Genomic DNA, 50,651 nt, shown 5'->3' with positions numbered 1-50,651 from the left:
TGTCGTTTTGGGGATCACCACCCTCCCCCTTCCCGCCCCGTCTGTTCGGAACCGCTCCATTTTTTCATCTCCCCACGGCCACAGGCTCACTCTGTGAGCCTGTGCGGTCGGTATGCTCTGGAATCCTCGACCAGGACACATGGAGATGCCTGATGAACGACCGCGATGCCTCGACCCCGACGGACGTGACCCTGGAGACATTGCGGCACTGGTACGGCGATCAGACCCTGGCGGTGTTATGTTAGATCAATGGATGAAGGGGTGGGCGGTGTCTGCACCGTCAGAATATTGGTCGGATCGCTGAGAGTGGTCCCCAACGCGATGGGGCACCCTAAAAACGCAACAAGGAGTTGATTTCAGGAAGACGTGTGAGTGATGGATGAGATGGTAGACGATGGGCACGGCGACGTTCTCATCGCAGAAGAACTCGCCCCAGTTGGTGAAGTCCTTGTTAGTGGTAAGAAGCACCCAGCGATACTCGTAGAGACCGTTGATGAGCTGAAAGAGGTTGTAGAGGCCCTGGCGGTTCATCGGCAGATAGCTCAGCTCGTGGAGCTCCACATTAATCGACGAGCTGGGCTATCTCCCCCTGGAGCCTCATGCCGCGCACCTGTTCTTCCAGCTCGCCTCGCGCCGCTACGAGCGCGGGAGCCTTCTGGTGACCTCCAACCGCAGCGTCGGCGAATGGGGCGAGGTGTTCGGCGATCCAGTCATGGCGACCGCCATCCTCGACCGGCTGCTGCACCACAGCCACGTCGTCACCATCCGTGGGGAGAGTTACCGATTACGCGAGAAGCGCCGTGCCGGCCTGCTCGGGGGCGCGCGAGCGGCGCGGGCCGGGGCGGCGAACTGAGGGGAAACACAGATTCATGTCACCATGGGGGGCAATTCTTAGTGTCGCCAGGGGGTCAGGTGCCAAATTCGGGCGCACTAGGTCGTTAGCCCCGGACCAGCGCCGGGCTTCATAGTACGGCCTCCACAGTATGTCTTCCTATCGATGCCAAGGCCGTGTGTTGTCGCTCACGTGATTGCACCGGACTATTTCACTCTCTATCGAGAGGTGTTGTCGGAGTCCGTATGCGGCTGAGCCTGAGCCTCGATTCTGACCTGGGAAGTTCCGTCGTCTACCATGTCCAGCCGACTGGCCGCTGCGCGCGAAAGATCGATAACCCGATCCCCCTCGTAAGGCCCACGATCATTGATCCTGACCTCGACCTTCTTGTCGTTCTCGAGGTTGGTCACTTTGGCCGTGGTCCCCATCGGCAACGTTGGATGAGCAGCCGTCATCTTGTTCTGATCGAAGGTCTCGCCGCTCGCCGTTTCGTTGCCTTGAAATCCGGGGCCGTACCAGGACGCTTCGCCGACCTCCGCACTTCCTTTGCCGTGCTCGACCGACTCTTCCGAGTGACATCCGGTTAGCGCAAAGGCGGCAATCAGAACAAGTCGCGAGAATTGGGCAAGACGGGCGCGTTGAGACATTGAAGTTCCCGTTCTCGGTGATGATGGCCTCACCCCTCGTGAGGCGGGGTACCAGGCATGAAAGCAATTATCCCCTTGCGGTTTCACAGGCTCTGTGCGGCGGCGCACCTATCCGCTGTTGATTCTTAGGGGTATTTATTCTGGAAGAACAAGCAGGGGATCGTCCGGGGTGGGATCAACGGCGACATCCGACGGATCGCGAGTATCCGCCCCTTGGGTTGGCCAGTTCATCGTCGGTCTCGACGTTCAATTCGTCGCTACGAAACCATTGAGCGTTAGGGCCACACCACAACCGGCGATACACGGCCGTGATCCTCAGCAAGCGCGGCGTCTCGTGGAAAATTGCAGGGTCGGAGCGCCGATCGGATCCGGAACTACGGGGCGATGGGACTCGGCCGGAAGGCGCGCCAACCGAACCGCTCCGAAGGTAGGTCAACACGCGTTGCTGTCAGTCGAGCCGCCTCTCCTGGTGACTGTTCCGCCCCATTAGCGGTCACCCGATTCGAAAGGTCTGAAGTGGAAGGACGCGGCCGGATCCCGACGCTGGCGTTTCGCCGGCCGGAGTCCGCAGTTGCACGGATAGCCGACGCTCGCTCTACCCCTTGACCCTATGGCCTTGTTTCTTTCGTGCGCTTCTCGGAAATCGCCGTGTCGGACGTCACAGGCAAGAGATTTTCCGCATCCTTCAGTGGTCTTGCCTCTTGACCATTGATGAAGACGACGCCTTCCTCGACCCTGACTTGCGGGTCAGTGAACCAGTCGGTCGCGTTCAACACGGTTTGGAGTCGCTTGCGAATATCTTCGTCCTGCGTGACAGGAGTGACGTCAACCTTGGCGGCGACCGCGGAAAGCTCCTCCTTGGTGGGGGTGATAGGTTTCTGCGGTGCTCCTCCATGGTCGAGCGGTTCCTGCGCCATGACCGAGTCGATGAACCCGCAGCACATCGATCCGAGCAAGATCGCCCGCACCCATGGTTTGACCCGGCGGCACAGCCATCTTCGCATTTGTTATGACAATCGGTCGTGATTTGGAACGGCATGGGGTGCTCCTCGCCCTGATTCAGGTTTGGTCTGTCCGGACAAACGACACGGGCCCCGCGAACAGGGCTTCGCGCACCCGCATCACCCGTTTCGCGAGCCGGTCGCGGTCACGCGGCGACGCGATGCGGCGCTCGGCCGCCTCGGCGATCTCCTCGACTTTTTGCTCGAGAACCAGCCGCCGGTATTGGCTTCTGGTCATACCGGCGATGGTTTCCAGCGCGCCAAGCAGCCGTAACAGAACGGCGACATTCCCTTCGGCATTCTGCCGAATCTGCTCGAAGCCTTCGCCCAACAGGCCCTCGAAGCTCGGACCGCGGGCCATCACGCGCAACACTCCCTGATCCCGCCAATGCGGCGCGGCAATCCGGCGCGTCGCCAATTGGGCCAGGATCGCCGTCAACTGATCCACGCACATCACCGCGGTCGTGGTGTCATTAATGCCGGGCGACAGGGCCTTCATGGCAATGTCGACAATCTGGCGGATGCCGAAGGCGACATCCTGCTCCACTGTGCGCTGGCGCGCGATGACATAGATCGCGTTCAGTCTGGCCGTGGTCGCGTCGTCCAGGTCGCCCGGATCGAGCAGCGAGACCAGTGGCGTGCCCGCCACAACGAAATCCCCGATGCCATGCTCCATTCGCAGGAGCGTCTCCAGTGTTCGGGCGACATCCAGCAGCGCGTCGGCGTCGAGCGTTTCGACGTAGCCGGTCTTGCTGGCCGGAACGGCCAGCCAGGTCTGGCTGGCGATCGCGCTCGCCAGGGTGTCGTCCGCGCCCTCGTCGTCATCCTCTCCCAATACCTCCGGAAACAGGTGATCCACGGCCGCGAGCGTCTCCTGCGCGACCGTGGCCACGATGCTCGACGCCTGGATGCTGGTCGCAATGTGATGGATGAAGTGGATCAGCACCGCAATGCCGACGAAGGCGAGCAGCAGTCCGGCCAGCACCGCCAGCGCCGGGACGAAGGCCCCCTCGTCACCCCCGCGAATCGTCCGCAGAACCACCAGGCAATAGGCGAAGATGCCGAGGAAGACGCCGAGCACCCATTGGTTGATGCGATCGCGCATAAAGTTGCGAATGACGCGCGAACTGTACTGGCTGGAAGTCAGAGAGAGGGCCACGAGGGTGATTGAGAACACCACGCCGGCCACCGTGATCATGGAGCTGGCAACGGTCGTGAGCAGCCCACGGGCCCCGTCCGCGCTGGCACCGAAGAGCAGTGGCCAGTGCGCCGCCAGATGCAGATCGACACGCGCGTCCAGGGTGATCAGGAGGATCGCCAGCACCACGGCATTCAGCACCATCAGGGCGGGGACGAACCAGAAGCTCGATCGCATTGCTTGCCAGTCATGACGGAGTGTCGTGATCATGCTCGGAGATTCTCCCGTGATGCGGCGGGTTCGTGGGTGTGCCTATTCAAGGCTCGTACTGGACGATGCTCGACACGGCCAGCGATTTCGTGGTGTGGACGACGGCTTGGAGATCATCACCGGCGCTCCCGATCTTGTGGCGCAGGCTGGCGGTGGTGTCGGTGTCGCTCATGGCTCGTCCGGCGACGTCGCTTCGTCCGGGAGTGCATCGGCTTGCTGAAGGCGCTGGCGCTGAGCGCGCTGCCGACCGAGAATACTCTCGATGGCGCTGGTCAATTTCTCGGCGGCGCCGTTGACGGCCTGCTCCATGGTCGCGGCCTGATGGGTGATGGCAATCGGCTGGCGGCCTTCCAGACGGGCTTCCATCATGCATCGCATGTCGTGCGGGCCGCTTCTGTCGGCGCTCTCATCGCTGAGATGGATCTCCACGCGCGTGATGTGATCGCTGAATCGACTTAAGGCATCCTCCACTGTGTCACGCAGTGGCGCCTCCATCGTCTCATCGATTTCGATATTGCGGTCGGTGTTGATCTGGATTCGCATGGTTTGCGCCTTAGGGTTGGGTTGCATTAACGATCGGCTCAGAACCGGAAAACCGCCGCGACGCCGGTCTGCGTCGGCAGGCACTGAGATGGCATGACCACAACCCGGCCACCGGCCGCAGCGACGATCTCGCCTAGGTCGTCGAGCAGGTCATCGACTTCCGGGTGGCTCAATCCAGCGGATTCGATCCGGCCTGTTGTGCTGTCGAGCCGGCCGGCCAGTTGACGGTCGGCCTCGATCAGCAGCGTCGCGACCCGTCCATTGATGGCCGCTTCGGCCACCTGGGCCAGGTCGTCGCTGCCCAGTTGCTTGGCCCTGGCTTGTTCGAATGCCTCGACCAGCGTGGTCAGTCGCGCCCGATACTCGGGTTCAACGGTCTGCCAGGCGAGCACCCGGAACTCATCGAGCGGCAGCGCGGCCGTGTTGAGCGTGATGCCATCGGCCACCAGAAACGGGTTGTGGCTGACGGTGTGAAAGAGATGGTGATGCTCGGGCAAAGCCGCCAGGATCAGAGGCAAACCCGAAGGGTTGGAGTGCTGTTCCAGCACCGCACGGTCGACGGCACGGAAGTATTTCTCGGCGTCCAGGTCGACTTCGTCCTTTTTACCGCCCGTGCTGTGATGCATGGGCAGGTGTCCCTGGCCGACGCCACCATGAGAAGAGACCGTCTGGTGCGGATCGGTCAATTCCCAGCCCAGAGCGTCCTCGATGGTGCGAGGCACGCTTGGCGCGGGTTCGATCTCATCAAGCGCATCGCGGTTGCCCTCGAACAGGCGAATGCGGTGGCGCGATAATTCAAGAACCTGGTAACGATCCAGCGATTGCAACATGCGTCGCAAGGGCTTGGTATGAAAACTGTCGGCGACGACGACCCGTTCGTCGACCGGCCGTTGCAGCAGGAACACGCGCAACAGGCCCGACCCGCTCAGCACGGCCAGTCCATCGAGCGTATGGTCCCAAAAGGCTTGATCCCGGGCGAGCGCTTCAAAGGGTTCCAAAAGCGGCTTGGCCTCGGCGGGCGAATGTTTCTCCAGCAGCGATGCCGCCAACTGCTTGACCAGATTGCCGAAGCGGATGGGATCCTGCTGGTTGTCCGGATGGTGTCGGTGCGTCGGCTGGTAGAGCGAGAGACACGGCGGTTGTTGCGCCGAAACCAATTCGGCCAGCGATTCGGGGGTCAGCAGATTCATCATACGTCCTCTTGGGTGTGGCGTCGGGCTTGAGGCCCGCTTTGGACAGGAAGTCTTCGAGTGCAGCGTGGCCAATCTCGACGATGCTTGCGCGGTCTTGGTCGCTTAACTTGTCGGCGCCATCGAAGCACGCGCTCACTTCGTCTGGAATGTTCGCCGCCGCCTCCTGCAACCGCCCGTTCTTCCTTGGTGACCGAGTTCCAGGCATTGAAGCAGCCCAGCGTGAGCCCAGCCACCAGCAGCGCCAGCGTCCAGGAATGGGAGGCGGGATAGTGTGCGTCGAGCCAGAGCCCCAGCGCCGCGCCGAGCAGCGTCGGCACCACCACCGACCAGCCGATCAGCCCTATCATGCCGAGGCCGAACCAGACTCCCGGCGTGGGATCGCGCCGTACCTTGAGATACCCCAGACGCGAGGGCATCTGCCCCACGCCCGCCCCGCCGAACAGGCCCGCCTTGCCGCCGCGCTTTCCAGGGCCGTACCCGTTCATCATGCCCGGACCCATGCCGTAGCCCTGACCGTTCGCGCCTTGAGGCGGTTGGGCGAGTTTGATGCCTGTCTCTGAAGCGTGCGAGAACGCTTATCTGAGAGCGTCCGACTAAACCATTGCCACACTCTGCCACTATAGGCGCAGTAGTGATGGCTATCGGTATGCTGTCGCACATAAGCGCCTTGGCGGAGGCCGATGGATCAATCGCAGCGCACAAAGAACGGATTCGCGAGCGCCTCGCGACATTGGTCACCGGTCCTGACTCGCGCAGCAGGGTCCGTCCCCTTGTCCAACTTGCCCTCCGCCATGTCGCGTAACTGATGTGCCAGACCACAGGGTTGCGACGTCGCGCAGCGGTTATCCTCGCCGCAGACCTGTTTGACCAAATCGTCACAAGCCGGTGTCGCGAGCCGTGATTTCTCTTCGGGTGAACGCATCCAGGTCTCCAGCATCTGCTGGGTGGGCAGCACGATGCCATGGCGGACGATCACCACCGAGCCATCCTGGAGTTGGTGCACGCCATCCCACAAGGGCTCCACCCTGTCTCCTTGTCGATGCCAGGCCCGATGCGTGGCCGCATCCACCTCGACATGCGAACCATCCGACAAGGTACCCTGCCAGTCGGCGGCCATGACCGGGGCAAGGGGCAGCCAACTCAGCAACACCCAGTAGAACCGCAATGGCACAGTGAGTCTTTCGCAATTGATAGTTTTCACAAGGACATAGCTCCAGTAATTCGCGATGCGGTTTGAGAGGCACACACCGCTGACCGTCCACGCATGAAGGTGGCCCCGCCCATGCGAGCCACGCGGGTCTGGATCCCAAACTGCGGCAGCAGATGATTGACGAGTGAGTGCGTGCAGCCTTAGAGCGTGAGGTCGGCCAGCAACTCATCGCCTGGGCGCAACAAGGTCCAGAGGTCACTGCCTTCGTCCATGTCCGCTTCGGCAGTGATGACCCCGTCCTGGAACAGTCCTTCGAGCAAGAGGTGCGGAAGATCCCGCAGATCCTCTGATAGGCGATTGCCGGACCCTGGTCAAGCCAATGCCCAACGAGCCAGCCCAACAGAGCGGTTTGAGTCTTGCCAGATCGCGGCCGGCCGGCGCCCGTGCATGCAATGGTTAGCCTGTGGGGCTCTGGGACTTGGCCGACGCCGGCAGCCGCAACAACCGTTCGCTGCGCCAGACACGCACAATGCGCTCAGACGCCAGCGAGATAGGCTGCCTTCCACCCGGCATAGCGCTCGACCAATCCCCGTAACGCCGCGGGCTCATAGGGCCGCAAGCCGCTCAGGATGAGGGTCTTCGCGCCTTGCCCAACCGCCTCCCCGGCGACCGTCAGGCGGAACCCGAGGCGGGCCTCGCCGCGCTTGCCCTTCACCTCCAGCTCGGTCGATTCCAGTGCAATGTCCAGGTCGCGGCAGTCCAATCGGTCCAGCTCGAACGACATCCGGTCATAGATCACCAGGGGCCGATCCGGGTTGATCATGACACCCTGCTGTTCCATGAGCGGCACCAGGATGTGCGGAAAGTTCTGGCCCGAAAAGGCCACGTAGCGGCGCACCAGCGATTCAGTCAAGCTCACATCCCGGGTCACTTGCCCCGAACGCTCGACCTCAAGACAGGGCTTGCCGTCGGCCGTCTCGACCACGACCTCGGCACCGCTCTCAATCACCTTCAATGCGGTATCCGCTCCGACCATTCCGGTGAAGCGAAAGGTCATCCGACTCGCCAGTCCACATCCGGCGAGGACAAGCGCAAAGAGGAGATCGCCAGGGACACAGAAGCGTGGATTCGTGACATCGTGGATTGGATTGAAGTCACCCGCGACCGCCTTGGCGAAGACGCTGCCTTGCGACGCGGAGATGCGGAGCGTGCCGTCTTCGGCCGCGTGGAAAGGATCGAGAAACATGGCTCAATGCTCCGAGATGTGGGAGGCCAGACGACCCTACCCTGAATACGACATCGGTCGCCGCCGAGGCGCGCGAGCAATGTCGACTTTGTCGAGGACGTCACGGCGGCCAGCACCACGCTACAGGTCTCCGAGACCCTGCGCCAGAGTCCGATTCTCAAGGCATTGGTCGATCAAGGCGAGATGAAGGATTGTCGGGCGGGGAGTGGACAGCGGCCGGGATGCGCTTCATGGTGATCTTCTCCAAGCACGGCGGATGCGGCATGATGCCGCACCACCCCTTGATCCATCGTGCGGGCGTCCATGACTCGCTTCATCCTCCACCCCCAGCTGCGCGCCGATTGCCATCAGATCGGACCCCTCACTGCGACCCATCTGCTGTTGCATCGCAATGCCGCGCTCCCCTGGTTCATCCTGGTCCCCGAGACCGATCTGGCTAATCTACTCGACCTGCCGAGCGTCCAGCGCGAGGCGGTGCTCGCCGATTGCAAGCGGATCTCGGACCACCTGAGCGGGACGCTGGGCTATCCCAGGGTCAACGTCGCCTGGATCGGCAACTTGGTCCCGCAGCTGCACATCCATGTCATCGGCCGGCGACCGGGTGACCCCTGCTGGCCGCAACCGGTGTGGGGCCATCTCGAGGTCGTCGCGGCCTACTCCCCGGAGGAGATCGAGCGCTTCCGCCTAGACCTGTCTTCACACGGTAGGGTCGGTGGTTCGATCTTACCTCTCTACGGGCTCTTTCCGGACTGATCCATCGGCAGATGAACCCACACTGCAAGCCCACCTTGGCTTGCACGCTCAAAAACCAGCGCCCCGCCATAAGCATCCACCACGTCCCGGGCGATGGCAAGTCCCAGGCCACTGCCTTCTCTGCGCTCGTCGAGACGCAGGCCGCGCTCGCCCAGTCTCGCCGTCTGCTCTGTTGTTACACCGGGACCGTCGTCCTCAATGCCGATCCGGACACGATCATCAGCGGTCACCCGAATGTCCACCCCGGTCCGCGCCCATTTGGCCGCGTTCTCGAGCAGGTTGCCCAGCAACTCCAGCAGGTCGTCGGCGAAGACCACGGTTCGGACCTGCTCGGGCGCAACCAGCCGCCAGGCTAGCCGCGCGCCCTCCGGGGTACGTTAGATGGTTGCGAGCATGTCGGCGCCGACCAGCGGCATGACCTCGTCCGGGTAAGCCTTGGCGAGCCGCTGGACCCTGCCGGTGCGAATCTCGCGCTCGGTGATCTCAAGCTGGGAGACGACGCGCCCGGCGTGCTGCATCAGATAACTGACGAGTCGGTATTCCTGCGGGGAAAAATGGATCGGGACGCCCTCGACCGTCACGGCCATCCGGCGGGTATCGAGTACGAGCGGGCCGTTGACGAGCACGGCGCTGGCTTGGCCCGCAGACCGGCGCACCAGGGCACGCAGACGCGCCAAAAGCTCCTCCATCCGGAAGGGCTTGGGCAGATAGTCGTCGGCACCGGCGTCGATGCCCTCGACTCGCTCGCTCCAATCACCCCGAGCGGTGAGGATCAGCACCGGAAAGCGTTGCCCGTTCGCCCGCCATTTACGCAGGATCGAGAGCCCGTCCATGCTCGGCAGCCCAAGATCCAGGATCGCCGCCGCGTAGCGCTCGGTATCGCCCTTAAACCAGGCGAACTCGCCGTCGGCCTCGTGATCGACGACGAAACCCGCTCCCGTCAGCGCGGCGATCAAGCCCTCGGCGAGCCGGACATCGTCCTCGACTAGGAGCAGGCGCATCAGTCCTCCCCCACCGTGAGGATCTCGGCCGTCGTGGCATCGACCAGTACCTCCAGCAGTCGGCCGTCCGGCGCGATGAGCTTGATCTCGTAGACCCAGAGTCGCTTGCCGAGCCACGTCTCACGTTCGAGCTCCACCTCGATGACCTCCCCCGGGACCGCGTCCGCGACCCGTCGCAGGATCTCGGCGATCGGCTGGACCTCGCCCTGCTGCAGGGCGTGCCGGGCCCGGTCGTGATCATGACGCGCCACGCCAGTGCCTGCCTGCTCGCGGGAATCCGTGAGCGACGAGGCCGGGGCCAGAGCGAACGCCACGAGGGCGGCCAAAAGTCGACGACGGAATGACTGGGTGTGCATGGATCCCATTATGGACCGACCCAAGCTGACCGTTTGCTGACAAGGGCGCACAGGGTTTCGTCAGGCTCGCCCCCGTACTCTGCATCCAAGCCGCGATCGATCGCGGCCGAGCCATCCTCAACGCAGAGATCAGGAGAGCATCAGATGAGCACCGAAACCATGGTCGCACCGGCGATCACCCAGGCGGATCGCCCGGAACGCATCCGCGTCTGGGATCCTCTCGTCCGAATCTTCCACTGGGCGCTGGTCGGCGGATTCGCCACCGCCTTTATCGTCGAGGACGACCTCCTCGGCGTGCATGTCTGGGCCGGCTACTTGGTCTTGGCCCTGATCGCCATACGCCTAGTCTGGGGCCTGATCGGCACCCGACATGCCCGTTTCAGCGATTTCGTGCGCAAGCCGAGCGACGTCCTGGCCTATATCCGGGACGCCCTGCGGCTGCGCGCCCCACGCTATCTTGGCCACAACCCGGCCGGGGGCGCCATGGTCATCGCCCTGATGATCACGGTCGTGCTGACTGGACTGAGCGGGCTGGCGGTCTACGGCACGGAAGAGCTCTCCGGTCCGCTGGCACCGCTGATGAGCGCCCTGCCCGGCTCCTGGGGCCATTTTTTCGAGGAGGTTCACGAGCTCATGGCCTATCTTACGCTCGGACTCATCGTTGCCCATGTCGCCGGTGTCATCTTCTCCAGCCTGTCGCATCGGGAAAACCTGATCGGCGGCATGATCACCGGATTGAAGCGGAAGGACATTCAATGAAGCGCGACATGAAACCGATTCTCGCCATTCTGATCCTGGAACCCCTCATCGGCAAGAGCAACCGGGTCTACGAAATCCTCAATCGCAAACGGCCGTTGACGCTGCCCATGATTCGCAGGCTGCACCGGCACCTCGGCATTCCCGCCGAGGTGCTGATCGCGGAGACGGTGACCAGGTGATCCTGTACGCAGCGGCAGAACGGATGACCGAAGGTTAACCTTGGAACGCCGCGGCTCGCGGCATACAACCCACCCGCGTTCACCTCCTCGCTCGATTTGAACTCCAGTTCAGCGCCAATTCAGTTTCGGGAACGAGACTGCATCCGGGTCGAAGACGACACCTGGATCGCCTTCGACCGAGTCGGCTCGCTCCGCCTCAATGGGAAGACGAGCCGCAAAGACCACTCATCCAACCCAAGGGGACCAGACTCATGCAGAGACCACGGCTGACGGCAATCACCGTCGCGATTGGACTCCTGTCTGTCACGGGCGGTGCCATCGCCGGTGCCGGCGGGGCCGGACTGCGCTTCGACCCGGACGAAGAGCTGCCGACCCTCGCTCGACTCCTCGGCCGCATTCATGCCCCGAAGCTGTTCGGAAACCTGCTCGACAATGCCTGCAAATGGGCCAACACCCAGGTGCGGTGCAGCCTACTGACGGAGGGCAAGACCCTGGTCTTCAAGGTCGAAGACGACGGGCCCGGCTGCTCCGACACCGAGATCGCCGACATCACCGGTCGAGGGGTCCGACTCGACGAGGAGGTCAGCGGCCACGGACTCGGCCTGGTGATCGCCAAGGAGATCGTCGAGAGCTATCGGGGGCGCATCGCCTTCGGACGCTCGTCCGCGCTCGGCGGGTTGCGTGCGAAGGTCAGGCTGCCGGTGAGTGAATGAGGCCTCGACGGCGCGACAATTCCGTCGACGCAGCCGACCGACGTCGGATACCCAACGGCCATTGCGACCCTGAGCCATGGAGCAACCTGAGTCCAACGTCGTTGGATCAAAACTTGCGTACTCATCTCTACCGAGCACGCTGCGGTCGAACGATCTAAACTGATTCATTAGGCCGATGCGTGACTGCAAGATTCGACCCCCATTTTCGTTATCATGTCGGCGCGGAGCAGATTCTCTCAGCCGCGCATCAGAAGCGTCAGGATCAGGACTGGCAATGGATTTCATCCTCACCGACCATGCGAACAAGCGTTGCCTCAAGCGCCGGATTCAGGTCGACTGGATTCGACAGGCATTGCAACACCCTGCGCGCATTGAGAGCGACGCGGAAGACGACAGTTTGGTGCATGTCCTTTATCCCGTTCCCGAGCGGGTCTTTCGGATTTTACGCGTGATTTATAACGAGACCGTCGATCCAGTGTCCATCGTGACGGCATACTTTGACGACGAGGTGACCGATCTATGAAGCTCGAATTCGATCCCGCGGCGGATGCCGCCTATTTCGAGATCTCCCCGGCGGAAGTCGCAACGACCAAAGCAATCGAGCCAGGGATCATCGCTGACTATGACGCCGACGGGCACTTAGTTGGGATCGAAATCCTGTCCGTGAGCAAGCGTGCTCGACCGCAACCTTTGGACCAGGTCGCCTAGATGGGCCGGTCGGCCGAGGTTCATGATCTGGTTGTCCCAACGCAACGCGAAGCACGAGTGAGAAAAAAGGGTCGGGGAAAAGCGACCGGTTTCGAGAGCACATCGAGGCGGCGCTGGAAAAATGCTTCGGGAGGACGCTGCGGGGACGGCCAAAAAACCGGTCCACACACCGCAGGAAACGCCTGACGCAAACGGCCAGCAGAGCAGCTTCAAGGACTCTGATCATATCGGCAAAGGGCTCCGACCCTTTTTCGCCTTTTCGAGATCCTGCAGGATGGACCCCCCGTAGGCGTGCTCCGCCTTCGCGAGCGCTTCTCGCAGTAGGCCCAGGTGTGGGCTCATCATTGCCAAATCGATCAGATCGCGGCCGAAGGCGGCATCGTCGGCCCAGCGATCGGAGTTGGCCAGAAGCTTGCCGGTGACCATGTCTAGCGGAGTCAAGGTCGCAATGCCGCAGACCTCGTCGCTCGGGGTCGGCGCGGCCAACTCCATGCGCCCTTCCAAGACGATCTCGAATTTGATCGGCGCCTCCCCGACCAGCAGCGCTGTCCTGATGCCGTACTGATCGGCCCGCAACGCTCGCGCTTCCTTCAAAGGTATCGCGTCTCGACGACCAATCGCCGCGATGCCGCGAGGTCCGGTGAGCAATTGGCGCAAGGTGCGATAGCCGGCGAGATCCGAAACCGTGAAATGGATGGCGACCGACTCGCGATACTCTCCGTGACGCAGCGCGATCAGGGTGCCTCCCCCGAACAGGCACTTGTTCTCTCTCAACAGAGGTCCGTCGAGCGCGGACAATACCTATGCGACGCTTTGGTGATGGGGCCGCTCAAACAAGGCTGTGCGGCTCCCCAAGCGCACGGCATAGCGCATCGATCAGTTCCCGCTCGCGTGGCTCCAAGGCGTCGAGGTCCAGATGGCGCCGGTTTCGCTCGTAGATCCCCAGTGCCTCGACGGGCGTCAAAGCGTCCGTTCCATGAATTTGCCAAGCCAGGCGCTTGAGTTGCGGATAGTCATGGAGCCGAATGCGAACCGGAATCCAGCCTGGTTTCGCGTGGTCACCGACGGCGGCGGCCGGTTGATCCGGCGCGAGGATGCCGAAATCCAGACCCAACGTCACGATGGCGTTCAGATAGGCACCGATCGTAACCGCAGGCTCGCCTTTTTCGATTCGATGCAGCGTGACCCGCGACATCCCGGCAGCCTCGGCCGCTACCGTGGCACTCACGCCGAGCGCTTTGCGGCGCACACGAATCTGCTCGCCAAGCACCTTGAGATTAGCGGTCGCAGCAGCGCTGGTTACGGGAGGTCGAGCGGGCATAATGTTTCCCATTCTAGGCAAAGATGCCCTACTGTCAAGAATGAGAAACGCTTTGATGACCCGGAGGGCTTGCGAATCCCCGCATATCTCGGGCGCTTTGGTTCGCACGCGAGATGGACGCGGACGTGTGTCGGGGTCGCCCATCTCCTCCGCCATCCGCGCCAGGTACCGGGACGGTTGACCGAATTCCCTTCTCGGTCTCGGCATGCGGCCGGGGAGCAAGGAAACATTCCGCGCCAACACTTGAGGCTCGCGTGCTGAGTTAATAGATCCCCTTCTTCTCTTCTTCCTCTCGGGCGAACTCGGGAATTAAGTAAACTGTCCCCGGATCTGGCAGACATAGCCACGCGAGCGAACAGCGCGGCAGAATAAGAAGAACCTCGGGCTGGGAGGCGGCAGTGTACATTTCAGAAATCTACGCGAGCGGCTTCCGGTGTTTCGATCCGACTGCCCCGTTGCAGTTGAAGCTCTCGCCTGGTCTCAATATCCTCGTGGGGCCAAACGACGCCGGCAAGAGCGCGATCATCGATGCTGCCCGCTATGTCCTATGGACACGCGGCGACGATTACATCCGCCCCGACGAACACGACTTCCATGTCGGCGGGGACGGCATCCGTGGATGCGACTTCCTCGTTCGCTGCACCTTCGACAACCTCAGCCCGGACGAAGAAGCCCGCTTTCTCGAATGGTGCACCAACGAAAAGGGAAACCTTCGCCTGCACGTTTGCATGCGCGGCGCCCGGCGTGTCTCACCAGGCGGCGGCAACGTCATCTCCAGCCAGCACCGCGCTGGTGCCGAGGGCGAAGGCCTGCCGCTCGACGGCGAGCTGCGCGAGTATTTGAAGGCCACCTATCTCAAGCCTCTGCGGGACGCCGAGCGCGAGATGCGCGCGGGCCGCCGATCGCGCCTGTCGCGCATTCTCGGCGCCATGCCCACGATGGGATCCCAGAGCAAGCCGGCGGCCCCGGGCGCCAACGCGACACTCCACGACACGCTGGCTGCCGCGGACACGGCGGTCCGCTCGAACACCGTCGTAGGAGGCGTCGCCAGCAGCGTGAACACCGATTTTCTCGACAAACTGTCGTTCATGGATGATCGCCTCGTGGCGACACTGGACCTAGGCGCGGGCGGGTCATTCGATCAGATCCTCGAACGGTTTGAGCTCTACCTCAACGCCAGGGCAGGTACCGAGCGCGTACAGCGCGGGTTGGGCTACAACAACCTGCTATTCATGGCGGCTGAGCTGCTGTTGCTTCAGTCGCATCCCGATCAGATCCCGTTCCTGCTGATTGAGGAGCCGGAAGCGCATCTACATCCTCAGCACCAGACGCTGTTCATGGAGGTGCTCGCAGCCCGCGCTGCCAAACCAGATCCCGAAAAAGGAGAGACCCATCAGCAGGTGCAGGTCCTGCTCACGACTCATAGTCCGCAGCTCGCGGCCGGTGCCGAGCTTGAGACCATGACGCTGATCGTCGGTCACCGCGCCTTTCCGCTGGGCATGGCCCATACCCGGCTCGAAGCGGACGACTATGAGTTCCTTCGTCGGTTCCTCGACGCAACCAAAGCCAACCTGTTCTTCGCCCGCGCGCTGATTGTGGTCGAGGGCGACGGGGAGCACTTGTTGCTGCCCGCGATCGCCGAGAAGCTTGGACTCCCACTCAGCGGCCACGGCGTGTCGATCGTCAATGTTGGCCACCGCGGTCTGTTCCGATACAGCCGGATTCTGCAGCGTAAAGCTGGGAACGCGATCGCGGTGCCCGTGGCACTGATCCCCGATAGGGACATCCCGCCGCCCGAGGCGAAAGACCTCGTCGGCGACCGCAAGACGGAGAACGAGCTGACCCCAGATGAGATCGCAGCACGACTGAAGACCCTGCGGCGCGACGTCGGGGACCCCGTCGACGCTTTCATCGCCGATTGCTGGACGCTCGAGTTCGATCTCGCGCTCCGGCCCGAGCTTGCCGAGAGCGTTCACCAGGCGGTTCAGCTCGCAAAGACAAGCAGTCGCAAGCCCGAGCGACTTGCGAAGATCTTGGAGACGGCCAGCGCGACCTACGCAGGCTGGAAAGAGGCTGGGCTCTCTGCGACCGAGATCGCCGTCAAGATCTACAAACCTGTCCATGACAAAGAGGCTTCTAAGGCCGCGGTCGCTGAGCAACTTGCCGCGATACTTCGTAAACGCTCAGATACGCCGGAGCAGATGCGCGATCGGCTCCCGCCCTATCTGGTGCGAGCGATCGACTACGTGACGGGTGGCTATATCCCCGGTGCGCCGGCGCTCGCTCCCGAGCCGGAGGCGGAAGTCGAAGAGATCGGGGTCGCCGGGATGGAAGACGCGGCCGCGGCGGAGGTGTAGCGCCATGTTCGAAATCCTGCCGCTCACACCTGAACTGCTCGCCGAACTTGGCGACGAGCTGGGCGGCTGCGATTTCACCGATCCGAGCCAGATCGACTTCCTTGCGAAGGCTACTCCATGTGACGTACAGGCGGCGCCCGGCAATGGCAAGACGACACTGCTGGCGGCGAAGCTCGCGCTACTTTCGCGCAACTGGACGACCCGCAGGCGGGGCGTCTGCGTCATCTCGCACACCAATGCCGCGCGAACGGAGGTCGAAGACTTGATCGCGCGTCATCCGACCGCGGCGCGGCTGATGGCCTATCCTCATTTCACCGGCACGGTCACGGCTTTCATCAACCAGTATCTCGCCTTGCCCTATCTTCGAGGCATGGGCTGGCACGTGCGCCAGATTGACGACGATGCCTTCGCGGCCGAGGCGTTGCGGCGCTATCCGTCGTTCTGGGCATTGAAGAAGCAAGCAGAGAGGGCTAGCGCAACTGTAGTCAAATGGGTTGGCAATCTCACACTCGACCCAGCCTTTGATGACGTAAGGGATGAACCCGAAAGCCTGACAGTGCAGCGGCAAAAGAGCCAGCACGGTGCTGATACAAATTGCGGCAAGGCATTAGCAAAGCTCAAGGCTTCGATGGTCAAGAGCGGGCTCTATCGCTACGCCGACATGACCGCGCTTGCATGGCGTGCGCTCCGAGAAAACCCGGCTCTGGCCAAGCGGCTTCGCGATCGCTTCCCGCTCGTCATTCTTGATGAGGCGCAGGACACCTATGGCGACCAGCTCCGGCTACTGGAGCACGTCTTCAAGCAGGACGGGGCGGCGTTCCAACGCCTCGGGGACAGCAATCAAACGCTCTATGAGGACGATGGAGCAGCGCCGGCCTATTGGGCGCCGGGTCCCGGTTGTATCCCTCTTGATACGAGTCGCAGGTTCGGTGGGGAGATCGCCGGTTTTGCAAGCCGGCTGACCGCGCGACAGGCTCAGACAATCGTAGGACTGGGCGCTCGGCCGGCGTCGCGGGTGATGTTCCTTTTCGATGAAGCTACGATCGGACGGGTTTTCGGAGCCTTCGCTGAAGAGGCACGAGCGCTGTGGGGCAGTGATTGCAGCACGCGCGACGTCTGGGCGGTCGCGTCGCGTCACAATCCGGCCAGCAAAAAAGGGGCGTGGCGGCCGAAGAGTCTCGTCGACTACCATCCCGCGTATCGCAGCGAAGGCGGATCTCGATCGAAAGCGAACCTCCTTTGCCGGCAGCTTCAGAAGGCTGCGGTCCACCACGCCTCGGCGCGACCGCCCGCAGAGGTCAGTGAGATGCTCGCCGCGGGCGTGTCTGGACTGGCGCGGGCTCATGGTTGGAAAACAGCGAATGATCGTCCGATCACCGCGCAAAACGTCTGGGCGGCACTAGCGCATCGCGACCTCGCGTTGCCACGCACCATACGACGACTGCTGCGGGACCATGTGCTTGTCGGCGATACGGTGTGGCAAGAGTCGGCATGGCGGGCGTTCGGGGAAGCATTGCTTCCGCTCTTCAGTCCGGCTCCTCAGGGCGCCGAGGGCGACATCGCGGATTTTTGCATCTTTGTCGATGAGCAGAAGGCCGATCTTGCCGACCCCGAGCGCCGCTCCACGAAACAGGTTCAATTCGATGATCTCACATTGCGGCTGGGGTCGATCCACTCGGTCAAGGGCAAGAGCGTAGACGGAATTCTCGTTGTCGAGAGCGAGGTATGGAAAGGCAGCAGCGCAGACAAGCAATGCATCGACCTGACCGCGGTGCTTCCACACGCGTTCGGCGTGACCGACGAGCTCTTTACGGGGGTAAGGCTCACCGCCGCGACAAACGTCTTCGTAGGCGTAACCAGGCCGCGCGAGTTGCTAGGCCTCGCGCTGCGCAAATCCGAAGCAACGGTTCTGATGGGCCCCGCCGTGGATCAAGGGTGGAAAGTCGTCGACCTGGTCGCCCAGGCTGCAGAGCTGAAGGAATGAGCGGGCCCATGTCGAAGGTCGGACTGGGCACGTCGAGCAAGCTCATTGGTTTGACCAAGCATGCGAAGCACCGCCACGTGCCAAGCCCGATCTCTCTGCATTTCGTCGCGCCACCGGCCCAACTGATGCAGTATCACATAGGCGGGAGTTCCACCCGCTAGAACACGCGGACTTGCCAGGCTGCTATGACCGCTTTTTTTAGCGATTTAAGCAACCTCACTCATGGGGCGAACCCGTGGCGGCGGGAGCGCCCGACCCTCCGCTTTGAAATGTTCTACGACATCCTGTACGACGTCGCAAAGCTCCCCATAGAGAGCGATGGGATCGTCACCATGTATACCGGTAATCAGGTCAGGGCACTTTCCAATGTACACTTGATCCTCATCACTCCACTCCACCCATTTGTGGTATTTGTCGAAATCTTTCATTTGCTCACCATTTTGATTGCCTGCGCAACCTGCCTTTCTTGGTAGCGTTTTGCGTCGTCACCGGTCTTGCCGCTTACGGTTACCGCACCGGCATACTTTGGATGGACACGTTTTCGGTGGGAGCCTTTTCCTGCGCCCGGGATCTCTTCAAAGCCTGCATGCCGGAGGGCCGCCAAGATCACGAATTGTCTGGGGCATTGATTCGCCTGTCTATTTCGTGAATTCAACGCGTTCTAGGTTGGCATGGGCTACGTCCGGCCTCGACTGACACGGGACACCCGTGCGCTTGCGACAGGTCTCGAGTTTGTCTCAGGTGGTCGGTTGGGATTTTCGCCATTGAGTGTACGTTCTGCAGCTGCGGCTTGTTGACATGGCGCACGTTTCAACCAGGTAGGCGACGGTGCGGTTCGCTGCCGCGCCCCGCATCCTGAGTTCTCCAGGCAGCAGAATGAGGATGAAACCAGGGCGCGCCTCGGTCGGTTGACGCGGGCCCAGCGAAGCGCTTGAGCCAAGCGCCCGATGAGGCCCCGGACACAGACCCCCACGAGAAGGCCCGAATCATCAGGGCCTTGAGACCGCGGCCTCGATGCGCTTGGCGATCCACTGATTCAGGCTCAACCCTTCTGCTTCAGCTCGCGCGGCGGCGCGACGATGGACCTCGGGCGTTAGCCGGAGCGGTATCCTGCCTTTGAAGGTGCGGTCGGGCTGCTCACCACGTTCCGCGCAGAAGGCGAGGTAAGGCAGGCAGCAGCTTATCCCCGAGGGTATCCTGCAGGCGACCGAAGCGGCTCACGAAGGCATCGACCCGCTCCGCCAGATCGGGCGCCTGTTCCAGCTCCGCGACCCGCGCCGGCGTGAACGCTGTGGCGAAAAGTCGCTCGGTGGTCAGGGCCAGATGGCGCGCCTCCTTATCGGCGACGCGTACAAGAAACCGCAAGCGTTCAGCGGTGTCTGGGGCTAGGGTCATAGCGACTGTCCTTCGCGTAAAGCGATGTCGTGGATCGGCAATCGGAGCAGGTTTGGAGCCAAGACAACCACATCAACGCGCCGGCCATGCATGGTGCGAGAGATGCGCGCGGCGAGTCGTGCAGAGAGCGCCGCTGGATGCTCAACCGCGGAGGGCATCTCGACCAACAGGTCCAGGTCACCTCCGGTGGCATCGTCGCGTAGGCGCGAGCCGAAAACGCGCACCTGAGCCGCCGGGCCGGCGGTGTCGGCTACGATGCGGCGGATGGATCGAATTTGGTCGGTGGTCAGGCGCATGGGGGAGTGGGGAGTTCGAAGGTGCGGATCAGTTGGTTCAAGATCATCCAGTGAGGAGTGAGAAACGTGGAGTGAGTCAGCATCCCGACACCTCGTGGACAGCTCAATGACGATTGCCTCGCAAGGTAAGGAGAGTCCTTGTACTGGTCAACTAACGAGATGTATACCAAGATGACCTCGGCTAAGACCGTACGAGACACGGAACGGCAGCGCGTCAGGGCAGGCGGACAGATCGAGCCCCGGAACTAGGCGACGCGGATGAAGGAAGACATCTTCTATTATCCCGATCTACTCCTGACCTGTGATCCGAGCGATCGCGAAACCTATTATTGCACCGCCCCCTGCCTGCTGATCGAGGTCCTCTCCGATTCGACCGAGCGTATCGACCGCAGAGAACAATTTCTGTCCTACCAGACGCTGCCGAGCCTGCAAGCCTATTGGCTGGTTGCTCAGCAGGAACGACGCTTGGAGATCTTTCGGCGCAGTCACGAGTGGCGCATGGAGCCGATCACCAGCGGCTGTGTCAGCGTCGATTGCCTCGACGTGGAGTTATCGCTCGATGTGATCTACGAGGATGTGATTCAGGCACCATGATTCTCACGTCAACACCCAGAGACCAATTGGGTTTGAGCCGATGACGAATAATGATGAGCCACTGTCCCGATTCGGCTTCTTCACCGACTGGCGGGTGCCGCCGAAGTGGAACCTCTGCAACGCACCGGGGGAGGACGGCGGCAAGGTCAAATCGGTGAAGACATTCCCCGGTCTCCTGAAGGTGCTCAGTCCGACCGAAAAGACGATCCTGCATATCCCGAGCTTAGCGCCTGGCGGCGGAGCATCTTTCGAAACAGGCCTCTCAGATTGAGACCGGATTGAAGCCCGTCCGCACAGTTTCCAGCACACCGGCAACGAATCAGGCTACCGAAAGGGCCGAAGTCGTGGCATTTGACGTGAGCGAGATCAAGACCAAGCGCACCGCCTGAAACGTAAGAGAGGTTTCCTCCATGCCCGAGCTACACCCGCAATTCCTGACCGACCAGGACGGCAAGCCCCTGTCGGTTCTGCTGCCCATCGCCGAATACGAAGCGCTGATCGAGCGCCTCGAAGATCTGGAAGACCTGGAAGAAGCGCGCGAGGCACTAGGCCGGATCGAGCGCGGCGAAGAAGACACGATCCCGTGGGAAGTCAAGACGAGCGCCTGCTGATCCTGGTCGTCAAGGTCGGGCACCGGCGCGAGGTCTACCGTGAGCACTGACGCACGTTCCGTCAGGCGCCGAAAGGTCCGTTCCTGACTTGAGCCCGGTTATCCTGTTGCGGCCGGGTCTAGGTTAGCTCCCGAACGGGCGGCCCCTTCACCGCCCTGAACCGGCACCCACTTGAAGGCCCCGCGCGTGAAGGTGCGCGATCATGGCCGAGCCGACGTGCGACGGCTGTCTGTACTGGATCGAGGGTCGATGCAGCCACGGCGGCCGATGGTTCGATTTCTCGAACAAACCCTTACGCCTGGCCAGCACGATAACGCCCGCCGTATCGATTGTTCTCACGTCCAGTACACGCGCGCAGCGCCTTGCCGCGCGGTCGTCGACGATGGCCGTGTAACCCGGACTGTGCAAGGACAACGAGAGCACGGCGGTTTCACCTGCACCCAGGTTCCAGACGGCAACGGCCGGGTCTACAGTGTTCGCTGTCTTCCGTGCCCAGGCAGACTGCGGTAGATCACGCGTCGCCGGATCGTCGTAGGTTCGGCTGACCACCTCGTTCCAGACTGCCTCGGGTACCAGCAACTCCGAAAACAGGTGCGGCAGCAGCGGGTGGAGTCCCGCGCGAAACAGGGTGATCAAGGTCGATGCATTGATCACGACCCGATCAATCGGCATCGCGCAGCTCCGCCAAAACCTCATCCGCGGTGTACTGGAATGGGCTGACCTTGTATTGACCGAGTGCCGTGATGAACTCGGCCCGTGTTACCCCTGCAATTTCCACCGCGCGGCCTTGCGAGACCAGCTCCAGCTCATACCACTTGACCGCGGCAGCAATCCGCAGCTCGCGCGTAAACTCCTCGGGGTCTTTGTGCAGAGTCGCAAAGATCTCCTTCGGCATGTCCAGGGTCAGTTGTGTCATCGTCAAGCTCCGCATCATCCGCGATAGTGTTCGACACCGATGGCCAGTTGCTCCAAGGCGTTCCGATAGGCGTCCCAATGCAGATTGGTCGCCGTGATCTCCTGAAGATAGGACAGGATCGCGGCGAGCCGGTTGCCGCGCAGGTTTTGGAAATCGGTGCAATCCGCCAGATGTTTGGCCGCGCGGTCCACTTCGGCGCCCGCCTGTAAGAGCTTCAAGCCGTGATAGATGTGACGGGTCGGCGAATGGCGCCACAGGGACAGCTCGCTGGTCGGCACCTCATCGTAACGGGTCGTATCGGGCCGGAGCAGCTCGGCCGGGAGAATCGTCCGAGGATGGCCGAGATCTTGAACCGCAACGGTTACCGGCTGCGGCCGGTGCTCAAGGCCAAACCCCAAAAAAAGTCCCGCTAACCGATGCCATCTTCGACACTATCCGGGCCAAAGACCAGCGCGGCGAGGGTGGACATGGACAGGTCGCGCGACTGAGCGTCGACTGCAAGGCCACGGTGATGATCGGCGAGTACTCGCGCGGCGGCTGTAGCCGTGGCGAGGTCAAGGCCGCCGACCACGACATGGGCTGTCATGAGAAAGACACCCCGTTCGGTCTGGTCAACGAGGACACCGGCGCGCTGCACCTGACCTTCGGAAGCTCCGCCAAAACCAGCGACTTCATCGTCGACTGCCTGCATGCCTGGTGGGAGCAGCAAGCTCCCGAGCAGCGCGAGCGCATCACCCTGGTCCAGATCAAGGCCGACAACGGCCCGGAAAGCAACGGGCGGCGCACCCAATTTCTCAACCGCATGGTCGCGTTCGCCGATCAGATCGGCAAACCCATTCAGCTGTTGTACGACCCGCCCGATCACAGCAAATACAATCCGGTGGAACGCTGCTGGGGGATCCTGGAACAGCATTGGAACGGGACGCTCCTGGTGGACGCCCGGGCCATGCTCGAGTGGGCCAAGAGCATGACTTGGAAGGGACTGAATCCGGTCGTGGAGGTCAGTCGTCAGGTCTATGAAAAAGGGATCTCACTGTCCAAGGCGGCCATAAAGGACATCGAGGCGCGCTTGCAGCGAAACCCGGAACTCCCGAAATGGGACATCCTGATCCAACCGGCAGTCTCGGTATGAAAGTTCACGGAAATTACCTTAGAACCCCGAGCGAACGAGATCAAGCTCGAACGGGCGAGTCCCTCAAGATCGCCGAGCGTCCCTCGCTGGCGCGGGCGCAGGCGAAGCTTGAAGTGGAGTCGCTCGCCTATCTGGTCTGCAAGCGCGACAGGGTCACGGCGAAGTCCGAGAGCGACCTCGCCGACTACGGGGACAAGAACACCATAGTCGGCGGACCTGAACGCGATCCTGAAGGCTGCCGGATGGGTCGAGACGCTGTTCGGTATCGCTACCAAAACTCTGTTCGAGTCGCAGAACAAAAGGGGAATCGAAGAGGAATCGGCCTGAAGCGGCCGACAGGGCCCCGTTCATTTCCCGTCGCGTCGCGCAGATTCGAGTCATGCTGAATGACCGTGACGCGACGCTCGCCGGGGTGCATGTGGATCGGTGAAACTGGATGCAAGCCGGCTGAATGGGCTGACCCGAACACGCAAATGGAGAACGGGAAATCGGCCTACTCGACTCCCAGCGCCTTGAACACCGCATCGACTGGATCCGCGTAGAAGGACGTTTGGAACTTGGCGAACAGCTCCCCGGGGATGCTGGGAATGTCCCCAACGCTGGCCATCGGCAGCAGGATGCGCTTTGCACCGGAATCGAAAGCGACCTGGAGGCACTCCGCCAAATTCTCCACCGGGATCACGCTCCCGCCCAGGCTCATATCGCCGAGGACGACCATCTGCGCCTGGATGGGCTTCTGCAGGATCCCGGAGCACAAGGCGACGAAGCCGGGTAGGGTCATCGCCTTGGTCGCGCCCGTGTTGTGCAGCTCGACGGTGTGTAGGTGGTAGTCGTGATCGCCGGCCTTGGCGGAGCCGCTGACCCGGCTGATGTTGGCCTTGAAGTAGTCGAAGGCGACTTTCACCGACTCCTTGGCCGCGCTGCTGGATCCCAGCCCCGAGACGTTGAGCTTACCGTTGCCGGCCGTCGTCTGGGTCTCCAAGCGATAGAGCCCCAGATGCCCGCTGCCGCCGGTGGCGACCGTGTGCAGTACGCCGGGGTTCAGCGGACCGTCCGAGATGAGTTTGTCTCCGCCCTGCTCGGGGACGCTGATGAACGTCTCCTCGCGCGTCTCCTGGTCGAGATAGGAGAAGTGGACATCGAAGAACTCCATGCCGCCGATCTTCTTCAGCTGCTCTTTCACCCGCCGCCGTGCCTCAAGCGCGTACTCCAGGCAGCGCCGCACCGCGTCCTTGTCGAACTCGCCATGCGGATAGAGCAGCTTGAGCAAGCCGGAGGTCGTGCGCCGCACGGCGATGGTGTCACGCTGGTTGAGGTCCCGGCCGAGCTTGAAGTAGCGATCGACGGCGTCGGAGAAGTTCCGCTTGCGCATCTCCCGCATGAACTCGGCCAGGTAATCGGTGATGAGCCCGTACTGGTTCGTGAAAAACTCGGGCCGCATCTTCGGCACTTCCCAGCCAGGGATGTAGGCATGGAAGCGATCAAAAAACGCAGAGTCGATCATCGCCTCGGGGAACGGCGCCAACAGGTGGCTCGTCTTCACCAGAGTATCCACCGGCTGGTTGATGTTGCCCACGAAGACCATGCTCGCCGACGCCTGGACGGCGTCGCGCCCGCGGGCGAAGGACCCGGAGGCCATGAAGTCCTTCATGATCTGCACGCCGTCCTTGTCCTTGAAGGAGATACCCGCCACCTCGTCAAAGGCCACCAGATCCCATAGGCCCACTAGGCCAACGGTGCGGCGCGCCATGTTGTAGAAGAGATTGGCCACCGTGGTCTGGCCGCCGGAGATCAGGATGCTGTTCGGGCTGATTTCCTTGTAGATGTGGCTTTTGCCGGTCCCGCGCGGCCCCAACTCGCAGCAGTTGTAGTTGTTTTCGACGAAGGGGACCATCCGAGCGAGCAGGTGCCACTTGACCCGTTCGTCGAGGTTCGATGGCTCCATTCCGGTCGACCGACACAGGACGTCGATCCACTGCGTCTCGGAGAAGGCCCTGCGGCCCTCGAACAGCCCCTCCAGGTCCATGTTGGGCATCTGGATCGGCTTGAGATCACCGATGCTGAAGGGAGAGCCCTTCTGCCCTTCCTCGAAGAAATAGTGCACGGTGACGATGCACCAGATCCCGCCGACCAGCAGCTTCTCGAACTGCTTGACGTAGCTTCCCGAGATCTCCGCATCCTTGACCCCGAGATTCGAGAGCAGTGCCTCGTAGACGTCCCGGCGCTCGTTGAGCCGCACCGTGACCTTGTCGATGACCTTGTAGCTGCCGCGCTCCTTGATCTTGGATTTGACCTTCTCCGCCTCGTCCGGACGCACGTAGTTCTCGGCGAGGATCGTCTTCACGGTTTCCATGCCGTCGCGGATAACCTCCTCGTCGTCGGAGGCGCAGTACATGCCGAGCAGATACTCCAGCACGTAGACGGGGACGTTGGCGCCTTCCTTGATCAGCTTGGTCAGATCCTTGCGGACAACCTTGCCGGCGAAGTGGCGGTTGAGGAGCTCGTCGAGCATTTTAGTGGTGAGTGGTGAGTGGTGAGTGGTGAGTGGTTAGGGTTTCAGCTTGGCTCGGAGGGTGTTGATCATTTTTGAGATCTCCTCCAGGAGTGAGATGATTTCCGTGATCTGACTCGGCGTCACGTAGCCCAGTCTTTGAGCAATCAGGGTTTGGGTTTCCACCTCCGCCCTCGAACCCTGGGCGATGGACAGGAAGTTCAGAAACTCCGCGGTGGACTTGCGCGCCTGCCCCTCCGCGATGTTCGATGGAATCGACACCGCCGCCCGCCGGACTTGACTGCTTAATCCATACATCTCTTCCTTTGGAAATACTCCGGTCATTCGGTAAACCCGCTCCACCAAATCCATGGACTTCTGCCATACGATCAGATCCCGATAGCTCTGTACCTGCATCATGACACTCCTGACTCACCACTCTCCACTCTCCACTCTCCACTCTCCACTCGCCACTTCCTCAAAAATCATTGATAAAGGCAAGGTCGATGGTGACGTCGAAGCGCGCCTCTTCGACACCGGTCTCGGCGTCGCGCAGGATCAGCACGAAGACCTTTTTGCTGTCGAAGCGTCGCCCTTCAAGCGTGAGGCTGACGGTCTTCTTCCACTGGTTCATGTCCGGCGAAGTGCTGTCGAAGGAGAGTGTCTCGACGTTGGTGACGGGATCGTCGCCATCGTAGATCCCGATCTTCAGGGTGATCGGCTTGACGCGCTCCCCCACCGGCTCGGTCTGGATCAACTGAAACCGATGGCGGTTAGTGGTCACCTTGAAGTTGCTGCCGAGCACGCTGACGCCAACCGTGCGGGTCTTGGTCTTGGCCGCCTTGCCGACTTCCTTGACGTGCTGAACACGGATGATCGGCACCACGATCTCCTGCAGCATGGCCCCTCCGTGCACGAAGCGCGAGCCGCCGACGAAGTGGAAGCGGTTTGCTCCCTTCGGCACCCAGAACTCCATGTCGCCGCCGGCGCCCGCCGTCGTGGCGGTGGAGCCGCGATATGCCTTGTCGCTATTAGGCAGGTGCCGCCCCAAGAGATAACGCTTCTTCGCCTTCAGGGTACCGGCCGGCTTCTCGTTCAGGCTGTTCTTGTCGGTCTCTCCCGGCGGGGTCTCGCGGAACAGAAAGCCGTGATCGGCGGTGAGGAGCAGATGATTGCCGTTCAGACTGTTGATGATCTTGCTCACCAAGTCGGCCAGCTCATCAATCGCCTTGCGCACGGCAGCGAAGGTGTCGTCTTCGGTGGAAGCGCTGTCGCCGACCGCGTCGATCTGGTTGTGATAGACATACACCACTCGATGCGGCTTGATGAAGGCGCGACCCTCATCTTTCTTCATCGCCATGAAGGTCTCCGCCTTGACCGCGACACCCTGCACGGACTCCAACACCTTCCCGCGCTGCTCCAGCGAGCCGCAGGGCAGGCCATCGACCCGAATGACGCCGCTCTCGCTGTAGTCGAGCCCGTTGTGCGGAAGCAGCGCCGCCATGCCGAGCCCCGTATAGGACGGCAGCACCCCGAGCTGTGCCGATAGCTCCGCATCGAAGCGGTACTTGCCGTTGAGCTGCTCGGCGAGTTCTTGCGCCGCCTCGTAGCGGAAGGCGTCGCTGACGATGACAAAAACCCGGCGGTCGGCTCCCTTCGCCAACACCGGCGCGACTTCCCGCTCATAGAATGCCTGCTGGTTCGGGACCCCCTCGATCCGCCACAGACCGAGTAGGCCGGCCTCCAGGTGCGTGTTCCATTCCAGTGCCAGCTCAGTCAGGAATCCGTTGCCGTAAGCCTTCTCGACCTTCTTGCGCAGGGATTTGAGGATGTCCCAATCGCGTGACTCCGCAAAGTCCGCGGCCTCGCAGAAGTGGCGGTAGAGCTGATCGAAGCGAAACAGTGCGCCGGTGTAGGCCCGGAACAACGCCGTCGCGTCTGGCTGGGTCAAACTGCCGAGGTGCTGGTTGCGCAAGGCGAGGAGGTCGGTTGCGGCTTGCAACGCCTGATAGACCGCATGCAGCGCCCGGCGCGGAGCGAAGCCCGTGTCGGGCAACGCCGGGGCGGCCCAGTAGCCGTCCTGCCGGCGTGAGGCGATGGCCCGGATGGCCTCCGGTTTGATCGCATCCGAGGTCTCCATCACGCGATCGCGCAGCCGGCGAGCGATGGTCTTCTCAACCAAAAGAAAGGTCTTGACCTCCGTCAGATCCTCGATCTCCAGGGATCCCAGGTGGTGCTCCAGCTTCACCGCCTCCGCCACCGCGGCGGACAAGGTCTCGTAAGACGACCCGCGAGTACTGCTGTCGCGCCACTGCGCCAAGCACACCACCGCATTGGCCGTGCCCTGACGAGACAGCGTCAGATGCTTGAGCCCGTCAGGGAGCGGAGCACGGCAGGCATGGGCAAAGTCCGAAACCAGGAGTCGGATCAGCAGGTTCTTGAGGCTCGGCGCCTGCTCCTGATAGCCGAAGTGGCTCGCCGCCAGCACCCAAAACGCGGGCTGGACCTCGTATTTCTCCATGTCCTCCCAGGCGGGCGGGGGCGTATCGAGATTGCCGCTGGGGATGCCGTCGAACAGGGAGATCAGGACGTTGAAGAGTTCCGGCTGGTCTGCCTTAGTCAACACGGCGATGATTTTGCGGTCAATGTCGAGTGCGTCGTCGCTCGGGCCAACAAGCTTCTTCAGGCGGTCCAGCCGCTCCCGATTCGCGAAAAACTTGGCCCGTTCGGCGAGGTGCTGCCGGAGCGACTGCTGCGCGAGCCCAAGGTCCGCGAGCAACATTGAAGCCCGATCCGCGCTGAAGCTGGCGCTGTAGAGGCGGATGTCGAGCAGCCAGTCCTGCTCCGGCGCAGCTGGAGCGAAGGGGGCGTAGAGCAGGTAGCGGCCGGTCGGGTCCTCCTGCTCCAAGCGGACCTTGACCGCAAGCGTAGGATGCTCGTCGAGGCGCAGCAGCGTGACACCCTCAAGATCCAGCGAAGGCAAAACCTCTTCGAACTCAAGATCCGGGTCGTGCCAGAAGACGAGGCGGCGACTCTCTGTATCGAATTGGCTCGCGAGTGCGTCGCGAATGCGTCGAACATCCATTCGCTCCCCCGTCAGGCCCATAAGGCGTCGAGCGCAAAGGTGACCGCCTCGAATGGCGCTTGGGACACGCGATCGCCCTCCTTCAGTGTATCGAGCAAGAGCCACCGGCGGCCTTCCTGGAGCGCGTAGACCTCCAGGGTTTGCGCATCTGGATCGACCAGCCACAGATGTGCGACCCCCTCCCGAGCATAGACAGGCATCTTGATCGCCCGATCCGTGCGCGCGGTGGACGGCGAAAGGATCTCGCAGACCCAGTCCGGCGACAGCTCGAACCCGGCCGCTTCCGGCAGCCTGGTCATGCGTTCGCGGCGCCAACCGGCGAGATCCGGCACCATGATGTCCCCGCCGAGGTGGAACTCGGGCTCATCGATGATCCACCAGTCGCCCGGCCCCCCAATGCCGCCTCCAAACGGCCCCCCGATCAGATAGCCGAGCGCCGAGTAGGCATGAGCATGCCGTGGCGCAGGACGGGGATGGGTGTAGAGCGTGCCGCATAGAATCTCCCCGACCAAGCCCTCCGGTAAGGCAAGCAGGTCTTCGTAGCGGGCGAGTCGTTCGGCAGGCTGTGTCATGGATCACACCTCGCGTCGGCCATGCATTTTGCGATGAGTGGAGAGTGGAGAGTGGAGAGTGGATAGCTGTTTTTGACCATCCACTAACCTCTGACCGCCGAGCCGTCACTCTGCCCAGGACGTTGTAGGCATCCCTCAAGGCGAACCTTGAAGGCTGAAAAGCTTGGCATATCGATTCGGCTGGCATCGACCCGGCCCGAGCGAACAAGCTCGGCCAGACCCGCGGCGTTCGGCCTTTCGCCAAGCGCATCCGCCAATTGCGCCTTGAGCGAACGGGGTGCGTTGTCGTTTCCGGACTCAAACTCCAGTGCCTCGCAATGCTGGTAGGGTTGTGTCGTCTTGAGTGCACAGAGCAACCACGCCTCCGATTTTGGTTTCGGGATCATCGGAACGCCCGTGGCAAAGCGCTCGTAGTCGAAACCCTTGATCATCGAGTCCCACTTTGCTTGCCAGTCTCCGCGACCCGCCGACTGGGTGCCGTCGGCGTCACGAAACAGGACCGCAACGACTGACTGGCTCGACCTCGCGGCAAGCTCACCGGCCGTGACTGCGAGCGCCCGTGCATTGCGAAAATAGTAAGCGGTTTCTTTGCCGCGTCTGCGTCCAGGCAAGCTCGGCGGCCTAAGCGACTTGGATCTCCGATCGAGCGTCTGTTCCGAAACACAACCATCAGCCCCGCGGCCACGAACGGATAACCTTCCGACGCCTCGGCGATCTGATCAACCAACCAAGCCATGGGGCCGGGTTGGAAGGCCGCGTCTCCGATCGAGGACTCTCCGCTGCACTGCCCCATATCGGTCGGTCCCTCGCCGCTAACGAGGATCAGCACGGTCGTCGTCCTTGTCGGGTTTGGGCATGGTCGCGATCTCGTCGGCTAAAAGTGCCAACTGAGTGTCGAAGAAGGCTTCGCCAGGCCCCATCACTTTCAGCTTCGCGGCCATCGACGGAATTTCGAAAAAGGGCACCGCACGCGTGAAGCCTTCCGGCGTTCGATAGAGATACTGCACACCCTTGCGGGCAACTTCGTCATCAAGATAATTCAGGATCATCGGACTGTGGGTCGTGACCAGGATCTGCTGTTTCGCGTTGATCAGGGTATCCATCAGAAACTCGACCAGCTCCGGGTTGATCCCGTTCTCGATCTCATCGAAGAGCAGAAATTGCGCATCCGTCAACACTTCCGCCAGGATCGCCATCAGTCGGAGCATGCCGTCATTGATATGGCGCGCCTCGGTATAGACCTTCTTGCCACCGAAATGCTCGTTCACGCCAAGCTCCTTCCAACCGGCGCGCAACGAACGGGTTACGAGATCGCTCACGTGAGGATAGGCTTCTTTGAGCTGTTTTCCCAACGCCTGTCTTTGCGCCGTTGAAAGCTCGTATAAGAACGCCGACAGTCGCTCGCCGCCCATTCCGAGTGCTCCCAGGCTTTGGCTTGTCTTCTTCCGCAAGAGATGCGGCGCCAAAAGATCGAGTGATGCGATGCCTTGAAGAAAATGTTTCAATGACAACAATCGATCGGGAAGCACCTCGTCTTTGAGTTGAGACAGGATCGAGCCTTCGTATTCGAAATGAATTTTGGTTTGCTCCGCTAACTTCCTCTCTTTACTCGCGTCACCGAACCAACAGTGCCCGTTGGAAACCGCCAGAGCCACCTTTTTGCCGATTTCGAGTGTTTCTCCTGTGCATTTCATCGAGGTCCGGTTGAAGCTTCCGACCCAGATAAACTTCGTCGTGCCCCGAGAAACCTCCAATACAACATGAATGTTGCTTTTTCCGACGAGCTTAGAATTGAGATCACCAGGCTTCCACTGCCGTTGCGCAAGCCAACCGGAAACATCGCCTTTGAAGAGCTGTGCAATAAAATCAATCGCCTGAATGACTGTCGATTTACCCGACCCGTTCAGACCGATCAAGCAGGTAAAGGCGTCAAGATTCAGATGAAATTCGACGAGAGACTTAAAGTTGTCGACATAGACGAACCGAAGTCGAAAGGGTGCGTCGGGCGGAGCCGGGGCCGTTTCCATCTCCGGAAGGTCAGGCTGATCGCTATTCATTCACGGTTACCGAATTTGGCGCTGATGCAGTCTCGATCGTTCATAGATTCCCCGGATCACCTGTGACCTGTCGGCAACTCTCGGCCTTCCTCGTAACTCCGGCCATCGTGGCACGTGGCGCAGAGCGCCAGGGGCATGCGTGACACCGCAGAGCGGGTGTCACGAGCGAGTGATTATTGGGTTGGCCGTCTTGCAGTCTGGCTCCCGCGCTCCAGCGTGGGAGCAAGTGTCGACGCTCCAGCGTCGAGTCGGCACATGGGCCGCTGGAGCGGCCGGACGGCATCCCCACGCTGGAGCGTGGGAACGAGCACACGAATCACCAACCTGCTCGGCTGCCATAAACTGAATCAGTGTGCTGTTCACTTGAGTCTCCTGTGAATCTGCTCGTATAGCTTTGCATACGGCTTCAGACTCTGGATGCCTTGATCGTTATCCCGACCAGCGGCGCGCGTGACATGCGTCGTCAGGGCTTCCAGCCCTGATCATGTCAGGCCAAGATCGCTTGACTACGCACGTTGCCCGCCGAAGTGGCCGAACTGACGAGCAAGCCCGATTCCGGGCATGGTTGCTCTCTCCGCGCTCGCATCACTCGCTTTTCGGTCCTGCCACGCTTTACGCCGCGATTTCAAAAGATTTTTCCACTGCCGATGGAAGCTCGATCGGCACAAACCGATCCGCAGAGTAGAGGTAATCTTCGCCGCTTTCATCGATGACGCGAATATCGCCGTCCGACGCCGCTTCTTCGTCCGGGAGGACGCGATAGATCTTGTGGCGTTCGAGAGAGGCGGGATAGCCGGAGTTATCGATACAGACCACATACCTTATTAAATCATCAGGATTAATCATGAGTCTAGGTACCGTTTTCGTTTGATTTCTCGCCTTCCAATACCGTGAGCCTCGTACCAATGAAGCTCTGCTCTGCGCTCGCGGCCATTGATCAAGCGAATCAGCGCATATCCCTTCAGCTTGCGCCATTTGCCTTTTCCGTACTGCCGGTTCAGTCGGGATAGATCACGGATTCCGGTGCTGCGTGCGATCAATTCGACATCGGTGATTTCTCCGATCAGCTCAAACTCGGGCACGTGATCAGTCACTTTTCTGCCCCGTGACCGTCTTCACCTCGGCCAGCAGGTTGCCGAACTTGCCATAGTTGACCTTGACGCCGTCGTCGAGATCCAGGGCGATGCGCTGATCGGCGTAGTGGCGGAGTTGCTCGTCGAAGCGGCGCAGCTCGTCGAGCTGTTTGACGAGCTTGTCGCGCTCCTTTTGCAGGCGCTTGGCCTGAGCGCTCGTGCTGGCGGACTGGATGTCGTCACTGAGCTTGTCGATGCGGGCGGCCATCTTGCTCTGCAGCGGCACCACGTACTCCATGCGCATTCGGGCCAGGGTACCCTCGTGGTAGCGGTGCAGGTAGACGAGGCACTGGAAGGCCTTCTGCTTGCCGCTGGAGAAACACCAGTAGATCGGGCGGTTTTTGTAGGTTTGGAGATGGTTCTTGAAGAAGCGGTCGCTCAGATAGCGGCGGATGGTGTCGCGGCTGGATTCGCCCTTCTTGGGGGAGAGGTTGTTGGCTAGGAAGCTGAGGTTCTCTTCTAAATGAGTGGTGAGTGATGAGTGGTGAGTGGTGAGTGGGGTGTTTTCGGATGCGTCGATTTTTCGCCGATCCCTTTCCCCGTCTTCACTCTCCACTCTCAACTCACCACTCTCCACTTCCCCCCATGCGACCGCGATGAACTCGACCAAGCGGTGGGCGGCATCGTCATCAAACCAATCGGTGTCGGTGATGGGGAGGATGCCGTCTTCGTCTGGGGGGAAGGGGTTAGGGGTTAGGGATGAGGGGCGAGTTTGCTTTGCAGCGCATTGAGCATCTTCGATAGCTCCGTCAGTAGCGAGAGAATCGTTTCGACTTGCGGATTCGTAACGTAGCCCAGCCTGATGGCGATCAACGTCTGCGTTTCCACTTCGGCCCTCGACCCCTGGGCGATCGAAAGGAAGTTCCGATACTCCGCCTTGATCTGGCGTGCATGACCCTCCGCGATGTTCGATGGTATCGAAACTGCTGCTCGCCGAATTTGATTGCTCAGACCGTAGCGTTCCTCCGCCGGAAAGGTCTTGGTCATCCGGTAGACTCGCTCGACCAGCTCCATCGATTTCTGCCAGACGATGAGATCCTGATAACTCTTTACTAACCCCTCGCCCCTCATCCCTCATCCCTCCCTCATAGATTTCCCAAAACCGCTCATTCCCCGAGTGCGCATAAACCAGCCCCGGCCGATCCAGCCGATACCGGCCCATCATGCAACCGATGGCGTAGGACACCAGTTCCTGCATGGTGTCTTCGCGGAAGCGGGTCTCCAGTTCCTCGCCGAAGCCGTGCTCGACGGACCAGTCGTCATCCGCCAGTTTCTTTCCGTAGCGGTAGGCGGGGTTCACCGTCAGTGTGATCTGCTCGATGGGGACGTCGGGGGTGAGTTCGTCTTGCAGGCCGTAGGCGTTGATAAAAAGGCGATTGTTCTCTCCTTCGATCCGTTGCATTTCGGTGATGGTTTCGCGATTCATTGTCGACCAGGCTGAGTAAGTGACTTCTAGAAGTGACGCGGGCTCGGCTTCTACAGCCAAAAAGGGGAAGGATTGAAAATCCCACGAGCGTTCGTAAACATCCCAATCCCCTTCACTTAATTTAACTAACGCATCTACAGATTTTTCAATCTCTGGATGAAAGCTGTTAAAGTCGGCCTTCAAGAATGGCAGCTGATAGAGGTCAATAAGATTAAAACTAAGTGTTGGGTTGATCAAGCCGCAGAAATAATTTGCTACTTTGCTGTTCAAGAACGCCAAGAGGACTTTGTCATTCGAAAAGATTGTGGGTGCCCTGGCTGCAAAAATAAGCCCCGACCGTTGGTAACGAAAGGAAATGGGACCACTGGTCACATCACCCCATGAAATACCTTCTTTGAAATAGAGTCCCTTTTCTCTAAGTCGGTAATTAATGTCATCTCTCGCAGCATGTTCCGCACCATGATTTACATATCTAAGAACGGTTGTATATCGGCCTGACCATTTTCTAAAACCTTCCTCCTTATTCATTGGGAAAAATTTCTGACTAGCCAAAGTCTCCTTTTCACTTGTGCAATTAAAACCAATCGAACTGAAGTCAAGCTCATACCAGTATTTCAGGAAAAACTCGTCATCTCCAGTCATTACCCCGGATTTCGCAGAATAAATGTCACCCAATGCTGGCGATGATGCAAAAATATCCATCACGAAACGAGGTACCCAGAAGGCAATAGTGCTGCTAGGGAATTTACTGAAATCGTCACCGATTACCTTGAAGCGATCCTCGGCAGGTTGAGTTAGAAATACTTCTTCCTTATTCGCCGACTGCGAGGCTCCATTGAGGTCAATATAAACCCCACTCATACCCTCGACATGACGATTAAATATTGAAAATGCGGTCGCCTGTGCAATCTTTGAGTTCATTGACGGGAAACTGTTGTACCCAATTTGGGCCATAGTCACTATGCTTTTTTCCCTCAGTAGCCGCTCTCGCATATTTTGAAAGGAAGAAAGAAACATCCAGCCCAGCATCGTCACCATGGCGCTGTATCCGGTAGATTTCGTAAGCGTATAAGCGCGCTCCATGAAGCACGCGAAAATGTCGCTCTTAGCGTCGGAAAAAGAGTTCGTTGCAAATGCTCGAAGAAGACCGTTCATCCCTCCGCTACCCATGTATGGCGGATTCGCCACCACCGCATCAAACTGCATCCCCAGCACTATCGCCTGCTGCACCAAAGGCAGCACATCCTGCGCGGCGGCCTGGGCGTAGAGGTCACCCATTTGCATGGATTGATGCACAATTGATTGCAGCTTGGGCAGATTCGATGTGTGCTTTTGGCCAGTTTGTATCAATGAACCAAAGGTTTTGGCGTGTTCAAAGGTGTCTATCAGCCAGCGCAGTTGGGCCACTTCGACCAGCTCCGCGCCTCCAGCATTGATGGCCTGGGCGAGCATGTCGGCATCCAGCCCTTTGCTCTCTTGCAGGCTCAGCACATTGAGCTTGGGCGCTTGATCGAGTAAGCGGCGGTCGTCGGCGCGGGCTTTCATCAGCAGGGCAAAGCCGGCCATTTGCGCGGCGCGGTCGTCAATGTCCAAGCCGTAGAGGTTCTCCTCCAGAATCAGGCGCGGGATGGCGCGGGCCTGATAGCCGCGTTCCAGGTAGATGGCCTTGAGCACGTCGTAGGCCACCACCAGAATGTGGCCGCTGCCGCAGGCCGGGTCGAGCACGGTGATGGACTCAGGACTCAAGCTGCCACCGTCTTCATCCATGCGGGTCTGGATGAGGGCATTGAGCTGCGCTTGCACCTCGGGCGTTTGCTCGGCGGGCTGGATGTAGTACGGCCACTGGCTGGTCAAGGTGCTGGCCGGGTTGGCCATGAGCCACAGGCGGCCCACGCTGTTTTGCACCAGGTACTGCACGATCCAGTTGGGGGTGAAGAGCTGGGTGGCGGCGGGGATGTCCTCGCTCTTCACCACCTTGCCGATGACCTGGTCCTTCTTCTCGGAGATGTAGAACTGGTAGAGCCAACCGATGATCTCGATTTCTTGCCAGTTGTCCTCGGGGATGGCGGTGACCAGCTCGCGGATCAGGGAGTCGGTCTGGAGCAGGTTTTCCGGCAGCAGCAGCTCGGTCGCGTCGTCGAGGGACTCGAACAGGAAGGGCATGGCCTGATGCAGGGCGCGACACTGAGCCAGCAGGAGATCACGGTAGAGTTCCTCGTCGCGGGTGCCGTCGAGCTTGAGGTCCATGACCCGAGCGCGGTCCAGACCGGGCAGATCGAGGTGGTGGGCGTGCTCCAGAATCTCCGGGAGCGCGCTGCCGCCGGGGTGGCTCAACACCCGGAAACTGTGGTCCAGATAGCCGTGCAACTCCATGTAGCGGATGGCCGCGAAGCGGTTGAACCAGGTGTAGGCGGTAGCCTCCATCACCGGCTCAAAGCCTTGTTGGGCGATCCGCTTGGCGAGCTTCGCGCGCTGGCCGCCGACCGACTTGGGGTAAGGCTGCCCCTCGATGAAGACTAGTTGCCCCTCATCGCGGATGGGCGACACCCCCTTGGCGGTGAGCCCGAGCTTGGCGGCACGGCGGGTGACGGCGGCGATGAAGTCGCGCCGGGCCTTGGGGGCGTAGGTTTTGAGCTTGGCGGTCTGCATGGGGGACGTGGTGAGTGGTGAGTGGTGAGTGGTCGCTGGACTCGAGGTGGGATCCAGAACAGTGATGGCTTCGGGGTTCAGTATGGGGGGCTTTCCGGATTGTCCGGGCGCAGGCAGACCGCTGCGATTCCAACTTGCTGGCCGGCTTTCACGAGTCGCTCGTCCAGGCTTAGGATGATGCAGGAATGACGGTGAGAAACGGCAAGGTGCAAGGCGTCTCCGGCGCGTAATCCCAGCCGCCAGTTTTGCAGCAACCGCGCGGCATTCCGGTAATCGTCTTCCAGCACTTCCAGGTGCACAAAATGATCGCGCAGCCTCTCGTACTGCTCCAACGTCTTGCGCCGGTCGCTTTCCTCGATCTGTCCCGTTCGACATTTGATCCCAAGCCCCGACATCAACTCGGTTTCAGTCCATGCGCTCAAGGCTAATGGTGTATGGGCGGGATCCCGCAGCGATCGATCAGCCTGATCTGAATACTTTTCCGGAACCAGATAGGCGATCAAGACGCTGGTATCGACGTAGTGCATCAAAAACGATCCTGTTCGCGCATCGCCCGACAAAACTCTCCCGCGCTGATGGTTTGCATCGGCAAAGTGGCGCGGAATTCACTCAGATCGGGAAGACCAGGTGCAGCGGATGACGTGGTTCTGACGTCTCCGGATTCGGGAGCCTGGTCGGCACGCGCGGCCTTGGTGGGCTCAGATCCTGGGTGAATCGCAGTTGGCTCATCCAGCGGCCAGACGATGATCTCGGTCTTGCGGTGGCGCAAGGCTTCAGGGATCGTAATGCAATCCGGCGTATCCTCGAAAATCATGCGGACGGGGTTCATGGTTCTTGCCTATTTCTGAAAACAGGTCACGCCGAACAGACGGCGAAGCGGTTGTCGGATCACTATCCACTATCCACTATCCACTTCGACCGGCATAGCGCCGGTCAGCTTGGCGAGGCGCTTGTCAAAGGTATAGAGCGGTAGCTCCCGCGCCTGGCAACCGGCCAGGATCAGGCAGTCTGAGAAGTCGGCGCCGGATTCACGGAACAGACGCAGAGCGGCGTTACACCTTTGCTCCTCCTCCAGGGTAAAGGCCGCGTTGGCGAGGAGGTGGTCCAGCGCCTGCATCACGTCGGACTTTGGTAGGCCGTAGGCGCTTTCCAGCACCCAGACCGTTTCGACCAGAACCACCGAGGGCACGAAGACCGCGCCGGCGTCGCTTACCAGCGCCCTGGCGGCGATCACCTGTGCGGGCTGACTTGGCTCATCGACAAGAATGCGCACCAGCACATTAGTATCAACGGCGATCACTTGCCCGCCCGGCTCCGAATGGCCTCTTCCATCTCCTCATCCGCCACCGAGACCTTAGCCTTACAGATGCCAAAGGCGGCTTCGACACGGCGCTCACGCCGCACCAGGCGCACCTCTCCATCCTCGACAAGGAATCCGACCTGGTCCCCGGGATGAAGGCCCAGCCGCTTGCGCAGTTCAACCGGTATGGTGACCTGTCCCTTGGTTGTAAGGGTCGACGTTTGCATGATGCTCTTTCCGGTATTGGCGTTACTTTTCTGGATTGTAATACCATCGATCAAATTCGCGCCCAAGGGTCGACGGGGGCTCTTCGGCCACTACCGTTCCAGGCGATCTGTCCGATCCCGGTAGTTGCTGATATCCGCTCCCTTGGCGATTCCCCGCATCTCAACCAGATCGGGGATGGGGACCAGGGCAATGATGTCGCCCTTGGGGATCACCGCGAACCTCTGACCGGCCTGAAGATGCATTTCCTCGCGGATCGCTTTGGGGATGGAGATCTGAAACGGATCGGACAGGATGACCGAGGCCATAGGTCTCACCTTTCGAGTGACTGATCGATCTGCATGTCGTAGAACATAGCAGCTTCAGCGAATCTCCACGCGCTCGTCGTTGGCGATGGCTGACTCCAGTACGCTCCGCAGCTTGTCCAGGTAGGCGTCGATGTCGGCCTGGGTTTGGAGAAAACCCGTGGGTGCAAGCCGCGCCGCCTGGACGATGCGTCGCTTCTTGACGTAGACGGGTGGTTCCTTGTCACCGATTTCGGGTTGTTTTCTCGGCTTCGACGCCGCTTCGATCCTGTCGATCGCCTCGTCCGCCAACTCCTCCGCACTCGGCTGTGCCTGATTGATGTGCGCGATGCTGGTCTGGGTTTCGACTTGGTGCTTCAGGGTCTGCAGTGGGTAGAGGCTCTCGTTTCGGAGGTCTTCGGATGCTTGCGCGGCATCAAGCTCCGCCTTGACCTTGGTGATATGGGCGTCGATGCGCTGAAGGACATGGTCGCGCCGCTTCGTGATCAGGGCGGTGTTGACGCCCTCGACCGTCTGGATCAGGGATTCGGCATCCTTGAGCATGCCGTAGGGCGCGGCGGCGTCGAGGATCTCCTTGATACGCTTGAGTGCCGCGGCAGCGGTCGCGTCTTTGTCCAGCCAGGCGCGGTTGAGTTGGAACCGGGCATGCGCCTTGCGCAACTTCTCCCAGGTCGGGCGCTGAGTGTCGTAGAAGTTCGCCAACTCGTGGACGCTGTCGGAGAGGTCGAGCAGGTCGGCCTTGCGCTCCAGGAACGCGCCGATCAGGCCGACGCTCTCTTTCTCCGCGAGGAGCTTGGCGATGACGCCCAGGGCATCCGCGATCTCCTGAGCGCCCGGATAGTCTCCGGTGTCGGCCAGGGTCTTGTACTGGGTCAGGTCGGTGCGCCAACCATCCAGCCGCTCACGAAGAAACGCATCCACGGCATCCTCGCCGTCGGGGGCGATCTGTCCGAAGACGTCCTTGGCGAGTTTGCGTGCCTCTTGGATCTGCAGGTCATCAACCGCCTGACGCTTGACGACGGTGATGCGCTTCCATTTGCTCGGGGTGATGACGGCGTCGTAGATCTTGTCCGTTGAAAGGGTCGCGCCGTCCATGACCAGGCTAATGTCGCCCTTCCTGACCAGACGGGCCACCAGGAGCACGACCTCCCAATCCGGCCAGCCGTAGGGCCGTCGCCCGAAGCGCCCCTCCACCAGGTCCTCCAGGATCACCTGCTTGTTGGCGCTGGACATCATAGCGACGTAGGTCTGCACCTCGCCGAGGGCCTGCTGGTTGCCCTGTCCGGCCTCCAATGAGAAACCGAGGTCGTCGACGTCGGTGGCGCTCAGCACGGCCTTGATCTCGGCCTGAGTGTTGGCGGAGAGCTGGGTGAGGTAACCGAGCTTGTTGAAGCTGTTGCGAATCAGGTAGGTCAGGGCATCATTTAGGGCCGCGGCGGCCGTCCCGCCCTTGGGCTGGATCGGCTGACCGACGGCATAATAGCCGGCCTCCTTGACAAGGTGCTCGAGGTGAAGGACCAGGCGCTGACGGCGCTCCCGGTTCTCCTCTTGGCGCTCGCGCAGGATCTTGAGAGTGGTGGGGGCGGCCGTGCCGTCGTTCTTGCGGCCGACGTATCGGTCAGTCTGCAGATAGGTGCGCAGCTCTCGCGCCAGGGTCTTGTCGTCGTCCAGCCGCACGATGAGCTGGCCACCCTCGACGGCGCTCTGCAGGGTGCACTTGCCGTCGTCGTAGTAGGCGTCATCATCGGCCAGCGGCGTAACCACGGACAGCACCAGGTCACCGTCCGTGCGGGTGCCGTGGGGGTGCAGGTCGCACAGACGGTTGATGCCGAAGTCCTTGTTGTTGTCAGGGAAGCGGTGCTTGCGCAGGCCCTTGAGCACGTCCTCGAAGATCAGCTCGCCGAGGAACTTGGCCTCCTCCGCGGAGCTGAGATCGACGTCCTTGATCTCGCGGCTGATGTCGCGCTCCTCGTTGGTGAGGAAGAAGAAGTCCTCGCCGTTGCGCCCGATCAGGGTCTCCTTCTCCAGGCGCTGGAGGCTCGCCTCGATCTGGTGGCGCAGCGCAAGTCGGTCCGCATCGATGCGGTCGACGAACAGGGTCACCAGGTTGTCGACATTGCCGCGGATCTCGTCGACGTAGCGGATCAGGAACAGGGTCTTGAGGACCAGGACGTCGAAGCCCTCCAGCTTCTGGTTGGCGGCCGCATTGTCGATGGTCGACTTGACGATGCCTTCCAGAAAGCTCTCGATGGCCGGATAGAAGCGATACAGGGGCGACAGCGCGCCGATCTCCTCGCCGGACAGCTGGACGGCGGCGGACTGAAAGGCGTCGAGCATGGAGCGCTCGCCACGGGCCAGGTGCAGCCCGGTGACCCCGTGGCGACGGATGGCCTCGAAGACCTTCTGCACGAGTTGGAACTGGTAGGGGGCAAAGGGGTAGACGCTCACGAAGTCTAGCTCGTCGGCGTAAGGCTTGAAGGTCATGCCGACGTTGCTGAAGCTGAGCTGGTTCTTGAGGATGTCGGCCTTGACGCGGTAGAGGTCCGAGAGCGCGGAGCAGGCCCCATCGGTCTTGCTCAGGAGGCGCTTCTGGATGACCTCGTCCACGTTGGCGCTCGAGAGCGATAGGCGGGTCCTGAAGCGGCCCTGGATCTTGGAGAAGTCATTGGCTTTGGAGGCGCGCACCTCGCCCAACACCGCGTCGATGTCCTCCTGGGAGGTCACCACGACCCAGGCGCGGCCACCGCACGCGGTGCCGAGATTCTCGGTGATGGTCTGGAGATTGAGCATCAGATGGGTGTCTTGGCCGATGAACTGGCCAACCTCGTCCACCAGAAAGACGATGCGGTGGCTCGGGCCGCGGCTGTCCAGGTATTCCCTGACCCAGCGAGAGAAGTTCTCGACGGTCAGCAGGGATTTGAAGTCGTCCTCCGATTTGTCGAGCCAGGCTCGCGCGCCCTCGGGGGTCTTGCCCAACGCCTCCGAGAGGGCCTGCACCAGCTCATCGGAATAGAAGCTGTACCCATCGCGCTCCAGCTCCCAGTCGACATCGGCAGCGGCCCGGAAGGCCGACTTGAAGGCATCGAGCTTGCCGCGTGTGTCAAGATGCCGCTCCAGGTCGGCCAGATGCGGATGATCGCCGCTGTACCCGAGCTTCTCGTTGAAGACCTTGAGAAAGACCCGGAGGATGGCGTCGCGCCCGCTGCTGCTGTCCGCTTTGCTGTCGATGTTGAAAAGGATGACGTCGACATCGGTGCCGACAGCGCGCTTGATGTCGCCCGCGAGCATGGCGTCTTGGATCTTGCCGTCGAAGAACTCGATCGCACGTTTGGTCTCGCCCGAGCGGGTCACCGTGCGGTTCTCCAACAGATAGGAGAGGATCTTCAGGAAATGGGATTTCCCGGACCCGAAGAAGCCGGAGATCCACACGCCGACCTTGCCTATCACATTCGGATCGCCCGCACGATCGATCGCATCCAGATAGGCGCCGAAGAACTTGCGGAAGTGGATGTCCAGCTCCTTGGTGACGACGTACTCGTCCAGCTCCTGCCAAACGGATTCCGTGTCGGCCTGGTCGGCCTTGATGACGCCGTTGATGGGGCGATCGATCGGCTTGGTGAAGAGGTCCTTGATCAACATTTTTTAGTGGTGAGTGGTTTTTAGTGGATAGTGGATAGTGGATAGTGGTTGGTTGTCGAGGGATTCGAACCGATAACCCGATGCATCCGGCTTGTCAGCGCATACAACTCTTCGCGGCCAAAAGTACGGATCAATCGATAAATCTCGATCGCCAGTTTCATTGACCTTTCCCAAACGATCACGTCCCGATACTCCTCAATCAACACCGCCACACCTCCTATCCACTCACCACTCACCACTCACCACTATCCACTAACCGAAACGCGCGGTAATAGGGTTTATCGGCGAGCGTACCGAACAGCCGCAGGGATTGCCCGTCGTACACCCCGGGGTAGAACAGCACCAGCGGAGTGCTGCCCATGCGGTGGTGGAGATTGTTGAGAAGGTTGTGGGTGCGCAGCAGAGGATAGGCGCTGCCGACCCCCGAGACGAGCACGAGATCCTGTTCGTCGGGCTTGACCGCGTCCGTGAAGACCTGCGCCAACTTGCCGGACTCCAGCGGCGCCGAGAGGGCTTTCAGCAGGGCTTCGTCGCCCTTGATCTTCTGAACATCCAGCGCCTTCTCGTAAAACCCGCGGTGCTTGAGGTGGCGGATGATCAGATCGAATAGGTTGATGTGAGCGAAGCGCAGCTCGGGTCGACGTTTGGGGATCTGTGCGAGGAGAAAGACGATGTGCTCGCGCACCTCCAACTCCCGGTCCGGGGGATAGTCGAAGGCGTAGAAGGGGATTTCGTTGCCGAGTCCCTTGCCGTGGAGAAAGTCGTCCGCCGTGATCCGGTCGAGGATCCGGTTCAGCCGATCGTTGAAATCGTGATTCATTCCGTCAGCTCCATGCATCGGAGCGCGTAGCTCCGCTCGGATTCCTTCAGGTACCGCGCAACCTCCGGGGAAAGGCGCACGGGTTTCAGCAAGCGTGTTCGTGAATCGGACAGGTAACCGGCCTCGGTCATCATGCCGAACACCCGCGTTCTTAGGCTGGCCAGAGTCCCTTCGGACCACTCGGGCATGAAGAGCTCGCGGCTCCGGCAGTCCTCCAAGTAGCGATCCCAGTGCTGGGGCTTGAGGGTCTTCTCGAAGCGCCGATAGAGATCGCGCACGACCAGGTCAAGGAAGTCGCCGATCAAAGGCGAGTAGGTGATGGTCGCGGCGAAAACCGCATGAGTCGCCACCGGCGTGCTGCCATCGCGAACCAGGCGCCACAGATCCTCGGTCATGGTCTGCAACCGGGCGCGGATCAGCGCGGCCTTCGTCGAGGCGGTCGTGCGCGATCGCTTTGCCAGGGCGTTATCGATCTCGATGGCCTGTTTCCAGCCCGCGGCGTCGATGCCCTCAAGGAGTAGACCGGCAACGATGCGGCTCTCCGGGACCATCAGACCGCCTTTGGTGAAGTTGGCCTTGTAACGGTCCTTTGACGTGCGGGTCATGCACCCATCCGGCCGACGCAATGGCTGTCGATGTCACGGATTGGCCTCCTGCCGAGTCGCTGGGTTCCTCTCCCTTGTTGCCGCCCCGGCGAAAACCCCGATAGGCAAGCCGGAGCGCGTTCCCTGAGACCGGTCACCTCACGAGGCCCTCACCAAAGTCCACCCTCACATCACAACGCGGAAGTCCGAAACAGGTCAAACGCTGCTGGATTGTTACCCGAAGCGTTACCCGAGGCCGATTTCGACCAGGAGAACGGAACTGGTGATCAATCCAACAGTTTGTTTTTATTGGAGCTGGCGGACGGATTCGAACCGACGACCTGCTGATTACAAATCAGCTGCTCTACCAACTGAGCTACGCCAGCGAGGCGGGACGCGGAAGTGATGCGGTCGCACTTGTGAGTGCTGACCGAGGGGCGATTCTACAGCGAAGCGGCGGTCGCACTCAATGCGCGAGCCGCACACCCGCAGTAACCTATCCCGCCTCGCTGTTCCTACCCTCAGGTCGAACCGTGAACAGGAGGCGGCCATTCATGAGGAAGTGTTTACTCCGGAGCCCTCTGGCCCTAGGCTCCGGGAATGACTCTTCGACTTCGAGATCTGTCCCCATCATGAGCCTGATCCAACCGCCCCAGATCGATTTCGATGATCCCGTGCTCCGCGCGACCCGCGCCGATCTCGTTCGCGAGTTGCGGGCGTTTTTACCCGCGGATGCGGTGCTTGAGCAACACGAAGAGGTTCAACCTTATGAGTGTGATGGGCTCTCGGCCTATCGCCAGTTGCCGCTATTGGTGGTGCTACCGCGAACGGTCGAGGATGTGCAACGTATCATGCGGCTCTGCCATGCGCGTCAGGTTCCGGTGGTGGCGCGCGGCGCGGGCACGGGACTGTCGGGCGGGGCCTTGCCTCGCGGGGATGGCGTGCTGCTGAGCCTGGCGCGCTTCACCCGGATCCTCGAACTCGACCCGGTCGCCCGCACGGCACGCGTCGAACCGGGCGTGCGGAACCTCGCCATCAGCGAAGCGGCATCGGTGCATGGTCTCTACTATGCCCCGGATCCATCGAGCCAGATCGCCTGCACCATTGGCGGGAATGTGGCGGAGAATTCCGGTGGTGTGCATTGCTTGAAGTACGGACTCACGGTGCACAATGTGTTGGCGGTGACGGTCGTGACGGTCACGGGCGAACTCGTCACCTTGGGTTCCGCCGCGCTCGATTCCGCCGGCTATGATCTACTCGCGCTCTACATCGGCTCCGAGGGCATGCTGGGGGTGACGGTGGAGGTCACGGTCAAGTTGCTGCCGGTTCCCGAGCGGGCGCAGGCGATCCTCGCCGTCTATGACGATGTCGAGAAAGCCGGACAGGCGGTGGGCGACATCATTGCGGCGGGGATCATTCCGGCCGGCCTGGAGATGATGGATGGGCCGGCAATTCAGGCCGCCGAGGATTTCGTGCATGCCGGCTATCCAACAGACGCGGCGGCGATCCTGATCTGCGAGATTGACGGCACCCTTCAAGAGGTCAGCGAAGAGATCGCGTTAGTGCGTGAGCGACTGCTGCAAAGCGGCGCGACCGAGGTACGCATCTCACGCGACGATGCGGAGCGGATGCGCTTCTGGAAGGGACGCAAAGCCGCATTTCCAGCGGTCGGCCGCATCTCGCCTGACTACTACTGCATGGACGGCACCATTCCCCGCCGCGCCCTGCCAGAGGTGTTGCGTCGCACCGCTGAACTGTCTCGGGAATACGGACTGCGGGTCGCCAATGTCTTCCATGCCGGCGATGGCAACATGCACCCCTTGATCCTGTTCGATGCGAACCAGCCGGGTGAATTGGAGCGGACCGAGGAACTCGGGGGGCGCATCTTGGAGTTGTGTGTCGAGGTCGGCGGAACCATCACGGGTGAGCACGGCGTGGGCATCGAGAAGATCAACCAGATGTGCGTGCAATTCAGTCCCGAGGAGTTGCGTCAATTCCACGCCATCAAATCCGCTTTCGATCCGCACGGATTGTTGAATCCGGGTAAGGGCATCCCGACTCCGAAACGCTGCTCGGAATATCGCCAGCTTCCCGGCCAAACCAAACAGGTGCATTCACACTGACCAGCGCCCCCATGACCAAGCCCGAACGCCTCATCACCCCAGAACCCGGCCGTGACGAACCGGCGTTCGACCGTGCGATTCGTCCGCGCAAGCTCGCGGACTATGTCGGACAGCCCGTGGTGCGGGATCAGATGGAGATTTTCATCGGCGCGGCGCGAGCGCGGCGCGAGGCCCTCGACCATGTGCTCATCTTCGGGCCGCCGGGGCTCGGCAAGACAACGCTCGCGCACATCATCGCGCACGAGATGCAGGTGAATCTGCGCCAGACCTCGGGGCCGGTGATCGAGAAGCCAGGCGATCTCGCGGCCATCTTGACCAACCTCGACGCCGGCGACGTGCTCTTCGTCGATGAGATCCATCGGCTCAGTCCCGTCATCGAGGAGGTGCTCTACCCCGCGATGGAGGACTATCAACTCGACATCATGATCGGCGAGGGTCCGGCCGCGCGCTCGATCAAGCTCGATCTTCCCGCCTTCACCCTGGTCGGCGCAACCACTCGCGCCGGGCTCTTGACCTCCCCCCTGCGTGACCGCTTTGGGATCGTCCAACGGCTCGAATACTACGGGGCCGAGGATCTCGCCTGGATCGTCCGCCGCTCGGCAGGCATCCTGGGCATCGAGACCGAACCCGCAGGCGCGGCCGAGATTGCCAGACGCTCACGCGGAACACCCCGCATCGCCAATCGCCTGCTGCGGCGCGTGCGTGATTATGCGCAGGTGCGGGCGCAGGGTCGCATCACGGCGGAGGTCGCCGATCTAGCCCTCGATCTGCTCAAGGTCGACCACCAGGGATTCGATCAGATGGATCGGCGGCTGCTCGATGCCGTCATCAACAAATTCGACGGCGGGCCGGTGGGTGTCGAGAGTCTCGCCGCGGCGATTGGTGAAGAGCGCGGCACCATCGAGGACGTGCTGGAGCCTTTTCTGATTCAACAAGGGTTCTTGATGCGCACGCCGCGCGGACGGGTAGCCACGCAGGCGGCCTATCTACACCTTGGACTCAAACCGCCGCAGCGCCGGGAGCCGGCCTTGATACCCGACCTCTTCGACCCGGCGGCGGTAGCAGACCCCGATGAGGATTCAGCAGAGCGGGACTCGGGGGGCTAATCCATCACGATGCGAGCGGCACCAGTGCCATCCCGGGAGCCGAGTCATGATCGCCCGAATGGCATCGCATGCTGTCCATCGTGGTGGATCTGGTCTTGTTGCCGATCACAAGCACGGCTCGATTGACTCAGGGTCGCCCTTGGGTAGAGTACCCATCATGAACCACGCCCATCCTGCATTCCGTCTCACATCCTCGCTGTCATGGCTGCTGCTCCTGCTGTTGCTGATCCTCCTAAGTGGCTGCGGCCAGGATCGAGACAGCGTCCTCGAACTGCGCGGCGCGACCATGGGGACCTTCTATAGCGTGAAGCTGATCGCGCTGCCCCCGACCCTCACCGCCGAGGCCTTGCAGCAGCGGATCGACGCGGAGCTCGAACGCGTGAATGATCTGATGTCGACCTATCGTCCGGACTCGGCCCTATCACGCTTCAACGCCAGTCGCTCAACGGACTGGTTTGCGAGCGAGCCGGAGGTAGTCGCCTTGATCGCGAAGGCGCAACGCATCCATGAACGCAGTGCGGGGGCTTTTGATGTCACGGTCGGACCCTTGGTGAATCTTTGGGGATTCGGCCCCGAGTTCCAGAGCTTCCGCGTTCCGGACGCGGCGGCGATCGCGCACGCCCGCGAGCGAGTGGGCTCCGATCGTCTGACAACACGCGCGGATCCCCCGGCATTGCGCAAGACGCACCCGGAGTTGTTTGTCGACCTCTCCGGGATCGCGAAAGGCTATGGCGTCGATCGCATCGCAGCAATCCTCGACGAGGTCGGCGCTACAGCCTATCTCGTCGAGATTGGCGGCGAATTGCGTGCGAAGGGTCGGAAACCCGGCGAACGACCTTGGCGGGTGGCGATCGAGCGCCCGCAGACCGATGGTCGTGGCATCGATCGTATCGTCGCGCTCGAGGATGCGGCCATGGCGACCTCGGGTGACTATCGGAACTTCCATCGTGAAGACGGCCAGATCTACTCCCACACAATCGACCCGACGACGGGGCGGCCGGTCGAACACGAACTCGCCTCGGTCACGGTGATCAGCGAGGACTGCGCCAACGCGGATGCCTGGGCGACGGCACTCTTGGTGCTGGGACCCGAGCAGGGCTTCGCCATCGCGGAATCCGAGGGGCTTGCCGCCTTCTTCATCCGCCGCGACGACGATCAGTTCACCCATCGAGCAACCTCCATGTTCGATGCCCGTACGACAGGACCTTAATCACGGCCGTAACCGCTGCGGGCGTTGTTCAGGCACGACATCAGATTGGCGGAGACCTATGCGATATCGCGGTACACGACAGTTGATGCCGCCCTTGATCATCACACTCGCGACCCTCCTCGGCGCGCTTGACGTCTCGGCCGGAGTCGTCGAGCAGATCCCCCCGTGGGATGGGCAGCTCGAGATGCCGAACGCCACCTGGACTCTCAACCTCAGCCCGATCGACGGCTGGGATGATCCGCTCGGGTTCGGTGTCCGGATTGGCATGGGTCTGTTCCTCGGTCTGCTTTTCAGCCTCCTGTTGGCGACGCTGGCAAAGCTGCTCGCCAATGCACGCACCCAGAAGGCGCGGCTGGCGATGAAGGTCGCCGAACGCACAGCCAAGCTTCGTGCGCGCGCGGCTGACCTGGAGCGCGCGGAGGAGATCGCGCAGGTTGGGAGCTGGGATTTCGATATCCAGTCAAACTGGGCAACCACTTCGGCCGTCGCCAGCCAGATCATCGGCGTGCCGCCCGACACGCCCGTCAGCCTTGACGCTATTCTGGAGAGGGTTCATCCACTCGACCGCGCAACGGTTGAGACGGCCTGGCAAATGGCGCTGCGGGGCGAGCCCTACGACGTGGAGCACCGCACCCTTGTCGACGGCAAACAGCGCTGGCTGCGCCAACGGGCGGTTCTCGAATTCGACAGCGACGGGCGGGCGCTGCGCGCCGTCGGCACCGTCGAAGACATCACCGAGCGCAAGTCGGTCGAGGAGGTCTTGGAGCGAGAGCGGCGTCTTCTCGAGCAGGCCGAACAGATCGCAAACATCGGCTCCTGGGAGTGGGATGTCGCCGAAGATCGCTGGACACACTCCGCGGGCTGGAAGACGATCCACGGGATCGATGAGCAAGTCCCGCAGTCCTCCGAGGAGATGATGACGCTCGTCCCGATAGCGGATCGCGATGCGGTGCAAGGCGCCTTAAACGCAGCCTTGGACGGACATGACTCTTACGACATCGAGCATCAGATCATCCGCCCGGTCGATGGTGTCGTGCGGCAGGTGCATGCCGTGGGCGAGGTGATCCGCAACAACCAGGGCGAGATTCTGACCGTGCGCGGCATCGCGCAGGATATTACGGCGCGCAAGGAAGCCGAAGCGGAGCTGCGCATCGCCGCAATCGCCTTCGAAGCACAAGAGGGAATGCTGGTCACCGATGCGCACGAGCACATCCTGCGGGTCAACGCGGCCTTCACACGGTCCACCGGCTACACGGCCGAGGAGTGCGTCGGCAAAACCCCGAGGCTGCTGTGCTCGGCTCGGCACGACCCGGATTTCTTTGCGCAGATGTGGGCGCGCATCGAACACCAAGGGCACTGGGAGGGCGAGATCTGGAATCGGCGCAAGAACGGCGAGACCTTTCCGGAGTGGCTGACCGTCACGGAGGTGCGCGACGATCTCGGGCTTGTGACCCACTATGTCGGCACCCTAACGGACATCAGCCAACGCAAAGCGGACGAGGCAGCGATTCGCCGGCTTGCCTTCTATGACCCTTTAACTGGTCTGGCGAATCGCCGGCTGCTACTCGAGCGGCTGAATCAGACGCTGGCTGCCGCGGCACGCACGGGCAAGCACGGCGCACTCATCTTCATCGACCTGGACCACTTCAAGCAGCTCAACGATACCCGCGGTCACCAGATCGGCGATCTGCTCTTGGAGGAGGTCGCACGACGGCTGAACCTGACGGTGCGCGAGAGTGACAGTGTCGCGCGACTCGGCGGGGATGAGTTCGTTGTTCTACTGCATGATCTCGGCGCGGATCCGGCCCAAGCCGCTGCGCAAGCCGAAGGGATTGGCGAGAAGATCGTCGCCGCCTTGGGGATGCCCTACCTGCTCGCAGGCACCGAGTACAACAGCACCCCCAGCCTCGGGATCGCCATGTTCGACCATGAGCCGCCGACTACCCAAGACATCCTAAAACACGCCGATCTGGCCATGTACCAGGCCAAGTCCGCCGGGCGTAATCGCCTGCATTTCTACGAGCCTAGAATGCAGGCGAGCGTCAACCCAACGCTCCGCGCTTGAGAAGAAGCTGCGTATCGCCATCCAGGAGGGCCAGCTTGTCCTTCACGATCAATCGCAGTTCGACACGCTAGGCCGTATCATCGGAGTTCTTGAGGATTCAAACGATGGCGCGATCGCCGACATCGAGACAACCGATCCAAACGCTGATCGGTGTGGATTCAAGGAATGGCATCCGTTGGAGATCACATGATGACTGAAGGCGTGAACAGGACTCAGCGGAACGGCGGCTTCGTCTATCGAGAACCCAGCCATCGACAGCCTGGCCGGCGAGCGCCCCGGCGCGAGCGGGCCTTCACCTTGATCGAATTGATGATCGTGGTGGCGGTGATCGGCATCCTTGCCGCCATCGCGTTGCCCGCCTATCAGGACTACACGGTCCGCAGCAAGGTTAGCGAGGGACTCCTGTTCGCCTCCGCGGCCAAGATCGCGGTGGTCGAGACCTTCGCCTTCACGGGCGCCCTGCCCTCATCCAACGAGGCGGCGCGGTTGACCGAGGCATCCAACATCAACGGGAAGTACGTCGCGCAAACCGAGGTCCAGAACGAGGGGGAGATCTGGGTGCGCTTCAACGACAGGGTCCCCCAACTCAATGGCCGGCATGTCGTCCTCGCCGCTCAAGTCCAAGGCGGCGCCATCAACTGGTGTTGCTCCAGCCCTGATCTCGAAGCACGCTATTTGCCTGCGACTTGTCGGGATTCGAGTTGTGGAACGTCCTCGACACCACAGCTGCCGACACCGCCCCACACACCCTCTCCTCCCCCAGAGA

The 50,651-nt window shown here is 61.3% G+C and carries 58 protein-coding genes, 1 tRNA gene and 2 pseudogenes; 20 read left to right on the top strand and 41 right to left on the bottom strand.

Annotated features, from left to right (window positions below; translation table 11 throughout):
- Positions 1-246: 246 nt before the first annotated feature.
- A complete protein-coding gene (locus tag CKO25_RS21685; protein WP_338115173.1) occupies positions 247-561 on the bottom strand; it encodes an ATP-binding protein in 315 nt (104 codons plus the stop codon).
- 1 nt (position 562) lies between these two features.
- Between CKO25_RS21685 and CKO25_RS18505 the strand changes: the two are divergent.
- Positions 563-853: pseudogene (locus tag CKO25_RS18505) on the top strand (ATP-binding protein); the annotation flags it as partial.
- Positions 854-1,050: 197 nt separating this feature from the next.
- Here CKO25_RS18505 and CKO25_RS18500 read toward each other — a convergent pair.
- From CKO25_RS18500 to CKO25_RS18470, 8 genes are all read right to left on the bottom strand, one after another.
- The gene (locus tag CKO25_RS18500; RefSeq protein ID WP_200389426.1) at positions 1,051-1,479 is read right to left on the bottom strand and encodes a septal ring lytic transglycosylase RlpA family protein; all 429 of its coding nucleotides are present in this window, start codon (positions 1,477-1,479) and stop codon (positions 1,051-1,053) included.
- A gap of 608 nt (positions 1,480-2,087) precedes the next feature.
- Positions 2,088-2,396: a hypothetical protein gene (locus CKO25_RS18495; RefSeq protein WP_242467730.1), complete on the bottom strand. Its 309-nt coding sequence runs from the start codon at positions 2,394-2,396 to the stop codon at positions 2,088-2,090.
- 142 nt (positions 2,397-2,538) lie between these two features.
- Positions 2,539-3,855, bottom strand: a complete 1,317-nt coding sequence (locus CKO25_RS18490) for a DUF2254 domain-containing protein (protein WP_276569054.1) — start codon at positions 3,853-3,855, stop codon at positions 2,539-2,541.
- A 79-nt stretch (positions 3,856-3,934) separates the two neighbouring features.
- Positions 3,935-4,060, bottom strand: a complete 126-nt coding sequence (locus tag CKO25_RS21680) for a hypothetical protein (RefSeq protein WP_276569051.1) — start codon at positions 4,058-4,060, stop codon at positions 3,935-3,937.
- Positions 4,057-4,458 (bottom strand): HPF/RaiA family ribosome-associated protein, encoded by a 402-nt coding sequence (locus tag CKO25_RS18485; RefSeq protein ID WP_242467728.1) that lies wholly within the window; start codon positions 4,456-4,458, stop codon positions 4,057-4,059. Before CKO25_RS18485 ends, CKO25_RS21680 begins: the two co-directional genes overlap by 4 nt.
- Before the next feature lie 11 nt (positions 4,459-4,469).
- Positions 4,470-5,624, bottom strand: coding sequence for a baeRF3 domain-containing protein (locus tag CKO25_RS18480; protein ID WP_338115172.1), 1,155 nt, complete (start codon positions 5,622-5,624; stop codon positions 4,470-4,472).
- The gene (locus tag CKO25_RS21675; protein WP_276569050.1) at positions 5,621-6,112 is read right to left on the bottom strand and encodes an AtpZ/AtpI family protein; all 492 of its coding nucleotides are present in this window, start codon (positions 6,110-6,112) and stop codon (positions 5,621-5,623) included. Before CKO25_RS21675 ends, CKO25_RS18480 begins: the two co-directional genes overlap by 4 nt.
- A 197-nt stretch (positions 6,113-6,309) precedes the next feature.
- Positions 6,310-6,825: a hypothetical protein gene (locus CKO25_RS18470; RefSeq protein ID WP_200389423.1), complete on the bottom strand. Its 516-nt coding sequence runs from the start codon at positions 6,823-6,825 to the stop codon at positions 6,310-6,312.
- 137 nt (positions 6,826-6,962) lie between these two features.
- Here CKO25_RS18470 and CKO25_RS18465 point away from each other — a divergent pair, with 137 nt between their 5' ends.
- Positions 6,963-7,124, top strand: a complete 162-nt coding sequence (locus tag CKO25_RS18465; RefSeq protein ID WP_200389422.1) for a hypothetical protein — start codon at positions 6,963-6,965, stop codon at positions 7,122-7,124.
- A gap of 185 nt (positions 7,125-7,309) precedes the next feature.
- Here CKO25_RS18465 and CKO25_RS18460 read toward each other — a convergent pair whose 3' ends face one another.
- Positions 7,310-8,020, bottom strand: a complete 711-nt coding sequence (locus CKO25_RS18460) for a DUF3581 family protein (RefSeq protein ID WP_200389421.1) — start codon at positions 8,018-8,020, stop codon at positions 7,310-7,312.
- A gap of 303 nt (positions 8,021-8,323) precedes the next feature.
- Between CKO25_RS18460 and CKO25_RS18455 the strand changes: the two genes are divergently transcribed.
- Entirely contained in the window at positions 8,324-8,773 is a 450-nt protein-coding gene (locus tag CKO25_RS18455; RefSeq protein WP_200389420.1) for an HIT domain-containing protein, read from the top strand.
- On the opposite strand, the gene CKO25_RS18450 is transcribed toward CKO25_RS18455, so the two are convergent.
- The 3 genes from CKO25_RS18450 to CKO25_RS18440 are packed head-to-tail and all read right to left on the bottom strand — an operon-like array spanning position 8,752 to position 10,130.
- Entirely contained in the window at positions 8,752-9,090 is a 339-nt protein-coding gene (locus CKO25_RS18450) for an ATP-binding protein (RefSeq protein WP_338115171.1), read from the bottom strand. The two genes, CKO25_RS18455 and CKO25_RS18450, sit on opposite strands and share 22 nt — an antisense overlap.
- 60 nt (positions 9,091-9,150) lie before the next feature.
- The gene (locus CKO25_RS18445) at positions 9,151-9,774 is read right to left on the bottom strand and encodes a response regulator transcription factor (protein ID WP_242467727.1); all 624 of its coding nucleotides are present in this window, start codon (positions 9,772-9,774) and stop codon (positions 9,151-9,153) included.
- Positions 9,774-10,130 (bottom strand): PepSY domain-containing protein, encoded by a 357-nt coding sequence (locus CKO25_RS18440; RefSeq protein WP_338115170.1) that lies wholly within the window; start codon positions 10,128-10,130, stop codon positions 9,774-9,776. Before CKO25_RS18440 ends, CKO25_RS18445 begins: the two co-directional genes overlap by 1 nt.
- Before the next feature lie 144 nt (positions 10,131-10,274).
- On the opposite strand from CKO25_RS18440, the gene CKO25_RS18435 reads away from it, so the two are divergent.
- The 5 genes from CKO25_RS18435 (at position 10,275) to CKO25_RS18415 (ending at position 12,489) form a co-directional block, all read left to right on the top strand.
- Positions 10,275-10,889: a cytochrome b/b6 domain-containing protein gene (locus tag CKO25_RS18435; protein WP_200389418.1), complete on the top strand. Its 615-nt coding sequence runs from the start codon at positions 10,275-10,277 to the stop codon at positions 10,887-10,889.
- A gap of 8 nt (positions 10,890-10,897) precedes the next feature.
- On the top strand, positions 10,898-11,068 hold the full coding sequence (locus CKO25_RS18430; protein ID WP_200389417.1) for a DNA-binding protein: 171 nt from the start codon (positions 10,898-10,900) through the stop codon (positions 11,066-11,068).
- A 251-nt stretch (positions 11,069-11,319) separates the two neighbouring features.
- On the top strand, positions 11,320-11,781 hold the full coding sequence (locus CKO25_RS18425) for an ATP-binding protein (RefSeq protein ID WP_242467726.1): 462 nt from the start codon (positions 11,320-11,322) through the stop codon (positions 11,779-11,781).
- Positions 11,782-12,055: 274 nt separating this feature from the next.
- Positions 12,056-12,304, top strand: coding sequence for a DUF4258 domain-containing protein (locus CKO25_RS18420; RefSeq protein WP_200389416.1), 249 nt, complete (start codon positions 12,056-12,058; stop codon positions 12,302-12,304).
- Complete coding sequence (locus CKO25_RS18415) at positions 12,301-12,489, top strand: DUF2283 domain-containing protein (RefSeq protein WP_120796530.1); 189 nt, start codon at positions 12,301-12,303, stop codon at positions 12,487-12,489. The genes CKO25_RS18420 and CKO25_RS18415 overlap by 4 nt, the downstream gene beginning before the upstream one ends.
- A gap of 222 nt (positions 12,490-12,711) precedes the next feature.
- Here CKO25_RS18415 and CKO25_RS18410 read toward each other — a convergent pair whose 3' ends face one another.
- Both CKO25_RS18410 and CKO25_RS18405 read right to left on the bottom strand, forming a co-directional pair.
- Positions 12,712-13,263 (bottom strand): nucleotidyl transferase AbiEii/AbiGii toxin family protein, encoded by a 552-nt coding sequence (locus CKO25_RS18410; protein WP_200389415.1) that lies wholly within the window; start codon positions 13,261-13,263, stop codon positions 12,712-12,714.
- 55 nt (positions 13,264-13,318) lie between these two features.
- Entirely contained in the window at positions 13,319-13,810 is a 492-nt protein-coding gene (locus CKO25_RS18405; protein WP_200389414.1) for a helix-turn-helix domain-containing protein, read from the bottom strand.
- A 398-nt stretch (positions 13,811-14,208) separates the two neighbouring features.
- On the opposite strand from CKO25_RS18405, the gene CKO25_RS21855 reads away from it, so the two are divergent.
- The 3 genes from CKO25_RS21855 (at position 14,209) to CKO25_RS18390 (ending at position 18,624) form a co-directional block, all read left to right on the top strand.
- Positions 14,209-16,167 carry an ATP-dependent nuclease gene (locus tag CKO25_RS21855; RefSeq protein ID WP_338115169.1) on the top strand — a complete coding sequence of 653 codons (1,959 nt, stop codon included), beginning with the start codon at positions 14,209-14,211 and terminating at the stop codon, positions 16,165-16,167.
- A gap of 4 nt (positions 16,168-16,171) precedes the next feature.
- Positions 16,172-18,151, top strand: a complete 1,980-nt coding sequence (locus tag CKO25_RS18395; RefSeq protein WP_200389412.1) for a UvrD-helicase domain-containing protein — start codon at positions 16,172-16,174, stop codon at positions 18,149-18,151.
- 185 nt (positions 18,152-18,336) lie between these two features.
- Positions 18,337-18,624, top strand: coding sequence for a hypothetical protein (locus CKO25_RS18390; protein ID WP_200389436.1), 288 nt, complete (start codon positions 18,337-18,339; stop codon positions 18,622-18,624).
- On the opposite strand, the gene CKO25_RS18385 is transcribed toward CKO25_RS18390, so the two are convergent.
- The 4 genes from CKO25_RS18385 to CKO25_RS18370 form a co-directional block, all read right to left on the bottom strand.
- Positions 18,576-18,761 (bottom strand): type II toxin-antitoxin system HicA family toxin, encoded by a 186-nt coding sequence (locus CKO25_RS18385; RefSeq protein ID WP_200389411.1) that lies wholly within the window; start codon positions 18,759-18,761, stop codon positions 18,576-18,578. The genes CKO25_RS18390 and CKO25_RS18385 overlap by 49 nt on opposite strands.
- A gap of 379 nt (positions 18,762-19,140) precedes the next feature.
- Positions 19,141-19,260, bottom strand: a complete 120-nt coding sequence (locus CKO25_RS18380) for a toxin-antitoxin system HicB family antitoxin (RefSeq protein WP_338115174.1) — start codon at positions 19,258-19,260, stop codon at positions 19,141-19,143.
- Positions 19,261-19,288: 28 nt separating this feature from the next.
- Complete coding sequence (locus CKO25_RS18375; protein ID WP_200389410.1) at positions 19,289-19,546, bottom strand: hypothetical protein; 258 nt, start codon at positions 19,544-19,546, stop codon at positions 19,289-19,291.
- Complete coding sequence (locus CKO25_RS18370; RefSeq protein WP_200389409.1) at positions 19,543-19,842, bottom strand: nucleotidyltransferase domain-containing protein; 300 nt, start codon at positions 19,840-19,842, stop codon at positions 19,543-19,545. Before CKO25_RS18370 ends, CKO25_RS18375 begins: the two co-directional genes overlap by 4 nt.
- Positions 19,843-20,100: 258 nt before the next feature.
- Between CKO25_RS18370 and CKO25_RS18365 the strand changes: the two genes are divergently transcribed.
- The 3 genes from CKO25_RS18365 (at position 20,101) to CKO25_RS18355 (ending at position 21,047) form a co-directional block, all read left to right on the top strand.
- Positions 20,101-20,436 carry a Uma2 family endonuclease gene (locus tag CKO25_RS18365; protein WP_200389408.1) on the top strand — a complete coding sequence of 112 codons (336 nt, stop codon included), beginning with the start codon at positions 20,101-20,103 and terminating at the stop codon, positions 20,434-20,436.
- A gap of 40 nt (positions 20,437-20,476) precedes the next feature.
- Positions 20,477-20,707, top strand: coding sequence for a hypothetical protein (locus CKO25_RS18360; RefSeq protein WP_200389435.1), 231 nt, complete (start codon positions 20,477-20,479; stop codon positions 20,705-20,707).
- A gap of 139 nt (positions 20,708-20,846) precedes the next feature.
- Complete coding sequence (locus CKO25_RS18355; protein WP_200389407.1) at positions 20,847-21,047, top strand: RelB antitoxin-like protein; 201 nt, start codon at positions 20,847-20,849, stop codon at positions 21,045-21,047.
- 147 nt (positions 21,048-21,194) lie between these two features.
- Here CKO25_RS18355 and CKO25_RS18350 read toward each other — a convergent pair whose 3' ends face one another.
- Genes CKO25_RS18350 through CKO25_RS18340 form a run of 3 tightly spaced genes read right to left on the bottom strand, consistent with a single transcriptional unit; the run spans position 21,195 to position 22,241 of the window.
- Positions 21,195-21,701, bottom strand: coding sequence for a PIN domain-containing protein (locus CKO25_RS18350; protein ID WP_200389406.1), 507 nt, complete (start codon positions 21,699-21,701; stop codon positions 21,195-21,197).
- A 7-nt stretch (positions 21,702-21,708) separates the two neighbouring features.
- Positions 21,709-21,963 carry a UPF0175 family protein gene (locus CKO25_RS18345; protein ID WP_200389405.1) on the bottom strand — a complete coding sequence of 85 codons (255 nt, stop codon included), beginning with the start codon at positions 21,961-21,963 and terminating at the stop codon, positions 21,709-21,711.
- Between the two features lie 14 nt (positions 21,964-21,977).
- Positions 21,978-22,241, bottom strand: coding sequence for a hypothetical protein (locus CKO25_RS18340; protein ID WP_200389404.1), 264 nt, complete (start codon positions 22,239-22,241; stop codon positions 21,978-21,980).
- 122 nt (positions 22,242-22,363) lie between these two features.
- Here CKO25_RS18340 and CKO25_RS18335 point away from each other — a divergent pair.
- A pseudogene (locus CKO25_RS18335) lies at positions 22,364-23,095 on the top strand (ISAzo13-like element transposase-related protein); the annotation flags it as partial.
- A 493-nt stretch (positions 23,096-23,588) separates the two neighbouring features.
- Here CKO25_RS18335 and brxL read toward each other — a convergent pair.
- From brxL to CKO25_RS18240, 19 genes are all read right to left on the bottom strand, one after another.
- Positions 23,589-25,607, bottom strand: coding sequence for a protease Lon-related BREX system protein BrxL (brxL, locus tag CKO25_RS18330; protein WP_200389403.1), 2,019 nt, complete (start codon positions 25,605-25,607; stop codon positions 23,589-23,591).
- A gap of 36 nt (positions 25,608-25,643) precedes the next feature.
- Positions 25,644-26,006 (bottom strand): four helix bundle protein, encoded by a 363-nt coding sequence (locus CKO25_RS18325; protein WP_242467725.1) that lies wholly within the window; start codon positions 26,004-26,006, stop codon positions 25,644-25,646.
- A gap of 58 nt (positions 26,007-26,064) precedes the next feature.
- Positions 26,065-28,671: a BREX-1 system phosphatase PglZ type A gene (gene pglZ / locus CKO25_RS18320; RefSeq protein WP_200389402.1), complete on the bottom strand. Its 2,607-nt coding sequence runs from the start codon at positions 28,669-28,671 to the stop codon at positions 26,065-26,067.
- 11 nt (positions 28,672-28,682) lie between these two features.
- The gene (locus CKO25_RS18315) at positions 28,683-29,243 is read right to left on the bottom strand and encodes a Uma2 family endonuclease (RefSeq protein ID WP_200389401.1); all 561 of its coding nucleotides are present in this window, start codon (positions 29,241-29,243) and stop codon (positions 28,683-28,685) included.
- A gap of 83 nt (positions 29,244-29,326) precedes the next feature.
- Positions 29,327-29,854, bottom strand: a complete 528-nt coding sequence (locus CKO25_RS18310) for a hypothetical protein (RefSeq protein WP_200389400.1) — start codon at positions 29,852-29,854, stop codon at positions 29,327-29,329.
- Positions 29,855-30,055: 201 nt separating this feature from the next.
- Positions 30,056-31,300, bottom strand: a complete 1,245-nt coding sequence (locus CKO25_RS18305) for an AAA family ATPase (protein ID WP_242467724.1) — start codon at positions 31,298-31,300, stop codon at positions 30,056-30,058.
- Between the two features lie 612 nt (positions 31,301-31,912).
- The gene (locus CKO25_RS18300; protein ID WP_200389399.1) at positions 31,913-32,146 is read right to left on the bottom strand and encodes a hypothetical protein; all 234 of its coding nucleotides are present in this window, start codon (positions 32,144-32,146) and stop codon (positions 31,913-31,915) included.
- Complete coding sequence (locus CKO25_RS18295; RefSeq protein ID WP_200389398.1) at positions 32,143-32,382, bottom strand: hypothetical protein; 240 nt, start codon at positions 32,380-32,382, stop codon at positions 32,143-32,145. The genes CKO25_RS18300 and CKO25_RS18295 overlap by 4 nt, the downstream gene beginning before the upstream one ends.
- A 4-nt stretch (positions 32,383-32,386) precedes the next feature.
- A complete protein-coding gene (gene pglX, locus CKO25_RS21345; protein ID WP_443080764.1) occupies positions 32,387-36,508 on the bottom strand; it encodes a BREX-1 system adenine-specific DNA-methyltransferase PglX in 4,122 nt (1,373 codons plus the stop codon).
- 77 nt (positions 36,509-36,585) lie between these two features.
- Complete coding sequence (locus CKO25_RS18285) at positions 36,586-37,035, bottom strand: type II toxin-antitoxin system VapC family toxin (protein WP_200389397.1); 450 nt, start codon at positions 37,033-37,035, stop codon at positions 36,586-36,588.
- Positions 37,035-37,322 (bottom strand): hypothetical protein, encoded by a 288-nt coding sequence (locus CKO25_RS18280; protein ID WP_200389396.1) that lies wholly within the window; start codon positions 37,320-37,322, stop codon positions 37,035-37,037. The genes CKO25_RS18285 and CKO25_RS18280 overlap by 1 nt, the downstream gene beginning before the upstream one ends.
- 84 nt (positions 37,323-37,406) lie before the next feature.
- Positions 37,407-37,808, bottom strand: coding sequence for a PIN domain-containing protein (locus CKO25_RS18275; RefSeq protein ID WP_200389395.1), 402 nt, complete (start codon positions 37,806-37,808; stop codon positions 37,407-37,409).
- Positions 37,805-38,035 (bottom strand): AbrB/MazE/SpoVT family DNA-binding domain-containing protein, encoded by a 231-nt coding sequence (locus tag CKO25_RS18270; RefSeq protein ID WP_200389394.1) that lies wholly within the window; start codon positions 38,033-38,035, stop codon positions 37,805-37,807. The genes CKO25_RS18275 and CKO25_RS18270 overlap by 4 nt, the downstream gene beginning before the upstream one ends.
- Before the next feature lie 90 nt (positions 38,036-38,125).
- On the bottom strand, positions 38,126-38,341 hold the full coding sequence (locus tag CKO25_RS18265) for an AbrB/MazE/SpoVT family DNA-binding domain-containing protein (RefSeq protein ID WP_200389393.1): 216 nt from the start codon (positions 38,339-38,341) through the stop codon (positions 38,126-38,128).
- 54 nt (positions 38,342-38,395) lie between these two features.
- Entirely contained in the window at positions 38,396-41,977 is a 3,582-nt protein-coding gene (brxC, locus tag CKO25_RS18260; protein WP_200389392.1) for a BREX system P-loop protein BrxC, read from the bottom strand.
- A 20-nt stretch (positions 41,978-41,997) separates the two neighbouring features.
- A complete protein-coding gene (locus CKO25_RS22015) occupies positions 41,998-42,159 on the bottom strand; it encodes a four helix bundle protein (RefSeq protein WP_371829728.1) in 162 nt (53 codons plus the stop codon).
- Positions 42,160-42,209: 50 nt separating this feature from the next.
- Positions 42,210-42,797 carry a DUF1788 domain-containing protein gene (locus CKO25_RS18250; RefSeq protein ID WP_242467723.1) on the bottom strand — a complete coding sequence of 196 codons (588 nt, stop codon included), beginning with the start codon at positions 42,795-42,797 and terminating at the stop codon, positions 42,210-42,212.
- Positions 42,794-43,402 carry a DUF1819 family protein gene (locus CKO25_RS18245; RefSeq protein WP_200389389.1) on the bottom strand — a complete coding sequence of 203 codons (609 nt, stop codon included), beginning with the start codon at positions 43,400-43,402 and terminating at the stop codon, positions 42,794-42,796. Before CKO25_RS18245 ends, CKO25_RS18250 begins: the two co-directional genes overlap by 4 nt.
- Before the next feature lie 289 nt (positions 43,403-43,691).
- Positions 43,692-43,767 (bottom strand) — tRNA-Thr (locus CKO25_RS18240).
- Positions 43,768-44,013: 246 nt separating this feature from the next.
- Here CKO25_RS18240 and CKO25_RS18235 point away from each other — a divergent pair.
- The 5 genes from CKO25_RS18235 to CKO25_RS18215 form a co-directional block, all read left to right on the top strand.
- On the top strand, positions 44,014-45,504 hold the full coding sequence (locus tag CKO25_RS18235) for an FAD-linked oxidase C-terminal domain-containing protein (protein WP_200389388.1): 1,491 nt from the start codon (positions 44,014-44,016) through the stop codon (positions 45,502-45,504).
- 11 nt (positions 45,505-45,515) lie between these two features.
- Positions 45,516-46,610, top strand: coding sequence for a Holliday junction branch migration DNA helicase RuvB (ruvB, locus tag CKO25_RS18230; RefSeq protein ID WP_200389387.1), 1,095 nt, complete (start codon positions 45,516-45,518; stop codon positions 46,608-46,610).
- A gap of 157 nt (positions 46,611-46,767) precedes the next feature.
- Positions 46,768-47,820: an FAD:protein FMN transferase gene (locus CKO25_RS18225; protein ID WP_200389386.1), complete on the top strand. Its 1,053-nt coding sequence runs from the start codon at positions 46,768-46,770 to the stop codon at positions 47,818-47,820.
- A gap of 85 nt (positions 47,821-47,905) precedes the next feature.
- Positions 47,906-49,885, top strand: coding sequence for a sensor domain-containing protein (locus tag CKO25_RS18220; RefSeq protein ID WP_200389385.1), 1,980 nt, complete (start codon positions 47,906-47,908; stop codon positions 49,883-49,885).
- A gap of 186 nt (positions 49,886-50,071) precedes the next feature.
- Positions 50,072-50,651: pilin (locus CKO25_RS18215; protein WP_276569049.1), on the top strand; the 580-nt coding region annotated here is incomplete at its 3' end.

Source organism: Thiocapsa imhoffii (assembly GCF_016583985.1).
In the GTDB taxonomy this organism is placed as follows: Bacteria; Pseudomonadota; Gammaproteobacteria; order Chromatiales; family Chromatiaceae; genus Thiocapsa; species Thiocapsa imhoffii.
The sequence above is the reverse complement of the archived record's forward strand: the minus strand, read 5'-3'. Positions and strand labels throughout refer to the sequence as shown.

Bases quoted from the DNA above. Each gene is read 5' to 3' on its own strand.
- CKO25_RS18500 (WP_200389426.1), bottom strand. From the start codon at position 1,479: ATGTCTCAACGCGCCCGTCTTGCCCAATTCTCGCGACTTGTTCTGATT.
- CKO25_RS18495 (WP_242467730.1), bottom strand. From the start codon at position 2,396: ATGGCGCAGGAACCGCTCGACCATGGAGGAGCACCGCAGAAACCTATC.
- CKO25_RS18490 (WP_276569054.1), bottom strand. From the start codon at position 3,855: ATGCGATCGAGCTTCTGGTTCGTCCCCGCCCTGATGGTGCTGAATGCC.
- CKO25_RS21680 (WP_276569051.1), bottom strand. From the start codon at position 4,060: ATGAGCGACACCGACACCACCGCCAGCCTGCGCCACAAGATCGGGAGC.
- CKO25_RS18485 (WP_242467728.1), bottom strand. From the start codon at position 4,458: ATGCAACCCAACCCTAAGGCGCAAACCATGCGAATCCAGATCAACACC.
- CKO25_RS18480 (WP_338115172.1), bottom strand. From the start codon at position 5,624: ATGATGAATCTGCTGACCCCCGAATCGCTGGCCGAATTGGTTTCGGCG.
- CKO25_RS21675 (WP_276569050.1), bottom strand. From the start codon at position 6,112: ATGATGAACGGGTACGGCCCTGGAAAGCGCGGCGGCAAGGCGGGCCTG.
- CKO25_RS18460 (WP_200389421.1), bottom strand. From the start codon at position 8,020: ATGTTTCTCGATCCTTTCCACGCGGCCGAAGACGGCACGCTCCGCATC.
- CKO25_RS18455 (WP_200389420.1), top strand. From the start codon at position 8,324: ATGACTCGCTTCATCCTCCACCCCCAGCTGCGCGCCGATTGCCATCAG.
- CKO25_RS18445 (WP_242467727.1), bottom strand. From the start codon at position 9,774: ATGCGCCTGCTCCTAGTCGAGGACGATGTCCGGCTCGCCGAGGGCTTG.
- CKO25_RS18440 (WP_338115170.1), bottom strand. From the start codon at position 10,130: ATGCACACCCAGTCATTCCGTCGTCGACTTTTGGCCGCCCTCGTGGCG.
- CKO25_RS18435 (WP_200389418.1), top strand. From the start codon at position 10,275: ATGAGCACCGAAACCATGGTCGCACCGGCGATCACCCAGGCGGATCGC.
- CKO25_RS18430 (WP_200389417.1), top strand. From the start codon at position 10,898: ATGAAACCGATTCTCGCCATTCTGATCCTGGAACCCCTCATCGGCAAG.
- CKO25_RS18425 (WP_242467726.1), top strand. From the start codon at position 11,320: ATGCAGAGACCACGGCTGACGGCAATCACCGTCGCGATTGGACTCCTG.
- CKO25_RS18420 (WP_200389416.1), top strand. From the start codon at position 12,056: ATGGATTTCATCCTCACCGACCATGCGAACAAGCGTTGCCTCAAGCGC.
- CKO25_RS18415 (WP_120796530.1), top strand. From the start codon at position 12,301: ATGAAGCTCGAATTCGATCCCGCGGCGGATGCCGCCTATTTCGAGATC.
- CKO25_RS18405 (WP_200389414.1), bottom strand. From the start codon at position 13,810: ATGCCCGCTCGACCTCCCGTAACCAGCGCTGCTGCGACCGCTAATCTC.
- CKO25_RS18395 (WP_200389412.1), top strand. From the start codon at position 16,172: ATGTTCGAAATCCTGCCGCTCACACCTGAACTGCTCGCCGAACTTGGC.
- CKO25_RS18390 (WP_200389436.1), top strand. From the start codon at position 18,337: ATGACCGCTTTTTTTAGCGATTTAAGCAACCTCACTCATGGGGCGAAC.
- CKO25_RS18375 (WP_200389410.1), bottom strand. From the start codon at position 19,546: ATGACCCTAGCCCCAGACACCGCTGAACGCTTGCGGTTTCTTGTACGC.
- CKO25_RS18370 (WP_200389409.1), bottom strand. From the start codon at position 19,842: ATGCGCCTGACCACCGACCAAATTCGATCCATCCGCCGCATCGTAGCC.
- CKO25_RS18365 (WP_200389408.1), top strand. From the start codon at position 20,101: ATGAAGGAAGACATCTTCTATTATCCCGATCTACTCCTGACCTGTGAT.
- CKO25_RS18360 (WP_200389435.1), top strand. From the start codon at position 20,477: ATGACGAATAATGATGAGCCACTGTCCCGATTCGGCTTCTTCACCGAC.
- CKO25_RS18355 (WP_200389407.1), top strand. From the start codon at position 20,847: ATGCCCGAGCTACACCCGCAATTCCTGACCGACCAGGACGGCAAGCCC.
- CKO25_RS18345 (WP_200389405.1), bottom strand. From the start codon at position 21,963: ATGACACAACTGACCCTGGACATGCCGAAGGAGATCTTTGCGACTCTG.
- brxL (WP_200389403.1), bottom strand. From the start codon at position 25,607: ATGCTCGACGAGCTCCTCAACCGCCACTTCGCCGGCAAGGTTGTCCGC.
- CKO25_RS18325 (WP_242467725.1), bottom strand. From the start codon at position 26,006: ATGATGCAGGTACAGAGCTATCGGGATCTGATCGTATGGCAGAAGTCC.
- pglZ (WP_200389402.1), bottom strand. From the start codon at position 28,671: ATGGATGTTCGACGCATTCGCGACGCACTCGCGAGCCAATTCGATACA.
- CKO25_RS18315 (WP_200389401.1), bottom strand. From the start codon at position 29,243: ATGACACAGCCTGCCGAACGACTCGCCCGCTACGAAGACCTGCTTGCC.
- CKO25_RS18305 (WP_242467724.1), bottom strand. From the start codon at position 31,300: ATGAATAGCGATCAGCCTGACCTTCCGGAGATGGAAACGGCCCCGGCT.
- CKO25_RS18300 (WP_200389399.1), bottom strand. From the start codon at position 32,146: ATGATTAATCCTGATGATTTAATAAGGTATGTGGTCTGTATCGATAAC.
- pglX (WP_443080764.1), bottom strand. From the start codon at position 36,508: ATGCAGACCGCCAAGCTCAAAACCTACGCCCCCAAGGCCCGGCGCGAC.
- CKO25_RS18285 (WP_200389397.1), bottom strand. From the start codon at position 37,035: ATGCACTACGTCGATACCAGCGTCTTGATCGCCTATCTGGTTCCGGAA.
- CKO25_RS18280 (WP_200389396.1), bottom strand. From the start codon at position 37,322: ATGATTTTCGAGGATACGCCGGATTGCATTACGATCCCTGAAGCCTTG.
- CKO25_RS18270 (WP_200389394.1), bottom strand. From the start codon at position 38,035: ATGCAAACGTCGACCCTTACAACCAAGGGACAGGTCACCATACCGGTT.
- CKO25_RS18265 (WP_200389393.1), bottom strand. From the start codon at position 38,341: ATGGCCTCGGTCATCCTGTCCGATCCGTTTCAGATCTCCATCCCCAAA.
- brxC (WP_200389392.1), bottom strand. From the start codon at position 41,977: ATGTTGATCAAGGACCTCTTCACCAAGCCGATCGATCGCCCCATCAAC.
- CKO25_RS18250 (WP_242467723.1), bottom strand. From the start codon at position 42,797: ATGAATCACGATTTCAACGATCGGCTGAACCGGATCCTCGACCGGATC.
- CKO25_RS18245 (WP_200389389.1), bottom strand. From the start codon at position 43,402: ATGACCCGCACGTCAAAGGACCGTTACAAGGCCAACTTCACCAAAGGC.
- CKO25_RS18235 (WP_200389388.1), top strand. From the start codon at position 44,014: ATGAGCCTGATCCAACCGCCCCAGATCGATTTCGATGATCCCGTGCTC.
- ruvB (WP_200389387.1), top strand. From the start codon at position 45,516: ATGACCAAGCCCGAACGCCTCATCACCCCAGAACCCGGCCGTGACGAA.
- CKO25_RS18225 (WP_200389386.1), top strand. From the start codon at position 46,768: ATGAACCACGCCCATCCTGCATTCCGTCTCACATCCTCGCTGTCATGG.
- CKO25_RS18220 (WP_200389385.1), top strand. From the start codon at position 47,906: ATGCCGCCCTTGATCATCACACTCGCGACCCTCCTCGGCGCGCTTGAC.